The sequence below is a fragment of the Vreelandella olivaria genome (assembly GCF_023507745.1).
Taxonomy (GTDB): Bacteria; Pseudomonadota; Gammaproteobacteria; order Pseudomonadales; family Halomonadaceae; genus Vreelandella; species Vreelandella olivaria_A.
In genome coordinates, this window is the sequence record NZ_JALPZO010000124.1 from 1 (window position 1) to 45,918 (window position 45,918).

Consider the following 45,918-nt stretch of genomic DNA (forward strand, 5'->3'; position numbering starts at 1 on the left):
ATCGTCGGCTGTATGCTCTGTTTGAAGCAAAAAATAACGATGCGTTGATGAATGCCTCATCCACCATGATTGCAGAGCTGGCTCTGGCGTCTGGCGAATCCGAAGCCTATGTGCGTCAGCGGGCAGGCTTTGATATGTTCTTCGATAACCCGCAGGCCTTTACGCTAGACCCTTTCCCCGAAGAGCCGATGACATTGAATCTCGCGGCAGGTAATCGTGTGGCATGGCTAACAACTGAAGGAGTGAATGTGCCCATCGCATTTGGCCACGCTGACCAAGAGTACCAAGCAAGTTTTGTAAGGCTCTACTTTATCCGCCGTGATGGCCAATGGGAAATCTGTCGATGAAGCCTGTTGCCCGCAAAGGAGACCTGCATCGCTGTCCGATTCCCGGCCACGGCACCACCGAAATCGTCTCCGGTTCGCCTTCTCAGGTAGAGGGCCAGCCGGTGGCTCGGGTGGGCGACAAGGCTGGCTGCGGCGCTACCATTATTGAAGGGGCAAGCAGTTCCACCACCGATGGCAGACCCACGGCTTACCTGGGCTGCAAGACCGACCATGGCGGCGAGATTATCAGCGCTTCCAGCAGCGCCAAGGTACAACCGTGAAGGCTCAGTATAGCGTCGTTGGTATGCTGAATGCTTCAGGGAAGTTCCAAGAAGTAGACGAATGTACAAAGCATCCAATCGTCTCATATTGATCAGCAAAAACTTCATGAATTATCAAGTGATTTACAGGAGAAAATGGTTTGATTAAAAGACAGTTGACTCGTGTGGCATTTGATTTCAAAACATCTTCACCAGAGATGAAGAAGGTGAGACATTTTTTCCTTAGTATAATGTTAGTCAGCATGTTGATCCTGGGCGGATGTGCCACCAATAGTACAGAGACAGGTGTTCAAAGGAGTGATAGAACGCTACATGACATTTAAAAAAATGACGATCTAGTACTGGACATCATATTTTTAGAATGTCTGTCATTTCTTAGAGATGGCGAGGAGCCTTTTGTTTCATTACCGACATTCCCCGCCACTCCAGAAGCAATCGAACATTTCGACACGTTTTCGCCCGAAGAAACTACGCTAAAGCATTTTTTCTCGACGCGATATTCTGTTGTTTGGGACGAACGATCATGTGGGCTATTCACTATGGTGGATAGCCAAGAAGCAACACTGTTAGGAGTCGGCAGGTCAGAGTTCTTGACAGCCGTTGAGACGCGCGCAATGAAGAACGGCCTCACTGAAGCTGGTCTTAGTGACTTTGAATATGATAGTGACTTTTCGCCACTAAAGACGATAGCTTGGTCTGAGCCAGAAAGGAATGGAGAGTATAGTATTAGCCTCGTCACGATGGCTGCTCTAGGAACGCCGATAAAGCCAGAGGGGCCATTGGTCGAGATAGATATTATTGGTTTGTCTAAGCGCTTTCACACCAACGAGGTTCAAACTCGCCCCGGTGGGGTGCAGCCCTGATAATCAGACTATTGAGCCTTCAGACTCTGGCCTTCAACCCTTGACTCAAACTGTCCAACTTTTGAGGGGGCAAGTTCACGTACCACGGTTTTTTGCAGTGGTGCCGAAAATTCAGTCGCTGAATTGTCCGTTTAAATTATTTTTAATAAAAGATGCATCCAAAACGTCTCCCCATGTGTATCCCCTATACAGCCACCTGTTGCGGTGGTTGATCACAACCCTCAAGGAGACTGAAATGGCCATCCCTCATCTAACGCGTACTACGTTAGCTGCTACTTTGATCGCATCCTTCAGTCATGCCGCTTTGGCCGAAACGCCAGCGGAAGTCCAGGTGCCGGACGGCAACTCAGTGGCGCTCGAAACCGTAGGCATAGGTACTATTACTTACATGTATGAAGTAAACGACGACGGCGATTTAGGCTGGGTATTTAAAGGCCCAAGTGCAGCGCTGAATGATCATGATGGCACTCAAGTAGGCAGCTACATATGGTCCTCCCGCTACCTGGGAAGCCCTGGATGGTTCTAAAGTCACTGCGACTGAGTTGGCCACAGCACCCAATGGCGATGGCAATATTCCCCTTCAGTTGGTAGAAGCGCATCCTGCGGAAGGTGAGGGCGCGATGACAGGCGTTAGTTACATTCAGCGCTTAGACACCCAGGGTGGTGTTGCGCCTGATGCTGCCTGTGGTGCTGATAACGAAGGTGCTACCGCCGTAGTCACATATCAAGCTGACTATATCTTCTGGACAGCTAACTAATCTCAGTAAAGCTGGGAACTCGTATCACGGGTTCCCAGCCGCTATGCTGTCAGGACAAGTGCGGCGATAGATATCGGCGCGTGACCAGGGAGCTAAGGCGTGTCTGACATTGATGTTTCTAACCTAATTGATGAGTTTGATCATGCTGCCGCGCTGAATCGCTGCGCACGTGGCGACCAGGATGCCTTGCATCTACTATACCGGCAAGAGGCTCCCAAGCTGCTTGGGGTCGTTGTCAGGATCGTTAAAGACAAAGGTATGGCCGAAGACATTGTCCACGATCCTGCCTGAATATCTGGCAGCGCGTGGGCAGCTTTGATCCGGCTAAAGGCTCTGCACGTACCTGGACGTTGAGCATTGCACGCCACCTGGCGCTGAATGCTATTCGCCAACGCGACCGCATCGTCAATGTGGATATGAACGAACCTGATGAATTTGAGCACGATGAAACATTCCAGCACGCATCCCGCGTGGAAGAGGCATCCGACTGGCAAACTGGTCAGCGCATGGATGAGTGTTTGCGGCAGCTTGAAGCCGAACGGTGTAATTGCCTGCTGCACGCCTATGTGGATGGCTTAGCCATACGGAAATTGCAGCGCATACAGGCGCGCCTCTGGGCACGGTTAAAGCCTGGATAATGCGTAGCCTGCTTCGCCTACGGGAGTGTATGGCATGACACGTCCTGATGAATATGATGATCTTCATGCGTTGGCGGGGGAGTATGTGCTGGGTACGCTGCCCCTTGCAGAGCGAGAAGCGTTTGAAGCACGTTTAGCAACGGATATCAGGCTCCAAAAGGCTATGTCCGACTGGGAAGAACGCTTCTTTCCCTATACCGCCATTGTTGACCCTGTGACGCCCTCCGACTATTTGTGGCCACGTATTGAACGTAGCCTAAAGGCACGGCCAGTTAAGGCAGTGCCTCCAGCCAGTAGTTTGACAAAACGTCGTCCTTTGGTGCATGGCGTGGTGCTGCGGGGCTGGGGATGGCAGCTGCGCTTGCCATGGGTGTGATGTTAACCAATGTGTCTAGTGAGCCTGCGACACCGGAGTACATGGTGGTGTTGCTTGCCCCGCAAACCCAGTCAGCCTGGTGGGTGGTGCAGGCAGCCAACCGCCAGGAAATTGAGTTGATTCCATTGGGTACCTTTGAAGCGCCTGAGGGCAAGGCGCTGGAATTCTGGACAAAAGCTGATGATTGGCAGGCACCCGTCTCGCTGGGTTTGGTAGAGTCAGGCCAGCCAGTCCGCATGCGCCTGGATGAGTTACCGCCCCTTGAAGATAACCAGCTGTTTGAGCTAACGATTGAAGACGAAACAGGCTCGGCCACCGGCCTGCCTACCGGGCCGATAGCATTTATTGGCCGAGCAGTAGAAATCTGATACGGATATTCGGTTTATCCTAAGCTGTTGGCATTACAATCGTGTAGCCCAGCCGCTACGCTATAAACGTCTGCCAAGAGAAGTGGTTAATGTTTTTGTAGTAAAATTACACGAATAATTGCGCATAGTGCCCATTGTGAGGTAGATTTTAGGTAATCTAACTACATTAGATGGGTTACCTAACGATAAATAGGAGCAATGATGAGCCAGCCCAATGCTTCCCAACGTGCCCCTCTGGGTGACCCGAGCCATGCCATTGATTTAGCGCTTTTTGGAGCGCTTGGCGACCTTGCTCTGCGCAAGCTGTTTCCTGCGCTATATCACCTGGACCGTGAAGGTTTGATGCCGGAAAGCACCCGCATCATGGGGCTGGCGCGACAGGATCATGACACCGCTGCGTTTCGGCAACTGGTGAAAGGGGCGCTGCACAAGCGTCTTAAGCCTGATGAACATGATGATGAGAGTCTTGAGCGCTTTCTGAACCGGCTGAATTATCTCAGGCTCGACTTTACTACCCTGGACGGTTATGACGCTATTCGCCAATGGCGCGAGGACTCCAGGCGCCCAATGGTGGTTTATCTGTCGGTCGCTGCGCGTATTTATGGCGATATTTGCCATAACCTGGATGCCAGTGGCAGCCTTGATGACGATACCAGGGTCGTGGTGGAAAAGCCCATTGGCTATGATCTGGTGTCCTCGAAACAGATCAATGATGCCATTGGTGCTGTATTCCCTGAATCCCGCATTTATCGTATCGATCACTACCTGGGTAAAGAGACGGTACAGAACCTGATAGCGTTGCGCTTTGCCAACCCTTTGTTTGGTACCCAGTGGAATCAGAACCATATTTCCTACGTGGAAATCACGGTCGCGGAAAAAGTCGGCATTGAAGGGCGCTGGGGTTACTTTGATGAAGCTGGCCAGCTCCGCGATATGGTGCAGAACCACTTGCTCCAGTTGCTCTGTCTGATTGCTATGGACCCGCCATCAAACCTTGATGCTGATGCTATCCGGGATGAAAAGGTAAAAGTGCTAAAGGCGTTAAAGCCTTTCACTGGTGAAGCGCTTGGGCGCGACGTGGTTCGCGGTCAGTACATTGCGGGAACAAGTGATGGTCAAGCTGTGCCGGGCTATCTGGAAGAGGAGGGCGCCAACACGCAAAGCCAGACCGAAACCTTTGTGGCAATGAAAACCGAGGTTTCCAACTGGCGCTGGGCGGGCGTGCCTTTCTATTTGCGCACCGGTAAACGCATGCCGGAAAAGCTATCGCAAATCGTTATCCATTTTCGTCAGCAGGCGCACTATATCTTCGACCCTGATCAGCGTGGCATTGCTTCCAACAAGCTGATTATTCGTTTGCAGCCGGAAGAGGGAATCGCACTGCAGGTGCTTACCAAAGATAGTGGCCTGGATAAAGGCATGCGTCTGCGTCCTGGTCCGCTGCACCTGGATTTCAACAGCGCCTTCCCCAAATCACGTATCCCGGATGCTTACGAGCGGCTGTTGCTGGAAGTGATGAAAGGCCAGCAGTACCTGTTCGTACGCCGCGATGAAGTAGAGCACGCATGGCGTTGGTGCGATCAACTGATTGATGGCTGGCAAGCGCGTGAAACGCCGCCGCGACGTTACCCGGCAGGCTCCTGGGGTCCGGTAGCTTCCATTGCCATGATTACCCAGGATGGCCGCAGCTGGTACGAGGACTACTGAGATGAGCGCAGCACGACAACAGCTGGCAGACCAACTGGCCGAAGCGGTATTCCAGGCATTAGCCAGCGATCTGGATCATCAGGAGCGCGCTTTACTGGTTGTATCGGGAGGCTCAACACCTGTTCCCTTTTTTAAGGCACTGGCGGCTAAGCCATTACCTTGGGGGTGTATTGATATCACGCTGGCCGATGAGCGCTGGGTGAGTGAGCAAAGCAGTGACAGCAATGCCAGGCTGGTACGTGAACACCTGCTCCAAGGCGCTGCGGCTGAGGCCAACTTTGTACCGCTAACCTCTGATGCTGAAACACCGGAAGAAGGGGTTGATGAAGTAGCCCGGCGAACGGCAGGTCTTGGATGGCCCGCCAGTGCGGTGATCCTGGGAATGGGGGGGGATGGTCATACTGCTTCTTTATTCCCCGATAGCCAGGAGCTAGGCCTGGCGCTGGCGACCGATGAACCGCTGGTGGCAGTGCGTACCCCAAGCCAGCCCCAGCCGCGCATTACGTTTTCGGCGGATCGCCTGCATCAGGCGCATCGCCACTTTTTACATATCACCGGCGACGATAAGCGCGCTGTTTTGGCCAATGCCATGACGGGTGACGATGTTCGCCAATTGCCCATACGCGCATTCTTATCTTGCCCATTGGCGATCTACTGGGCGCCCTGAGTGGCAGACCTTCGCCAATAAAAATTGCTTGGAGATGACAGATGACCATTGAAAAACAGCTACCCTCAACGCGTACCGCCGAGCTAGACAGTATTTGTCTCAAGGCCGAGGTGATCCCGGTGATTACCATTGAGCGCATTGAGGATGCTGTGCCGCTGGGTCGTTCGCTGGTGGAGGGTGGCTTAACCGTGTTGGAAGTTACCTTACGCACCGACTGTGCGCTGGATGCTATCAAACGTATGCGTGAAGCGTTGACCGGTGCCAGCATAGGCGTGGGTACTGTGCTGACGCCGGCCCAGTACCGTCAGGCGGAGCAGGTGGGGGCAGACTTCGTGGTAACACCTGGGGCGACTGATGCATTGTACCGTTATGGGGTGGAGAGTCCGGTGCCTATGCTCCCTGGTGTTTCGACTATTTCTGAGTTAATGACCGGTTGGCAGTATGGTTACCGCCGCTTTAAGTTCTTCCCCGCGGAATCCAGTGGCGGCGCGAAGGCAATCAAAGCGTTTGGTGCACCCATTCCTGAAGCGCGTTTTTGCCCCACGGGGGGGATTACTGTGGAGAATGCCGAATCCTACCTCTCTCTGCCCAATGTCATGTGTGTGGGCGGCTCCTGGCTTACGCCCAAAGCGTTGGTGGATGCGGAAGACTGGGATGGTATTCGTGAGCTGGCGCGTCAGGCAGCCGAGCGTTTTCATCACTAGGGTAGTCGTAGAACTAATAAGCCGAGACTGCTGACAAAGTAGATAAGCGGTCTCAAGTAGCCCTGGCCCAAGTACCTGGGCGGGGGCGCTGTGCCCCCATCCGGGGACGCTACGTTCGCCATCTGGCCGTCTGGGAGAGCTAATTATATCTCTTCAGTCATCCTGCTTTGCGGCACCTCGCCAATGAGGTGCCTGCTGCCTCAGGCATCCTCTTGGAGGATATGACCTTCTTGACGCGCCAGGTCGTCGGCTTCAAAACCACCCAATACGCCAGCGCCTTCTTCTCCGCGCATAGCGAGATGACGGAAGCCTCCAAACAGCTCGCGGCCCAGGCCAACGTGATAGTGATCCAGGTTGGCCACGGCCAGTTCGCGCTTGGCCCAGGTGGCGGCATCCACTTTGGCTTCCAGTGTGCCCGTGTTGGCATCCAGGCGTACAACATCTCCATCCCGTAGCTTCGCTAACGGACCGCCATCCAGTGCTTCCGGGCTCATGTGGATTGAGGCAGGTACTTTGCCGGAAGCGCCGGACATGCGTCCGTCAGTCACCAGCGCCACTTTGAAGCCGCGATCCTGTAGTACGCCAAGGAAGGGGGTCAGCTTATGGAGTTCCGGCATGCCATTGGCTTTCGGCCCTTGAAAGCGCACCACGACGATCACATCCCGGTCCAGGTCACCGGATTCGAAAGCGGCCTTCATCTCGTTTTGATCTTCAAAGATCTTCACCGGTGCTTCAACCACCCGGTGCTCGTCGGCAACGGCAGAGACTTTAATCACACCACGGCCAAGATTGCCCTTCATCACGGTAAGACCACCGGTGGGGGCGAACGGGGTGGCAACCGGGCGTAGTACGTCTTCATCCAGGCTCTGTTCGGGGCCTTCACGCCAAACCACTTTGCCATCTTCAAGGAAAGGTTCTTGAGTGTAGGTCGTCAGGTCGGTGCCGAAAACGGTCGAAATATCCCCATGTAGCAGGCCAGCCCCCAACAACTCGCGAAACAGGTAGCTCATGCCGCCCGCCGCCTGGAAGTGGTTAATGTCTGCCTGACCATTGGGGTAAACCTTCATCAGGCTGGGCGTTACCGCAGAAAGGTCAGTAAAGTCATCCCAGTTCAGAGTAATGCCTGCAGCGGCGGCCATGGCAATCAGGTGCATCGTATGGTTGGTTGAGCCGCCAGACGCGAGCAGGCCGACCACCGCGTTGACAATGGCGCGTTCGTCGATCTGCTGATAGAACGGACGATACTCGCCGCCAGCCTCGGTATTGCGAATGGCTTGTTCGGTGGCGTAGCGGGTCAGGGCTTCGCGCATTTCGCTACCAGGGTTAACAAATGACGTCCCTGGCAGGTGCAGGCCCATCACCTCCATCATCAGTTGGTTGGAGTTCGCGGTGCCATAGAAGGTGCAGGTACCTGGGCTGTGATAGGAGTCAGACTCTGCCTGCAGCAGCTCTTCACGGCCCACTTTGCCCTCCGCATATAGTTGGCGAATACGCGCTTTTTCCTTGTTTGGCAGGCCGCTTGGCATAGGGCCCGCCGGCACAAACATCGCAGGCAGGTGGCCAAACCGCGCCGCACCAATGAACAAGCCAGGGACGATTTTATCGCATACGCCCAGATAGAGGGCCGCATCAAACATGTTGTGGGATAGGCCTACGGCAGTGGCCATAGCGATGACATCCCGGGAAAACAGCGAAAGTTCCATTCCCGGCTGGCCTTGGGTAACACCATCACACATAGCGGGCACACCGCCGGCAAACTGAGCGGTAGACCCCATGGCGCGTGCGGCGGCTTTAATGGTTTCCGGAAAAGTTTCAAATGGCTGATGGGCCGACAACATGTCGTTGTAGGAGGAAATAATTCCCAGGTTGGCGCTGTTCATTAGCTTGAGAGCGTCTTTTTCCTGGGGGTTACAGGCGGCAAAGCCGTGGGCCAGATTACCGCAGGAGAGCTCGGCCCGGTGCACGCCACGTTTATGCTGGTCGGCCATGCGGCGCTCATAAAGAGCGCGTCGCTCAGCAGAGCGCTCACGAATGCGTTGAGTAACCGCGGCAACGGTCGCATTGAGGGTAACAGGTGTTGAGCTCGGCATAGAGACCTCTGCATGATAGAAACGGTAATTAATATTGTAGTTATTTTACATTTTTGGGCTTCGATTTAAGAGACTTTACGGCAATAAAAACCATTTTTGTAGTTTTATTACCATGGTGGTTGGTCTGAAAAGCTAATCACGGCTACCCCGCAAACCAGCCTTACAGGGGTAGCCGTGTTGATGCTTACTCTTCGACTTCTTTACGTTTAATACTGAACAACATGGCGTATAGCGTAGGCACTGCAATGAGCGTTAACAATGAGGCAAATGCCAGGCCACCCATGATGGTAACCGCCATATTGTTGAAAAAGGCATCTGTCAGTAGCGGTAACATTCCCAGGATGGTGGTTCCAGCAGCAAGAAACACCGGCCGTAAACGGCTAACGCTGGCATCAACCAGCGCTGAAAAGCGCGCTTTTCCTGCTTTGATTTGCCCGTCTATCTCGTCGACCAGCACGATGGCATTTTTCATTAACATGCCTGACAGGCTAAGCATTCCCAGCAGGGCCGTAAAGGAGAAGGGCAAACCCGTTACTAACAGGCCAATCACCACGCCACATACTGACATAGGCACCACCAGCCAGATGATAAGCGGTTGCTTCAGCTTTCCGAAGAGCAGAATGGAGGTGAGCAGCATGATCAGAAAGCTAATCGGTAGCTGTTGCGCTAATGCCTCCTGTGCATCCCCCGATTCTTCACGCTCACCTCCCCACTCCAACTGATAACCCGGTGGCAGGGGAATGGATTCAATCTCCTGGCGAATGGCATCGAAGGCTTGGGCCGCGGTGTAGCCTTCCGCAGGGTCCGCGCCCACCGTTAATGTTCGTACTCGGTTACGGCGTTGTATTAACGATTCCTCGCTCTGCAGCTCGAACTCAGTCACTACCTGGCTAATCGGAACAAAACGCTGCTGGGCTCCACTCCATACATTACGGTCTTTAAGTAGGGCAACATCATCACGCTCATCTGCGGGGGGGCGGGCGACGATGGGCAGCAGGTGTTCCCCCTCCCGGTAAGTTCCTGCACGTATGCCTGATGACGCAAACTGTAAGGTTTGGGTGATATCTTCGCGGCTTACCCCGGCTATACGCGCGCGCTCTTCATTAATGCGCGGTGCCACGATCAGTTCCTGCTGGCGCCAGTCCTGGCGTTGATCGATCAAATAGGGGTTGGCATCCATGCGCTGCTGGGCCTCGGCAGCCAGTTCACGTAAGACGGTGGGTGAAGGGCCTTGAAAACGTGCTTCTATATTAGCGCCGTTCCCAGGGCCAAACTGAAGCCGTTGGGTACGCACCTGGGCACTGGGGAAGGCGTCGTTCAACTCGTGGTAAAACTGGCGATCAAGGGAGGGGATCGCATCCAGGTCTTCCGTGCGTACAATGAACTGAACATAGGCGGTGTTGGGTTGCTCTGGTGCGTACGTCAGCATAAAGCGGGTGGCGCCCTGGCCGATAAAACTGGCAACGGAAACGACTCCCTCCTGTTCCAGGATATACCCCTCAATCTCCTCAGCAGTGGCTGCCGTTGCACGAATATCGGTGCCTTGCGGCAGCTCAACGTTAACAAAAAACAGTGGTGTGTTTGAGTCAGGAAAGAAGGACTGGGGAAGAAGCGTGAAAGCCCACATGCATACCGCTGTTATCACTACCAGTGCAGAGACGGTCAATATGCGCAGACGCAGTGCCAGCAGAAGCAGTCGACGATAGACCCGGTAAAATACACCTCCGTATAAGTCGCGTTTACTTGGCTCCTCCTTTTGTGCATCTTGTGCACCGTTATTTGCCGTATCGTCCTGGTTGCTATTCTGGTCCGTTTCCTGTTTGCGTAGCAGGTAGTAGCCAAACAGAGGGGTGACCGTAATGGCCAGCAGCCAGCTCAGCATCAGTGAAACCAGAATCACCATAAACAGGGAGTAGAGGAACTCACCGGTAACGTCATCCGAAAGCCCAATACCCGCAAAGGCCATAATGCCAATAACCGTCGCGCCTAACAGTGGCAGTTGGGTGCGCTTGGCGGCAGCGCTGGCTGCCTCTTTGGCACCTCTACCACGCTTGATATTGGTCACCATGCCTTCAGCGACAACGATGGCGTTATCTACCAGCATTCCCATGGCAATAATCAGTGCACCTAACGAAACGCGCTCCATATCAATGCCCAGCAGGCCCATGAACAGCAGGGTGCCCATCACTGTCAGCAGTAGAGTGCTGCCTACCACCAGGCCAACCCGCCAGCCCATTGCCAAGCAGAGCACACCAATCACGATGGCAACGGACATCAGCAGGTTAAGCAGGAAGTCGTTGATGGCATCGTTCACCACATGGTGTTGCTCGTAGACTGGGTGCAGCTCAATACCCAGGGGAATTCTGTGCCTCAACTCATCAAGGCGCGCCTCGACAGCTTCGCCGATTTCAATAATATTCTCGCGGGCATTCCCTGCGATGCCGATAGTAAACGCGGCCTGGCCGTTATAGCGGATAAGTTGATTGGGCAATTCGCTAGGCTGGCGGTAGATATCCGCAATATCCACCAGTGACACCTGTTCTGTTGTGCCGGGGCGGCCAATGCGAATGGCTTCAATCAGTGCGGTGCTGTCAATATCGCTGCGTGCCACTAAACGAACCTGACGGTCGCCGACACGCAGGCTGCCTGCATCTTCAACGGCGTTTTCCGTTTGAATGGTGTTGATGACCTGGTCGATCGGAATGCCGAGCGTGGTTAAGCGTTCGTTGGAAATATCGATATAGATGGTTTCTTCACGCTCACCAGCGGTAGTTACTCGTGCAACACCAGGGACGGCAAGTAGTTCACGTTGCAAAAAGGTGGAGACATCACGAATTTCACGGGTGCTGAAGCCTTCCGCTGTGACGGCATAGAACAAACCGTATACTTCCCCAAAATCATCGTTCACCTGGGAGCCAAGCACTCCCTCGGGCAGGTCGCCCTGAGCGTCATTAACCTTATTGCGCAGTTCATCCCAAATTTGCGGTAGTTCACTGCTGCGATAATTTGAGTGTACTTCCACCTGGATTTCTGAACGTCCAGGCAGTGATTTCGACTCAATAATATCGATTTGCTCCATTTCCTGGATAGCACGCTCAAGTCGCTCGGTTACCTCATCCTCGACTTCAGTCGCGGTGGCACCAGGGTATGGGGTATTAATAATGGCATTGGGTATGGTGAAGGCGGGGTCTTCGAGCTTGCCTACGGCGTTGAAACCCCAAATACCCCCGAAGAAGCATACGATAATAATTAGCCAAGTGTTTAAAGGCCGTTCAATCGACAGCTTTGCGATATTCATGGAGCCTCCTATAGCGCTGTGTCGAACGGTTTAACGTTCATGCCATCGCGAAGCAGATGCACGCCTGCTGTCGCAATAGACACACCGGGCTGGAGGCCCGTGATAATCATCACGTGATCATCACTTGTCTCACCCACCGTTACCTGTTGGGGGGAGACGGTGCTGGTTTCCTCGTCATATACCCAGACCCTGAAGCCGCCGTTTTCCGTGTGGTCCAGGGCGCTGGAGGGGATCATTACCACGGAAGAGGTCACGGCATCTTCCAGCTCGATGAAGACAGTGGCTGTCGTTCCCGGTAGGGCAATGAAGGGGGCGTCAGCAGCAGGGGCAAACTCAACCTGATAGGTTTGGGCCACCTCATCTGGCTCGGTAACATGCTCACGGTAGGTGAGTGGAATACGCTCGCCTGGCAGGGTGGCAATTTCCGCTTCTACATTGAATGCACGATCGCCCTCCAGGTGTTGCATCAACGACTCTGGCACATTGATGCGAATGCGCAACTCGGAAATATCCTGGACGCGAATCACCTCGGTATTGGGTGGTACGGTAGTATGGTTTTCAACTAACCGTCGCGTTACCAGGGCATCAAAAGGAGCCTGCATGGTGGTATAGGCAAGTTCTTGTCGGGCACTTTCCAGTTGGGTCTCGGCCAGTTCGGCATCGGTGCGGGCTGCATCCAGTACGGATTCAGACACCGCGTTATGGGCGTAGAGGTTGCGTTGCCGGTTAAGGTGACGGCGCGCCTGCTCGACTTCTGCTTCTGCACTGCGTACCCGCAGGGCGTAATCGGTTTGGTCCAGTTGCGCAATCATCTCGCCACGGGGTATCGTCGCCCCCTGTACGGCAGGAAATGTTTGAATGCGCCCACCTACCTGGAAGGCCAGGTTCACCGTGCTCAGCGCATCAACTCGACCCACAAAACGGCGGCTGGGGAAAATGTCCTGCTGTCCGGTTTCAAATAGCTTAACGACTTGGGTCGGTGGGGCCTGGGGGGCTGTATCATCAGCGCAACCGATGAGCAGTAGTGCCGTTATAGTTAACACGATCCATGAGAATTGAGACCTCATTCATTGCCTCCCAGCAGGTTTATTGTTCCATTTGTGAGTGTAGGTACGCTGATATATTGCCCTTCGCCCGATAACGCTGTTTAAACCACCCACTATAATAGGTACTCTTACCAAGTTCGAACAGTCGTTTCATTTTTTATCTCCATCAATAATGATTGAATTTTGAGGAAGGCGCGTGTGCAAGGGATGATGCAAAGGGCTGTACAAAAGGCTTTTCAAAGAACGGCTCAGGGGATGCGTTATCAAAAGCGCTGCTGTACCGGCATCGCTTTGGCCCTGCTATTAAGTGGTTGCGCGGTGGGGCCTGAGTACCAGTCGCCGGATATTGCGTTGCCCGAAACGTGGCCCGAACATATTAATTTGAGTCAGCAGGATCGGGATGCCTGGCGTCATTGGTGGCGCCAGTTTAACGACCCGGCCCTGAATCAGTTAGTGGAGCGCGCAGCCCAGGAAAATCTTGAGTTAATGATACAGTTAGCGCGTATCCAAGAGGCTCGGGCGCAACTGGGATTTGCAGAAGCGGAGCAGTTTCCAACCGTTGGATATCAGGCTGAGGCCACCCGCGAGCGTACGCCCGGTGCGGCGCTGCCCATCGATTTTGAACCTATCCAGGACTTGCTGACATCCACTAACAATCAATACTCTCTGGCTGCCAGCCTGGAGTATGAGCTGGATTTGTGGGGGCGTCTGGCCAATGAGCGCGAAGCTGCCCTGGCAGCTTTTCAGGAAAGCCAGTTTGCCAAGGATGCCGCCGAGATTGGAGTGATTGGCGATGTAGTCACCACCTATTTCAATCTCAAAAGTGCGGAGGCTCAGCAGCAGCTGTTAGAAGAAACGCTGGCCTCTTATGAGGAGACGTATCGCTTACAGCGCCTGCGCTTTGACCATGGCGATATCAGTGAGCTGGAAGTCAGGCAGGCCGAAGCGGAGTGGCAAGGGCTGCGGACAGAGCTTCCAGCACTGGCGCAGCAGGTTGAGTCGCTGCGTGGCGCACTGGGCGTTTTAGTGGGTATGTCGCCCAACGAGCTTATAAGCGCGCTTGATACCGGAAGCACCCAGCTTGCTGATATTGCCCAACCCGAAAAAATTCCCCAGGTGATGCCCTCGGAATTATTGCAGCGTCGGCCTGATATCCGCTCGGCGGAGGCCGCTCTGATTGCCGCGACGGCCCAGGTGGGAGTAGCTGAAGCCCGCCGCCTTCCCTCACTTAACCTGAGTACGTTTATTGGCACCGCTGCCGCCAGTAGCGGTGACCTATTCAGCGATGTTGCCAGAACGTGGGGGCTTGGGGCCTCTGTTATGGGCCCAATCTTTGATTTTGGCCGTACCCGAGCTGGTGTGGAGAGCGCTGAAGCCCTGGTCGAACAGGCCGAAGCGCAGTATCGCCTGACGGTTTTGACCGCCTTTAACGAGGTGCGTGACGCTCTGTTCAGTTATGACTTTATCTCCCAGCGGGCAGCGGCAGTGGATGAGCAGATAGAGGCGATAGAGCGCACCCGGGACATCGCGGTTTTAATGTATGACCAGGGGCAGATCAGCCAGCTTGAGCGGCTGGACGCCGAGCGCAATTTGCTGGCTGCACGGTTGGAGCAGACCGACGTCAGGAGAGAGCAGCTCGCCGCTGCAGCCACACTGTTTAAAGCCCTGGGCGGCGGGTGGCAAGCGGATGAAGAGCCCCATGCGGCAGTGAGCCAGCAATAGCAGCATAAAGGGGCTACCCAGGGCGTTGGTTTTGTTACTATTCTGCGCTCTTAAACGGTTTCTGTTTTTCCGTTTTGCTACCATGGAGCCGCTATGCACCCCATTATTAAGCACATACAGCCTATTAACCAGGATGCCGGTGAACGCGTCCGTGCCTATCTGGATACGTTGACCAAACCACCGGGTAGTCTGGGAGAGTTGGAGGCGCTGGCCATTCAGCTTGGCGCGATTAGCGGTAACACCAGCCCCCGTGTTATGCCGCCCCAGGTGGTGGTGTTTGCTGCTGATCATGGCGTGGCTGAAGAGGGGGTTTCTGCCTTTCCTCAGGCAGTAACGGCACAAATGGTCGCTAATTTCGCCAATGGCGGCGCTGCCATCAATGTGTTTTCCCGCCAGATAGATGCCCGGGTTGAGGTGGTGGATGTTGGAATGGTGTCTGCCTTAACGACCCCAGGTGTCACCCTTGCCAGCGTGCGTGCGGGGACAGCCAATATGGTGGTGGATGACGCGATGCATGCCGACGAAGCCCTCGCTGCCATCGGCGTAGGTGTGGCGGCTGTGGAGCGGGCCAGTCAAGCTGGGGCAAGATGCATGATTGTCGGCGAAATGGGGATTGCCAATACCACTGCCAGTAGCGCCATGCTGGCGGTATTTACCGGTGTGCCGGTGGCGCAAGTGGTAGGCGCAGGTACCGGGATCAGCAGTGCACAGCAAGCGCATAAAGTCGCGGTTATTGAGCGCGCCCTGCAAAATCGAAAAGCGGATGCCGACGCTCCCCTGGAGGTGCTGGCAAAGTTGGGTGGACTTGAAATCGCGGCGATGACCGGCGCTTACCTGGCGTCAGCGGCACATCGTTTACCTGCCATCGTGGATGGTTTTATTGCTACGGTGGCGGCGTTGGCCGCCTGCAGATTATGCCCGGCGGTACGCGGCTACCTGATTTTCAGCCACCGCTCTGAGGAGCTGGGCCATGCCACTGCACTACACGCATTGAAGGCCAAGCCGCTATTGGCACTGGGGATGCGTCTTGGCGAAGGGAGCGGTGCGGCACTGGCATTTCCGTTACTTCAGGCAGCATCGGCAATGCTCCGTGAAATGGCCACCTTTGCCGACGCGGGCGTTAGTGATAACACCACGCTATGATGTGGCTAAGTGATTATTTAACCACCGCCTTATGCATGGTGGCGGTGGCTATTGTTATCGACTTAGTCGTGGGAGACCCGCGTTCGCTGCCTCATCCAGTGGTGATGATCGGTCACGCTATCAGTACGCTGGAAAAACGCTGGAACCAGGGTTCTCAACAGCGTCGCCGACTGTCTGGATTTATGCTCACCACTACCACTGTATTGGGCACCTTTGCTGTCGCGTGGTGGGGGCTGGCGTTACTAACCTGGCTACACCCCTGGCTGGGGTTGATGGCGGAACTATGGCTGCTGGCTACCGCACTGGCTATTAAAGGCCTGGCTGAGGCAGGGCGTGCGATTGCCGTGCCGCTTGCCCAGGGGGACTTTCCTGCCGCTCGCAGAGCGCTCTCCATGGTGGTGGGGCGGGATACTGAGCAGCTGGATGAGGCAGAGATTACCCGAGGTGCGGTAGAAACCATCGCTGAAAATAGTGTGGATGGTATTACCGCGCCGCTGTTTTTTGCGCTGCTGGGTGGTGCTCCGCTGGCTCTGGCCTATAAAGCGATCAATACACTTGACTCCATGGTAGGCCACCGCAACTCCCGTTTTAATGATTTTGGCTATGCTTCGGCAAAGCTGGATGATATCGCCAACTGGCTACCGGCAAGGCTAACGGCACTCTGCTTATGGGGGGCGGGGATAGCGCTTAATTGTATTCACCAGGCACGTTTTCGTTGGCAGGGAGCGCTAACGAAAACGTGCCAGCAGGCGCCACGCCACCCCAGTCCCAATGCTGGCTGGCCAGAAGCCATGGTGGCTAATTTACTGGGTGTGCAGTTAGGTGGCACAAACGTTTATCAAGGCACCGTTTCCCATCGCGCTACATTGGGTAGCCCACGGGAACCCCTTAAGGTGGTGCATATCGATAGGGCTATTCGCTTAATGCACGGGGCTTGGCTGCTGTTTTTCCTGCTGATGGCATGTGTGTTTATGGGGATAGTCACAATAACGAGTAGGGGAGTTATATGACCCTAGAGTCCCAATCCTCTGATGCCATGGGTTGGCCAAGCCACGGTGGTCAGGGCACCGCATTACTGCAACGTTTTGGATTACCCACTGATCATGGTTATGAAGATGTTAGCGCCAACTTGAACCCGAACGGGCCACCGCCATGGGTGGCTGGTGTGCTGCAAGAGCGTATTGCTGGACTGAGCCGCTACCCCGCACCTGACTATGCGCCTGCAAGGGAGGCAATTGCCGCCCAAAATGGTGTCCAGCCCGAGCAAGTGCTGCTTACCAATGGTGGAGCAGAGGCCATTTTTCTTGCTGCTGCGCTACATGCAGGGGGGCAGGCACTGATACTGACCCCCAGTTTTGGCGAGTATGCCAGGGCCTGTAGTGCCCACCGTCTGGAAATAACATCATACCCACTACAGGCTCCGTATTTTACCTGTGAGCCCGCCACCTTACTGGAGCAAGCGGCGTGTGTGGATGTCGTGTTCGTGTGCCGCCCAAATAATCCTACGGGTACGCTTATTTCACTCGATACCATTAAGACGCTGCTCGCCCATACTCAGCCGGCTGGTACCCATGTGGTGGTTGATGAAGCCTTTATTGATTTGTCACTGGATGAGGAGGCACTGACCCCATTACTGGCCCAATACCCGCACCTGATTCTGCTGCGCTCGATGACCAAGTTTTATACCCTTCCCGGCATACGCTTGGGCTACGTGATGGCGTCTGCCACAATGATTAATCGGCTTGCGGTTTACCAGCCACCGTGGAGTGTGAATCACCTCGCCGCTGAGTTGGTGCCCTCACTATTGGCTGATAATGCCTTTGCAGAAAAAACGCGTCAGTGGCTTACCAGCGAACAGCCCCGAATGAATCGAGAGCTTTTGGCGCTCGGGTTGGAGGTGGTGCCAAGCCACACCTGTTTCTTTTTGGTACGCCCTGGAGGTGTGCAGCAACGTAATGGTATTTCAAGTGCACTGCTTTTTGAGCGCTTGTTGTGCCGCGGTATGTTGACCCGGCATACCTACAGTTTTACCGGGCTGGAGGGCGCCTGGTTGCGGCTGGCGCTGAGGGACAAAGATGCCAATAACCGGTTGTTAAAGGTGCTCAATGATTGTCTTTGTTAGCGGTGGTGTACGCTCTGGTAAAAGTGGATTGGCTGAGCAGCATGTGCTTGAGGCAGCAAAAGACACTACCTGTTACTACATTGCGACGGCCACTGTGTTTGACGCGGAAATGGCTGAACGGGTTGAGCGGCATAAAGCCTGTCGTGATACTCAATGGATCACCCTGGAAGCCCCGGTTGCGCTGGATCACGCGATTACCCAAGTGCCTGATGGCCAGGCCGTACTGCTTGATTGCCTTACCCTTTGGGCCAGCCAGGTGCTCTATAGTGCCGAGTTAAGCGAAGCAGAAGGGTTGGCGTTATTTAAGCGCAGCCTGGAGGATGCCCATTCCCGTGGTCTTCATTTAGTCATTGTCTCTAATGATCTGAATGAAGATATATTGCCCCCAAACCCGGAAACCAGACGTTATGTTGCGTTTTTACAGTGTTTGCATCGCTGGCTGGCGGTGAAGGCCGACTCAGTACTCGAAGTGGTGGCAGGGCACGCCATTGAGTGGAAGTTGGATGGAAAACCAGTGTGAAAAATGCGCTTTTCGGTACTTTACTGGCGTTACAGTTTTTAACCCGTTTGCCGGTTTCTATCTTATGCCCCTGGACACCTGCTACCCGGCGCTGGGCGGTGCGTGCCTACCCCCTGGTGGGCCTGCTGATAGGCGGTGTGCTGGCCCTTGCTGCAGTGTTCCTGGTGACACTTGGGACACCTGCTCCCATTGCTGCCATGCTGTTGCTCAGCCTGTGGGTGGCCGTGTCCGGCGGCTTGCATCTTGATGGCATCATGGATCTTGCCGATGCGCTGGGCAGTAATCAGCCCTTAGCACGGCGTTGGGAAATAATGAAAGACCCCCAGGTAGGCAGTTTTGGCATTCTTGCGGTGCTGTTTTTGCTGGCCTGGAAAGGTGTTTTATTGTGGGCATTATTGCACTACCAGGCACCACTATGGTGGTTGCTAGTGATACCCGCTTTAGGCCGCTGGGCTGGGGTAGTGCTACTCGTTCTTACGCCTTGTGCCCACCCCAAAGGGTTAGCGTGGAGTTGGCAGCAGTCACTCGCTCCGCCGGATCTGTTTTATGCGCTGGTGCCACTGCTACCGGTAGCTGTGTTTTTTCCTGGCCTGCTAGGCTGGCTGGCCGCGACGATGCTTTTTATCTGGTTGGTACGGGCAGTGCTGCTGCGGCTGTTTCACGGTATCAATGGCGATATGGTGGGTGCCATTATTGAAGGAGAAGAGCTTTGGCTGCTGATCTTAATGTGGAGTTGGTGGCAGTTCGCCATGGTATCACTGCCTGGAATGTAGAGCGCCGTTACCAGGGTCAGCGTGATATTCCATTACTGTTTCCCAATGCCGAAAACGGACTTTTAACCCTGCGGGAAGCATTGGCTGGTGAATGTTTTGACGTCATTTATTCCAGCGACTTAAAGCGTTGCCAACAGACGCTGGCCTGGACGCAGGCTGCTCGGCCCGATATCCCGGTACACCTGGAACCTCGCCTTAGGGAGCTGGATTTTGGCGATTACGAAGGCAAAGTTTACGATGAATTGAAAACGCTCCCTCTTTACCGCGCCTGGGTGGATAGCGTCGGTGAGCTACAAATCCCTGGTGGTGAGTCAGCCGCTCAATTGCGGGAACGGTTAGAGGCATGGCTTCTGGATGTTGCTTATGAGGCACGGCAGGGCGGTTATCAGAAAGTGCTGGCAGTGACTCATGGTGGTGTTATCCGTGAATTGCGCCGTCGTTTTGAAACCATCGATTTTTGGGATGGCACGGTGCAACAGGCTCAGGGAAGACGTTGGAAACTCGCCTATCAAACAGGTGGGCACAGCAAAGGAGAGTGGCAGTGCAACTATTCATCGGCGGTGCCTGCGCAGGTAAGCGAGATGTAGTCAGAGCCCGGTTTTTTGATGCAGTCTGGTGGCAACTGGTTCCCGGCCAACGGCTTCGAGAATGCATTAACCATATGCTGCCTAACACCCCCCTGGTACTCCACGATGTACTCGAGTGGCTGACAGCGGAGGTGGATGCAGACATGAGTAGTGATGAGTGTCGGGCTCAATGGCGGGACGACATGGCAGCGCTACAGTGCGCTGCCGAACGCCACAATGTGGTGCTGGTGATTATTGTCAGCGACATTAGTCGAGGAATTGTACCCATTGAACGCGAACAGCGCCGCTTGCGTGATTTGAACGGCTGGTTTAGCCAGGATGCCGCGGCTCGGGCCGAGCAGGTATGGTATGTACGCCATGGCCTGGTTAAGGCATTACACACTCTCTCTGAGCAGTATCATTGACCCTGCTACAGCAAGTTGCTAGTTTACGCACACTCTTAGGTGTTGGTGGTGAACAAGCCGCCAATGAAACGGGAAGTTGGTGAACGCTCTGCGTGATTCCGACGCTGCCCCCGCAACGGTGATCGAGAGAAGAACGGCTATAAAACGCCACTGTGCTCAGGCATGGGAAGGTGGTCGTTCAGAAAGGCCCAGTAAGTGTTTTGCCCTACACACTGCCTTTCGCTCGTCAGCCCGGAGACCGGCCCAGGAGTGACGGTTCCATGGAACCACACCATGCCGGGACGCGGAGGGCGTACTCAGGGGTGATACAGGTAGCCGTCTGGGCAGCCTTACTTACCTCCCTTCTTTATTTCCCTCTGCTCGGTCAAAAAAACACGCTGTGCGGGTGAGCACAGCGAGCAAGGGATCCTTTCATGACCAACCTACCGACTACTGCCAGGCTGGCAGCGTTTGCCATGGCAGCACTGCCCATGGCGGTGCAGGCTCAAACGGCAGATCAAAACAGTATGGCCCCTGCAAGCGAAACATTGAACCCCGTGGTTGTTACGGCAGCACTTGCACCGCGTACCGCTGATGAAAGTCTTTCATCCGTCACGGTGCTGGATGAAGCTGCCCTGCGACGCCATGACCCGGTCAGTATCACCGACCTTTTTCGTGGTCAGCCGGGTGTTGATGTTTCCAGTAATGGTAGCTTTGGTAAAAATAGCAGCGTCTTTATACGTGGAACAGGCAGTTCCCAGAACGTACTGCTGATAGACGGTATCCGCCTTCGCTCTGCCACCAGCGGTGGTGCGGCGTGGTCGTATCTGGACCCTCGGATGTTTAACCGCGCTGAGATTGTGCGTGGGCCTCGTGGCAGCCTCTATGGCGCAGATGCCATGGGTGGGGTCATTCAGCTGTTTACACCACAGGGGAGCGAGGAAGGGCCACAACCACGTATTTCCGTAGGAGGTGGCTCGTTCAATACGCAACGGGTAAGTGCTGGTATTAACGGTCGTGAAGGTGGCACAAGCTATAGCTTTGCGGGTAGCCACTTCTCGACGGACGGCCAACCCATTCGTCGTGATGGGGACGATAAAGGGTATGACAATACCTCTGCATTGGTACGGATTGCACATACGTTTGAAAGTGGTACCAAGGTGGGGGTATTGGCACTGCGTGCTCGCGGTAATAATGAATATGATGGTGGAGAAAACGATTTCGTGCAGCAGGTCGCCGGTATTTACGGTGAAGTGCCCGTCATGGAGAACTGGCGTAGCCGTTTAACGCTTAGTGAATCCCGCGATGAAAGTGATGACTTTGGCAGTTTGGGTGATTCGGTATTTGATACCAAAGTACAAACCGCTCGTTGGGAGAATATCTTCACCGCTGGCGTGCACGAAATTATCGCGGGGGCCGAATATAGCGAAGATAAGGTAAGCAGTACGGTCGAGTACGATGAGACCAGTCGCAGTAATACGGCTGTTTTTTCTCAGGCGCTATTAGACTTCTCGCCGGTTACTCTGCAGGCCAGTCTTCGTTTTGATGACAATGAAGCCTACGGCAAGGAAGTTACCGGCAGTGTTGGGGTAGGTTATGAGCTGGATGGCCGCCATACACTGCGCGCAAACTACGGCACCGCTTTTAATGCGCCGACCTATAACCAGCTTTATTACCCCGGCTTTGGAAACCCGGACCTTGAATCCGAAACCTCTGAAACCGTTGAGGTTGGCGTACGTGGCCAATATGCCAACTGGTTCTGGGATGCCGCCCTTTATCAAACCGATATTGATAACCTGATCGCTGGTCAGGGGCAACTGCAATCCAATGTTCCTGAAAGCCGAATTCGTGGTGCAGAACTGGCTGGTGGCCTTCAACTCGATGGCTGGACCTTGGCGGCCGCACTTACTTACACAGACCCGGAAAATCGCCAGACGGGCAACCGCCTACAGAACCGTGCCTCCCAAAGTATTCGTTTGGATGCGGACCGTGAGATAGGCGAATGGTCGTTGGGTGGGTCATGGGTTGCACAGAACCACCGCTACCGTGACGCGCAAAATCAGGATCGCCTGAGTGGCTATGGGCTGGTTAATCTGCGTGCGGGCTGGCAATTTGCTCCGCTATGGAGCGCCCGGCTAACGCTGGAAAATGTGCTGGATCAGGACTACATCACAACACGCTCCTTTGATGGTGCGGACTATATCAACGCAGGCCGGGCAGGGTTCCTGAGTGTTCACTTTGGCCAATAAACCTGGCAAAGCGTGCAGGGCCTTGGGCCCTGCGTTATTGCTGGCTCTTGCGGTCAGCGGGCTTGCGGACCCGTTATTCGCATATGATGACCCCGCGCGCTGTGCCATTGATGACCTGGATCGAGAGGTTTGCCTGCATGATCCCGCAAGGCGCATTGCCACTTTGTCACCTGGGGCAACGGAATTAACCTACGCAGCGGGCGCGGGTAATCAGGTCGTTGCCGTGGTGTCCTTTAGTGACTACCCGCCGGAAGCCAGGGAGGTTACGTCTGTCGGTAGCCATACCCGTATCGATTTGGAAACCCTGGTAGGGTTAGCGCCAGATTTGGTGATTGGCTGGGTAACAGGCAACCCGGCTGAGCAGCTTGAAACGCTGGAAGCCCTGGGTATGCCGATTTTCTATATTGAACCACGTACGGTGGACGGCGTTGCCCATACCATCGAGCGCTTGGCACGCTTAGCAGGGACGGAGGTAGCAGGTCAGAGCGTGGCGGATGGGTTCAGGGAAGGAATGGCCGATCTGACTGCCCGTTATGGTGATCATGCACCGGTACGCACGTTTTATCAGGTCTGGGATGAGCCATTGATGAGTGTCAATGGCGAGCACCTGATTGGTCAGGTTGTCCGGCTATGTGGTGGTGATAACGTCTTTGCTGACCAACCTCGTCTGGTACCCAGGCTGGACGATGAAGCCGTATTGGCAGCCAACCCCGATGTGATTATTGCCGGTGGCATGGGGGAGGAGAACCGCCATTGGTTGACTCACTGGGAGCAATATACCCATCTGGCCGCTGTGGAAGAAAATAACCTCTACTTTGTGCCCCCCTCATTGATTCAGCGCCCTACACCACGGTTATTGGAGGGTGCCCGGTTACTATGCGAAAAGCTGGAACAAGTCCGCCAGCAACGCAGGGCTGGCTAATGACGATACGCCTGTGGCAACCCCTGAGTCTGCTGGCATTCATTGCCGCCGCCGCCATGCTGTTTTCCCTGGCGGTAGGCAGTGCGCAGCTGTCGCTTGCCCAGTTATGGGAAGTGGTACAGGGCAGGGGGGATGCACTGGCGCGGACACTGGTGCTTGATTTACGCCTGCCCCGAGCGTTTTCCGCCTTCGCCGTGGGTGGGCTGCTGGCGGTTGCTGGCGCATTAATGCAGGTGCTGTTGCGTAACCCGCTTGCTGACCCCTATGTGTTGGGCCTTTCCGGCGGTGCTTCCATCGGTGCTCTAGCGGCGATGCTGACAGGGCTGGGTGGTGTACTCATTTCTGGCTCTGCTTTTGCAGGCGCACTGCTTTCCACCTTTCTCGTATTCGGGTTAGCCCATGGCCGAGGCGGCTGGACCCCTTCGCGCCTGCTCTTGACCGGCGTGGTCGTGGCCGCGGGTTGGGGAGCGGTCATTACCCTGATGCTGGCACTCAGCCCTGCCGAGCGCTTACCAGGCATGCTGTATTGGTTAATGGGGGATCTCTCCTATTCCCGTACCCCCTGGCCACCGCTACTGCTGTTATTAGCTACCTGTATGGTGCTGATACCCCTGGGACGTAGCCTGAATGTATTGGCCCGGGGCCCACAACAGGCTGCTGCACTGGGGGTTGATGTTCGCCCTTTGGAGTGGGGCATTTATGTGACAGCGAGCCTGCTAACGGCCGCCGCTGTGACCACCGCAGGCAGTATAGGGTTTGTAGGGCTGGTAGTGCCCCATATGCTGCGTTTGCTGTTGGGCAATGATCAGCGTTTGATTTTACCGGCATGTGCGTTGGCGGGGGGCACGTTACTGGTATTGGCTGATACGCTTGCGCGTACAATGATTGCGCCTGAACAGCTACCGGTAGGAGTGATTACCGCGTTACTGGGCGTACCAACGTTCCTTTTTCTACTCTACCGGAGTCACTGATGAGCAGCCTTGTCACTCAAGACCTCATCATCAATGTGCCTGGCCGTAGTGGCGGTACGCCACTGAATTTAACTATCGAACCTGGGCAGGTGTGGGGGGTTCTTGGCCCCAATGGCGCGGGTAAAACCACTTTGCTTCACACTCTGGCAGGGCTGAATGCACCGCGTTCAGGACAAGTGTTATTGGCGGGGCATAGCATTGAGGCGATGCGCAGGCGCCACATCGCCCGCACGCTGGGACTGGTGTTTCAGGAGCGCCTGGATGGTTTCCCCGCCACTGTGCTGGAAACCGCCCTGATAGGGCGTCACCCCTATCTTTCAATGTGGCAGATGGAAGGGGCCGACGATTATGCCCGTGCCGAAGCAGCCCTTGAGAAGCTGGACGTGTTGCACCTGCGTGATCGCTTGGTGAGCACACTATCAGGCGGGGAGCGCCAACGGGTTGCGGTGGCCACTGTATTGACTCAGGCCCCTGAGATTTGGCTGGCCGATGAACCCACCAATCATCTGGACCTGCATCACCAAAGTGCTGTCATGGCGCTGATGGCACGGCAGGCTGCCGAGGGCAACGCGGTGATGATGTGCCTGCATGACCTTAACCTGGCTGCACGCTGGTGTGACCATGTTCTGCTGCTGTACCCCAACGGAGAGGCCTGTTGGGGGGAGCGTGATACTATGCTGGTGCCCAGGGCTTTAGAGCGGCTCTACCAACAGCGTCTGGCTACGGTAGAGGTGGAGGGGGCGCCGGTGTTTGTGCCGATTCAGTAGTCATGTTGGCCAGATAAGCCAGGCGCAGATAAGCAGTTTAAGTGATTTATCACGTTAAGCCGCTACCTGTGGTGGTATCAGCCGTTATCTGGGCGTTGCTCCAGAATATCCAGCAAGCGCTGCCGTGCGGCGGGTGGGAGAGAGTCCGGCAGATCATCTTCGGTTGCGGCCGTGTCGCCAACCTGAATGAGCATCACCATCCCCATGGTGTAGTGCGGAGAGCACTTAATGCCCCAGATGCCTTCTGCGTGCAGTGTCACCTCTATTTCTTCATTAATATTACCGACAAATGCCTCACCGCCTTCAGGAATCATCTCACCAATAGAGGCGGCATTATGACCCGGATGTGTAGCCAAAAACTTGACGGTATCTCCCGGTTGAATCACCAGATAGCCAGGCGCAAAGGGCATCGGCCCCGTATCGTCGCGATTAAGCATCTCGACGGTGTGGGTCTCGGCCATTGCAGCCAGCGGTAACAGGCAAAGCAGTGTGGCAAGTCGGAACAGTCGCTTCATGTTGAGTGAATCCGTTGGAAGGAAATAAGCGAGGCGCCTCCGGCGGGGTCGGGAACCATGCGAGCATCGACGGAGAATACGTGACGCATAAGGTCGCTGGTTAGAGTGTTGGCAGGTGGACCCAGGGCCACCTTTTTACCCGCTTTCAGCACCAGTATGCGGTCGCAGCGTAATGCGTGGTGTATATCGTGAAGTGCAATCACGGCCGTAACCGGTAGTGTTTTCACAAGGTCGAGAATGGCTAGCTGATGGTGGATATCGAGGTGATTGGTTGGCTCGTCCAGGAGCAGTAATTCAGGCGATTGCGCATGGGCGCGGGCGATGTGCACACGCTGCCGCTCACCGCCTGAAAGAGTGCTCCATTCCCGCGTACTCATCGCTTCCATATTGACCGCCTGAAGTGCCTGGGTGACGGCTGCCTCATCGTTGGCGCCCCACGGATTGAGTGCGGTCAGCCAGGGTGTGCGCCCCAGCTCTACCGCATCGCGCACGGTGATGCGGTCTTCGGTCTCGGCCTGTTGAGAAACCAGTGTGACCAGCCGGGCAATCTGGCGCCGGGCCATTCGCTGCATCGGTTGGCCTTTGAGGCAAATGTTGCCGCTAGTGGGTTTGAGCAGGCCAGCCATAATGCGTAGTAATGTTGATTTTCCCGAACCGTTGGGGCCGATCAAACCAAGGGTCTCGCCTTCCCGAAGGCAGATATCAATATCACTGATAATGGTATGACCCTTCACTGCCCAGGCGATACCCTGGGCATCGAGGATTGAGATATCGTTCATCGCCGACGCCCCCGCACCATGATGAGTGCAAAAGCGGGAGCACCCACCAAGGCGGTAATAACGCCAATGGGCACGACCTGTCCGGGAATGATAATCCGTGAGACAACGTCCGAGACAATCAGAAAAACAGCCCCCATCAGGGCTGTGGCAGGTACCAGTTGGCGGTGGCGTACGCCTACTATCAACCTGCATGCATGGGGTACCACAAGGCCTACAAAGCCAATAGCTCCAGTGATGGATACCATTATCGCCGTTACCAGCGCAGTGGTGCTGATGAGCAGGATTTTGGTCCAGCGTAGGTTGATACCCAGCACAGCAGCGCTTTCAGTGCCGAAGGTAAATGCATCGAGCGTACGAACATGCCAGCAGGCCATGCCTACCGCGAGCCCCGCAATAGGCATTGCCAGCCATGCATCTGGCCAGCGCACTCCCGAAAGGCTGCCCAATAGCCAGAACATAATGCCGCGGGCCTGCTCAGCACTAGCGGATTGCGCGATGATAAACGCCGTAAGCGCATTGAAGAGCTGGGCGCCGGCAATCCCGGCCAGAATCAGCACACCTGCGCTTCTTACCCCTGTCCCGCCCGACATATAGGCAAGCATTGCGACGAAGGCAAAGGCGGTCAGGGCGCCGGTAAACGCCCCAACTGACATGGAAATAACCCCGGCACCGATGCCCGCCACTGTGACCATGACGACTCCGGTGGAGGCCCCTGCGGAAATTCCCAGCAGATAGGGATCGGCCAGGGCATTGCGCAGCAGTGCCTGCAGTACCAGCCCCGACAACGCAAGACCTGCCCCACAGCAGGCTGCGACCACTGCCCTTGCCATCCGGTAGTGCCAGATAACGGCTTCATCCACAGTGCTGATATGGCGGTCGCTCAGCCCAAGTTGAGTGCTCAATACGTCAATCACTGTCGAAAACGGTATCTGTGTTTCACCAACAGCGGTACCAAACAGCAATGCTGCCAGTAGCACCAGGGGTGCGATACATAGCCAGGAGGCTCTGGTTAGTGCTGGCCTAGCCGCAGGTATCATTCTGAAAGATTGAATTCAGTGAGTTTGTCGGCGAGTGTTTCCAGTGCAAGGATCGCGCGAATCGACGGGTCCATCGCATGTGCGTCGATTTCAATAATGCGATTATTCTGCACGGCCTCGGTCGTACTGGTAACAGGATCGAAGTAAAGGAATTCTCGCTTAACCGCAATATCGTCAGCGGGAAAGCGGCGACGATCCATACTGGCAGCAGCAATAAAAGTGGGGTTGCTTCGGGCGATAGTTTCCCAGCCAACGGTGGGCCACTCCTCTTCCGAGGTCACCACGTTACGTATGCCCAGCTCAGCCATCATCCAGCTCGGTACGCTATTGGCGCCCGCTACATAAGGGTCAATGCTGAGATCGGCCGAGGAGTACCAGAAAACACCACTGAGATCGCTGGGTAAATCGAGATGCTCAGCCCTGGCTATCGCAGCATCTTCACGGGCCCGGAGCTCAGCGATAACGTCACCGCCGTGCTCGGCGATGCCAAAGATGGCAGCCAGCGTTGCGATGCTTTCGTAGAGCAGTTCGGTGTCGAAGAGAGTGGTGCGGCTACCGTCCATGCTTTGGCTGTTATCTTTCCCAACGCAATCTGTAGGGAGGGTCCAAACAGGGATGCCTGCGTCCTCAAACATCTCAAAAGTGCCTACCATGCCTGAGGGTCCAATCATCCACTCATAGGCGGACACCACCAGATCAGGCTCTTTAGTGACCACACTTTCATAGCTGGGGGCATTATCTGAAAGTCGCTCCACCCCGGCATCTATGTCGGCAAACTCTTCCAGCACTGGGCTGATCCACAACGCAGTACCGGCAATGTTGTCAGCAAGGCCCAGCATATACAGCATTTCAGTAGGTGCCTGCCCGATACTGACAACGCTTTCAGGAGCCTGTTCCAAGGTGATTTCGTGTCCGCAACTCGAAAGCGTTAGGGGGTATTCGGTGGAGGCGTGAGCCGTCTGCCAAAGAGCAGTGACACTTGCGGCGATTGCCATGGTCAATCTCAACATCATGTACACTCCCGTGCATGATGAGCGGAGCGCCCAGGCAGCGATACAATGAAAGTCGCCTACACGGCAATAGTGGCTGCGCAGCTCCGCTCGATTAATTAACAAGTGTCGGCAGGTCTCCTGACTGACGGGTCATTGCTAGCTCGCCTTCCCAGACAGAGTGTCCAGTGGCATTGTTGAGCGTCGCTAACCGCCTACAGTTGCGGGGGCAGTTCCGTTTCGCGGCTAATCAGCCACGGCGGATTCTCTATTAGGTTCCCGAAGGAACACCGACGCGCGGTATTCTAGGTTGCCAGCATAAGGTGAACAATAGAAAGCGCATGTTTGATTGTATTTACTTACTGAGATGCCCTAGCACCACTGTACGCAAAAATTTGTTATTGTTACGTTTTATGGCGTGCTGTAGCAGCCCAGTCTCGATGGATGGAGATCGCCGTGACAGAATTTCCCTTCTTGGGTATTGTCGGCCAGGATGCGCTGAAAACAGCGTTATTGCTTAACGCCATTAACCCACGCATCGGTGGGGTACTGATCAGCGGGCCGCGTGGTAGTGCGAAATCCACGTTGGCACGGGCGTTGGCAGCCATATTGCCCAACGATAACAACCACCGTAAGCCACCCTTTATCACCTTACCCCTTGGGGCCAGTGAAGATCGGTTGTTAGGCAGCCTGGATCTGCAAAAGGTATTGGCTGATCGTGAAGCAACCTTCCATGAAGGGTTGCTCGCCAAGGCCCATGGCGGGGTGCTTTATGTGGATGAAGTGAATCTGCTGCCCGATCTGTTGGTTGACCTGCTTTTGGATGTGGCTGCCAGTGGGGTGAACATTGTGGAACGCGATGGCATCAGCCACTCCCACCCAGCACGTTTCAGTTTGATTGGCACCATGAACCCCGATGAAGGTGAACTGCGCCCCCAACTGCTGGACCGTTTTGGGCTGTGTATCGAGCAAGCTGACCGGGCTAGCATTGCAGAGCGCATCGCGATCGCCCAGCAGCGCGATGCCCTGGATCGTGACCCCAAGGCCTATCGTGCTCAGTTCGCATCTGCCCAGGAGGCCCTCACTCAACGTCTGCAGCGTGCGCAGCAGACACTGGCATCGATAACGACCAACCCCTGGGTGTATGACACCATCGCCACCCGCTGCGACGCCGCCGGTGTTGAAGGCATGCGTGCCGATGTTACCTGGCACCGCGCCGCTCAAGCGCATGCCGCCTGGCGTGGGGGGGATTCGGTCAGACAGGAAGATGTCGATACCGTTGAGCCGTGGGTATTGGCTCATCGCCGTACCGTGCCTTCTGAATCAATGCCACCGCCTTCCTCACCGCCGACATCACCTCCACCTTCGGGGCAAAACACTGGTCCGCAGACGCCTCCAGGAGAAATGCAAGGGCGCTCAGGTGAACAGGGGCAGTGGGGGGCTATGCCCCCGGTGGCGCAGAATATGCTGGATAGCCAACCACTGACTCTACCATCGCTGCCCCGCCCGGTTATGTCTAAATCCACGCACTCGGCTGGAGGCGCGCGTAAAGGGCTTGGGGTCGGGCAGGCAAAAGGGCGCTCTTTTTACGCATCTCGGCCTGACTGGCATGGCACCTTGATCGATAATCGCGGCCAGTGGCCCTGGCGGCGGCTACGCTATCGTCAATCGCGCACCAGCCAGCCCGTGGTCCATCTGGTACTACTGGATACCTCCGGTTCGACGCTGGGTAAACGCCTGCTGGGCGTGGCCAAGGGCTGGGTCGACAGATTGACCCGTCATGCTTATGGTGCCCGGGAGCAGATAGCAGTGTTGAGCTTTGGCAATGAGACGATAACGCCTGTGTTGCCTCGTCAGCGTGCTCCGAAAAGTCTTCAGGCCAGGTTGAATACTGCGAAGGGAGGGGGCGGTACCCCCATCCGCGCAGCGGTCGCCAAAGCTGGGCAGCTTATTCGCCAATGGCAGCGCCGTGAACCGGGCCTACATATTCGTACCTACTTAATTACCGATGGAAGAACCCGTGAATCTGTTACCGACTTACCGCCGTTGGGCGACTGTGTCGTGGTAGATACCGAGCGCTCTTTCGTTAAATGTGGTCAGGGCGCGCGCCTTGCCCAGCAGTTGGGTGCCGTGTACTGGGCACTGCCTACTCAGGAGTCAGTATGAGCGATAGCAAACACCTCAGCCGTATGCAGCGCAAAAAGGAGGTGGTGGATGAGCGCATCAGCCGCGCTACCGAAGAGCGGGGTGTGCTGATTCTGCTTAAAGGTAACGGCAAGGGAAAAAGCAGCTCTGCTTTCGGTACCATGGTGCGCTCGCTCGGGCATGGCCAGAAGTGCGCAGTGATCCAGTTTATTAAGGGGCGACGTGAAACCGGGGAGTACCTTTTCTTCCGCGATCATCCCCAACTCGACTGGCACATTATGGGGCAGGGCTTTACCTGGGAAACCCAGGATCGCGAACGGGATATTGAGGCTGCTGAAGCTGCCTGGAGCATTGCCCGTGGGTTATTGGAAAACCCTGCCTATGACTTGATCGTGCTGGACGAAATGAGCTACATGTTCAAATACGGTTATTTGGATACGGCACCTATTGTTGCAGCACTTAACCAGCGTCCAGCCCATCAAAGCGTCATTATTACTGGCCGCACCATGGCGCAGCCACTTCAGGACATCGCAGATACCATCAGTACGGTACAGGATGAGCGCCATGCATTTCGTCAAGGCGTCAAAGCCCAGGCGGGGATCGAGTACTGATGAGTACGCATCAACCAAGTGCCCGTTGTCAGGCGTTATTTGTCGCCGCACCCGCTTCGGGCCAGGGCAAAACCACCATAACCGCCGCGTTGGCGCGCCTGTTGCGTAATCAGGGCAAGGTCGTACGGGTATTTAAAACCGGACCTGATTACCTGGACCCCCAGGTGCTGGCCCAGGCGTCTGGGCAGCCGGTGGATCAACTGGACCTATGGATGGCCGGTGAGGCCTACTGCCGCCAGCGTTTTTATCAGGCAGCGGAGAGTGCGGATATCATTTTGGTTGAGGGTGCCATGGGCCTGTTCGATGGCGAACCCTCCAGCGCTGATCTGGCGGCTCTGTTCGGCTTGCCGCTGGTCATCGTGATGGATGTGAAAGGGATGGCTCAAACTGCCGCTGCGCTGGTGTCAGGTCTTGCAAGCTTTCGGGATGATATTCACATTGCCGGAATGATCGCCAATGCCTGCGCTTCCCAGCGTCATCGGGAATTAATTGAAGCCGCACTTCCCGAGTCAATTCCGCTGCTGGCAACAGTGCCGCGCGATGCGGAGCTGGCGCTACCCGAGCGCCATTTGGGGCTGGTGCAGGCAGAAGAGATTCGTGAGGAGTTGGAAACTCGCTTTGAAGCCGCAGCCCAGGTGCTAGAAGTGGATGGTCTGGCTGAAAGGGTCTTTGCACTACCCCCGGTTACCTTTATGGCCGCCGAGGAAGAGGCCACAGTAGCGCAGCCCTTGCTGGCTGGTAAAACCATTGGTGTGGCAAAAGATGCCGCGTTTAGCTTTATATACCAAGCCAACCTGGACCTGCTGGAGCAAATGGGTGCGGTGCTGCGCTTTTTCTCGCCGCTGACGGATAACTGCCTGCCTCCTTGCGATGCCCTATGGTTGCCCGGCGGTTATCCAGAACTGCATGCACCCACCTTAGCGGAGAACACCGCGATGCGCGGCAGTATTCAGGATTTCTTTGCAGCGGACAAACCCATACTCGCTGAGTGTGGCGGCATGCTCTATTGCCTGGAAACATTGACCGATTACGCTGGCGCGACTCACCCAATGCTCGGCCTGTTAACCGGGCGCGGCGCGATGCGCGGCAGGCGAGGCTGCCAGGGAATGCAAACCGCGGAACTACCGGAGGGCGCCCTACGGGGCCATGCCCACCACCGCTCCATGGCCGAGGGAACACCCGAGCCTATTGCACATGGGCGCCGCCAGCGCCACTCGGCGCCGGGGGAGGCGATCTATCGTCACCGTCAGCTAACCGCGTCTTACCTGCACTTTTTCTTTCCCAATAATCCTGTTGCTGTGGCGCGCCTGTTCACAGGCTTTGCAGCGGCACCGCAACACATCGATCGTCAGGAAGCTCGCTCATGCAGCTAAACAAGATTCCCGCCACGGTTGTTACTGGTTTTCTGGGCAGTGGTAAAACAACGCTACTGGCCAATATTCTGCGCCAGGTCACCGGCAAGCGCATTGCCATCATCGTGAATGAGTTTGGCGAGCAGGATATTGATTCGAGCCTGCTGCGCAGCTGCGCGCTGGACTGCGACGAGGGCGAGCAAGTGGCGTCCGGCGAAGACGGCAGTATTTACGAACTGGCGAATGGCTGTATCTGTTGCACGGTGGAAGAGGAATTTCTGCCGGTTATGAAGAAACTGGTTGCGCGGCGTAACGATATTGACCACATTTTGATCGAAACCAGTGGATTGGCGCTGCCCAAACCACTGGTGCAGGCGTTTAACTGGCCTGAAGTCCGCCAGCACTGCACGGTGGATGCGATTATCACCGTGATTGATGGCCCTGCCGTGGCGGCTGGCCGTTTTGCCAGCGATGTTAAGAAAGTGGAAGCGCAGCGCCAGGCGGATGAGAGCCTGGACCACGACCCCAGCCTGCGCGAGCTGCTTGATGATCAACTCAGTGCCGCGGATCTGGTGCTGGTCAGCAAAACGGATTTACTGAGTGCGGAAGACAGGAAGCGTGTTGAAGCACTTGTACAAGCACGGGTACCCGAGTCTGTTAAAACGCTGTTTATTGATCAGACCCTTACAACAGATAGTGCACAGCTTGAAGCATTAATGGGCATTGGGGCCGCCAGTGAAGAGCATATCGACCAGATTGCCAATCACCATGACCGCCATCATGCAGAAGGTGCGCATCATGACCATGCGCACGATCACTTCGACTCCTGCGTCATTACGCTAGGCGAAGTTGATGGTGATGTACTGTCTGCCACGCTGCAGCACCTACTGAAAACCAATGAGATTTATCGCGCCAAGGGGTTTGCCGCGATTCCCGGCAAGCCGATGCGACGGGTAATTCAGGCAGTGGGCGAGCGTCTGGATGGCTATTTTGACCGCCTGTGGGGTCAGGATGAGCCACGCCAAACCCAACTGGTGATTATTGGTAAAGCACTTAACCGTGATGAACTCCATCGAGCGTTGGCCGAAGCAGCGCGTATGGTAAGCGCCTAATGCACCTGTTCGCCGCCAAGCCAGGAGGCTTTGTTGATGATGAAGGCATTATCGACCTGCAACAAAGCCCTGCCGATATCATCATTATGTCCGCCGCCGATAGTAATTTATCGGCACTGGCACAGGCGGCTGATCGACTGGGGGAGGGGTTTCCTTCGGTTCGGCTGGCGAACTGGATGAACCTTGTTAAGCCCGCAGCCTTCGATCTTTACGACGATCGGGTGCTTGAAAAAGCCCGGTTAGTGATTGTTTCGCTATTGGGGGGCTCGGGCTACTGGCAGTACGGCTATGAACGTTTGCTGGCCTGGCAAGAAGCCAAAGCAGGGCGCCAGTTGATTATAGTCCCTGGTTGCGATGCGCCGGACGATGCCCTGCTGAATAGCTCCAGTATCCCCTATGAATCAGCCTACCGAGTGTGGCGCTACCTTAGAGAAGGCGGTGTCAATAATGCCGAGCAGCTATTGCGCTTTGTCGGCAGTGAGTGTCTGGCACTGGATGGCCAGTGGCTGGAACCAAAAATCATCCCATCAGCGGTGATATATGCCCCTCAAGCCGGTCGGCACGCGGCCAGTTTAAATGAGTGGCAGGCGCAGCGCGTAGCTGGTCGCCCGGTTTGCCTGCTGCTTTTCTATCGCAGTCACCTCCAGGGCGGTAATACGGCGGTGCCGGATGGCATGATGGCAGCGCTCAAAGCCCAGGGCCTTGAGCCGTTAGCCGTGGCCGTAGCGTCTTTGAAAGAGGGCCCCTGTATTGCGTTTATCAATCATCTGATTGAGCAAACCGGTGCGGTACTTGTGGTAAATACCACCAGTTTTGCTGTGAACCACAATGCTGACGGGCTGGATGCCATGGGCGACGATCTGCCCGATAGCCTGTTTGTAGGCCGCCCCGTAGTGCTGCAGGCCATTCTTGCCAGTAGTACAGCCGAGGATTGGCAGACGATGGCCGCCGGGCTACATAGCCGGGATGTGGCGATGCAGGTGGTACTACCTGAAATGGATGGGCGCATCATTACCCGTGCGATCGGGTTTAAAGCTGAAGCTCACTATAACGCCCGCTGTCAGCTCTCCGTAACGCATCACACCCTGTACCCAGAGCGCGCTACCTTTGTGGCCAAGCTGGCCCGGCGGTTTTGCGATTTGCGCCTAAAACCGAATACCGATAAGCGTATTGCGTTGGTAATGGCAAACTACCCCAACCGTGATGGGCGTATTGGTAATGGGGTAGGGCTGGATACCCCCGCCTCCACCCTGCATATTTTAAATGCACTGGCGGATGCGCATTACCCGCTAACGGATTTGCCAGCCAGCGGCGATGAGCTGATTCGATTGCTGCAAGGGACGATAACCAACGACCACGCCAGCCTGGATCAGCGAGGCTGCTGGCAGAGCATCAGTGTTGATGAGTATCTTGTCTGGTTTAGAACCTTACCCGTCGCGCTCCAGGAAACCGTATGGACTCGCTGGGGAGCACCCACGGAAGACCCCAAGTGCCGCCACGGGCGGCTGATGATTGCTGGCATTCGTTTGGGCGAAACCTTTGTGGGTATTCAGCCTGAACGGGATTTCATTGATGACCTCTCCCAGTCCTATCACGATATGGAGTTGGCACCACCCCATAGTTATCTGGCGTTTTATCTCTGGCTACGGGAACATTATCAGGTGGATGCCATTATTCACGTAGGCAAGCACGGTAATTTGGAGTGGCTGCCGGGTAAAAGCACCGCCTTAAGCGCCAACTGCTGGCCGGATATTGCACTTGGGCCAATGCCGCATTTCTACCCGTTTATCGTCAATGATCCCGGTGAAGGTGCCCAGGCCAAGCGCAGAAGCCATGCCGTGATTATTGACCACCTGATGCCGCCTCTGGCGCGTGCTGAGCTTTATGGCCCCATGGCAGAGCTTGAAGCCCTCACTGATGAGTATTATCAAGCACTGGATATGGACCCACGGCGAGAGTCGCTGATTCGCCAGCAGATTTTAGATCACCTGCGGCAAACGGGGATTGATCAGGAACTTGCTCAGAAAGTTGGCAATAAGCCGGATGGCTGCCGCGATGATGCCGAGATTCTTAACGAGCTGGATACCTACCTTTGCGATATTAAAGAGTCGCAAATACGCCATGGCCTGCATGTGCTGGGCACCTTGCCAGTTCAGGAGAAGCTGGCGGGTACACTGGTGGCGCTATTAAGGCTGCCCAGGGGAGAAGCCATCGCCCAACGTGGCCTGCTACATAACCTTGCCTGCGACCTTGGTTTGTCAGGTTGGGATGCTAAGCAGCCTGCCTTTGACCCGCTGGCAGCGGGGAGTGAAATGTGGCAAGGCCCAAAGCCGCCTGTATTGGTAAAACAGCTGGATAGCCATTGGCGAACCGCCGCTGATACCCGCGAACGCCTGGAGTTGCTGGCTCAGCAATTAGTGGCGGAGTACGTGCTGGCTCCGGGTAGCTTGGATGAGTTGACAGTCGGTTATCCCGCCACCGCAGCGCAACTGCGTTATGCCCGTGAGCACCTCTGGGTTGCCATGCAGCGTGGCGTGAAGATGGAGATTCAGTCGCTACTGGATGGGCTTGAGGGAAAATTTGTTCCCCCTGGCCCCAGTGGTGCCCCCAGCCGGGGGCGACTGGATACGCTACCCACCGGGCGCAATTTCTTTAGCGTAGACAACCGCTCAATTCCATCCCCCGCAGCCTGGGCGTTGGGGGAGAAGTCGGCCCAGGCATTTATTGAACGCTACCTGCAGGATAACGGTGATTTCCCACGCAGGTTGGGGTTATCCATATGGGGCACCGCCACCATGCGTACCGGTGGTGACGACATTGCCCAGGCTTTTGCTCTGATGGGGGTTCGCCCGCGATGGTCGCTGGGTTCCCAACGGGTGATCGATTTTGAAGTGATTCCCTCCATGTTGCTTAACCGCCCCAGGGTCGATGTCACCTTGCGTGTTTCTGGGTTCTTCCGCGATGCCTTTCCCAATGTTATCCGCTTGTTTGATGCCGCGGTGCAGGCGGTTGCCGAATATGCCGAACCGGGTGATAGCAACACTATCCGCACGGCAGTATTAGCCCGGCAACATGCCCTGGAAGCACAGGGTGTTACGCCCATGCAGGCCGCCCAGCAGGCGCGCTATCGTATTTTTGGCAGTAAGCCGGGGGAGTATGGCTCCGGTGTGAATCGGCTAATTGAAAATCGTACCTGGGAGTCTGCCGATGATTTGGCAGAAGCCTATCTGGGCGCTGGTGGCTACGCTTACGGGCAGTTTGATGAATCGGGGACTGCCGCCCGCGGCGCATTTGAGCAACAGCTCAAAGCGCTGGATGCCGTGATGCAAAACCAGGATAACCGCGAGCACGATATTCTCGACGCTAACAGTTACTACGCCTTTCAGGGCGGCATGGCCAATGCCAGCCGCTCATTGAGCGGGCACACACCCAGCCTTTATCATGCCGACCACGCCAATCCGGCTGCGCCCAGAATTCGCACGCTGAAAGAAGAGCTGGCCAGGGTGATTCGTTCGCGAGTGCTTAACCCTAAATGGATTAACGCCATGCGTGAACATGGCTATAAAGGCGCCTTCGAGATGGCAGCCACGGTGGACTACCTGTTCGCCTACGACGCCACCACTGACCTGGTCGCCGACTACCAGTACGCCCAGGTAAGCGAAGCGTTGGTGTTGGATAGAGCCAACCAGCAGTTTCTCCGTGAACATAACCCGGCAGCGCTGGAGGAGATGGTCGAACGGTTGCTGGAAGCGGCTCAACGCGGGATGTGGCAACACCCTGGTGAGCAGAGGCAAACATTGCAAGAGCTGTTGCTGGACATTGATGAAGCCAAGGAGGTTGCAAGCCATGCCTGAGCGCCCACATATCAAAGGCTGGTGCCCTGGGGCATGGCGGCCCATGGCAACCGGGGATGGGTTGTTGGTGCGTGTGCGCCCGCCACTGGGGGAGCTGTCTCGCGCCCAGGTGTTGGCAATGTGCGATGCTGCGGATACCTATGGCAATGGTTTGATAGAGCTGACCAGCCGGGCCAATATTCAGTTGCGGGGTAGCTCGGAAAGTAGCTGGCCTGATTTAATGGCTTTTCTGGTGGAAAGTGCCCTGGTTGATGCCAACCCAGAGGCGGAACGCCAGCCGCAATGTATGTATGTTCCCGACTGGCAAGTGGGCGACCAGACTCATACGCTTGCCCGCTTAGTGCAAGCAAGAGGGAAAGAAATTGCCTCTATGCCCGCTAAAGTGGGTATCGCCATTGATACCGGCGATGCACCGGTACTTGGTGATGCCGCTGCCGATTTTCGTATAGAGCGGTCGAGGGAGGGCGATTTGCTGGTGCGTACCGAGGGGTACGATGCAGGCACGCCGGTTAGCTCACCCGAGGCCGCCGTTGAACAGCTTATACGCCTCACACACTGGTTTGTAGCAAGCGGAGGAAGGGAGGCCGGTCGGATGCGGCGGCACAGGGAACCTCTTCCCGAGTGGGCGCCCGCCATCAAGTCTCCTGCTCCAGCTGGACCCCGACTGGCGCTTGGAAAACATGAGTCAGGCATGGTGTATGGCTTACCTTTTGGCCGCGCGCCCGCTGCCGCATGGCGTGCCGCAGTGGCATCTAACGCTGTTACCCACATGCGGGTAACGCCATGGCGGCGCTTGCTGGTGAAAGGCGCTGACTCGCCATCAGTTAACGGGTTAATCAGTGATGATCAGGATAAACGCTTGTTGATGGATGTGTGTCCTGGAGCCCCTTACTGTGCACAGGCCAGTGTTGCAACCCAGCCACTGGCCGAGCGCATGAGTGGTCTGATTGAAAATACCGTGCATATATCCGGGTGTGCTAAAGGATGTGCCCGCCAGAGCCCCTCAGCGGTGTGTTTGGTCGGCCATTCAGGAACATTTAATCTTATCGTCAACGGCTGTGTCAGCAGCACACCCGTTCAGACGGGCCTTAGCGAAGCTAAGGTGCTTGCCTATTTGGAGAGTTTGGGTGACCTATCGCTATGAAACCAGCGGCCCGGCAATCTACCGGGAATCTTTTGCGATTATTCGCCGCGAAGCTGAGCTAAGCCGCTTCTCTCCTGAAGAGGAACCGGTGGCAGTGCGTATGATTCACGCCGCTGGCCTAGTTGAACTGGCGGCACATATCCATTTTCAAGGGGATGTGGTGAGCCGGGCGCGGGCAGCGTTAGAGCAAGGGGCACCTGTTCTGTGTGATGCGCGAATGGTCTCGGAAGGCATTACCCGCAAGCGCTTGCCCGCCAATAACCAGGTGATCTGCACACTGCACGATGAGAGCGTTCCTGGCCTGGCTCAAGAGATGGGCAATACCCGCTCGGCGGCAGCGCTAGCGTTATGGCGGCCCTATCTTGAGGGAGCGGTCGTTGCTATTGGTAATGCACCCACTGCTCTGTTTTACCTGCTCAATATGCTGGAAGAGCCCGGCTGTCCGCGCCCGGCCGCTATCATCGGCTGCCCTGTAGGCTTTGTGGGGGCCGCTGAATCCAAAGAAGCACTGTGGGAAAACCATCACATACCCAGCTGTATCGTTCGTGGCCGTTTGGGAGGCAGCGCGGTCACGGTAGCAGCCATTAACGCCATGGCGGATCGTGTGGAATGACTCAGGGGACCATTTATGGTGTCGGCCTGGGGCCGGGCAGCCAGGATTTAATGAGTGTCAGGGCCGACCGGCTTGTTCGGCAGGCCACACATATCGCCTATTTTCGTAAAAAAGGCCGTGTGGGGCATGCCCGCAGTATCGTTGAGGGCTTGATAGCCACTGATGTCATCGAACTGCCCATGGAGTATCCCATTACCACCGAAATTCCAGTTGATGACCCACATTACAATGCACAGCTCTCCGTTTTCTATGAGCAGAGCGTTGCGCAACTGATCGAGATGGCGAATGCAGGGTGCGATGTAGTGGTGCTGTGTGAAGGCGACCCCTTCTTTTATGGCTCTTTTATGCATCTTTATACGCGGCTATTAACCCGAGTGCCGGTTTCAGTGGTACCGGGGATTACCGGTATGTCGGCTGCCTGGACAGCGACTGGCCTGCCGATTACCTGGGGCGACGATATCATGACCGTGCTGGTGGGCACGCTATCCGAGCAGACACTGGCTGCCCATATTGCCCAGACCGATGCGCTGGTGGTCATGAAGATTGGCCGTAATTTAAACAAGTTGCGCCGTGCGCTGGCCCAGACTGGCAGAGAGGGCGAGGCGTGGCTGATTGAGTACGCTGCCATGACTCAACAACGGGTGCGGCCACTGTGTGAAGTGGGTGAAAGTGTTCCCTACTTCTCTATTCTACTGATTCACGGCAACGGGAGGCGCCCATGAGTGGCTGGTTAAAAATTGTCGGCCTGGGACCCGGTGCGGACACCATGATCACCCCCGAGGTGTCAGCCGCGCTTGCAAACGCCACCGATGTGGTTGGCTATATCCCCTATGTTAATCGGGTGGCTGCTCGGCCAGGGCTGGTGCGCCATCGCTCGGATAACCGCGAAGAGATCCACCGGGCTGAACACGCCTTGCAGTTAGCCCTGGCAGGGCACCGAGTGGTGGTGGTTTCCTCTGGGGACCCTGGGGTTTTTGCTATGGCCTCGGCTGTGTTTGAAGCGTTGGAGGCGGGTGATGCGCGTTGGTGTGACCTGGAGATCCAGGTGTTGCCGGGAATTTCTGCCATGTTAGCCGCCAGTGCTCGGGCAGGCGCTCCGCTAGGGCATGATTTCTGCTGCATTAATCTGTCCGATAATCTTAAACCCTGGCAAGTGATCGAAAAGCGGCTGCGTCTGGCGGCGGAGGCCGATTTTGCCATGGCATTTTATAACCCACGTTCCAAGGCGCGACCCAGCGGCTTTGGGCGCACCCTCGATGTGCTGCGCGATGTATGTGAGCCGGGACGGCTGATGATTTTTGCCAGGGCAGTTTCCACTCCGGAAGAAACGATCCGCGTGACGACGTTAGCAGAGGCAGAGCCGGAAATGGCGGATATGCGCACACTGGTGATCGTGGGTTCTCAAAGTACACGACTGATCGAGAGAGAGGCGGGGCCGCTGGTATACACACCTCGTTCAGTGGTCAGCTGAAAACGGACACGCGCCTCTTAGGTAACGCTGGTTAGTCCATCAAGCGGGGCGTGGTGAAGCCAGGCAAGCACTTCATCAACGCTGTGAACATGGTAACGGGATGGCAAGGTAGGGCGTTCGATCATGACCACCGGTATGCCGAGAGTGCGCGCAGCTTCCAGTTTTGAAGACGCACCACTCCCCCCAGCGTTTTTACACACTAGCCGCTCGATACGCTGGCCCTTGAACAGAGCCAGGTCGCCTTCCGGTGTAAACGGGCCTCTATCAATGATGGTTGTAAAGTGGGCAAGGGGTGGTGGGGCATCAGGCGGGTCCACTAACCGGAGCACATAGTGGTGCTGGGGGTGTGTCGAAAAGGCGTGCAGGTGCATACGGCCAATCGCTAAAAATACCCGTTGTGGTTGGCCTGTTAAGCTGTTGACGGCCTCCTCAATACTGGCAACACAGTGCCAATTATCATTCAGTTCAGGCCGCCAGGCGGGGCGGGTAAGCGTGATTAAGGCGACGTTGCTCTGCGCTGTTGCAGCAAGCGCATTACGGCTAATTTGCGCAGCGAACGGATGCGTGGCATCGACAATATGCGTGATACGCTCCTGGGCTAAAAATGCACCAAGCCCGGCAGCACCACCAAAGCCGCCAATGCGTGTCGGCAATGGCTGGGTTTTAGGCTTATTGACGCGCCCCGCATAGCTAAAGATAGCGGGAATGCGGAGCTGGGCGAAGGCACTGGCCAGGGAGCTGGCTTCGGTGGTTCCCCCGAGAATCAGGACTTTGATCATGGCTGAGGTTAACAAGGTTCCCTGGCTAACATTAGTGGGTTGGGGAGAGAGTGGCATAAAGGGGATGACGGCGGCAAGCCACCAGCGGCTGGCTAACGCCGAGGTGATTTTTGGAGCACGCCGCCACCTGCGGCTTTTGCCGCCACTTGATGCCGAGATACACGAGTGGCCCGTACCCTTTGCTGATGGCATACCCGCACTATTGAGCCAGCGAGGCCGTCGGGTGGTTATGCTGGTCTCAAACGACCCTTTCTGGTTTGGGGCTGGCAGCATTCTGGCTCGGTATGTTGACTCAGGCGAGTGGCAGGCGCTGCCATTACCTTCCACCTTTAGCCTGGCGGCAGCCCGGCTTGGCTGGCCGCTGGAGCGCTGCACCTGTCTTGGCTTGCACGCCAAGCCGCTGACCCGCATTCGGCCATATCTGCATAAAGGCAGGCATTTACTGGTACTGGTAAGAGATGGTGAGGCAGTGGCTGAGCTTGCGGCACTTGTCGTTCGTTTAGGGTTTGCGGATTCCCAGTTTACCGTGCTTGAGTCGTTAGGCGGGGAGAATGAGCGCATTCGCCATATGCGTGCGGATGCAGTAATGCCAGCGCATATAGCGCACCCGGTGGCGGTAGGGCTTCAGGTAGCAGGGGCGGGGCCGGCCTTGCCAGTGTCGAATGGCCTTCCCGATGCGCTCTTTGAGCATGATGGCCAAATTACCAAGCGCCCCATTCGGGCCATCACGATGGCAACTTTAGCCCCCAGCCCTGGCGAGCGGCTATGGGATATCGGCATCGGCTCAGGCTCGGTCGCCATCGAGTGGTTGCTGGCCCATTCGGATAACCAGGCTGTTGGTTTTGAACAACACCACGAACGCGCCGCGCGGGCGCTAAGTAATGCCGCCAGCCTGGGGGTTGATTGGCTTGATGTGAACGTAGGCAACGTACCGGAGATACTTAATGATGCTCCACTACCTGATGCGGTCTTTATCGGCGGTGGGCTTTCCCAAGAACTGCTGGAATATTTATGGCAACGCCTGCCCGCTGGCGTGCGCATAGTGGCGAATGCCGTCACGCTGGAGTCCGAGGCGCTGCTGGCACACTGGCACCAGCAAGTGGGCGGGGAGTTGCTGCGCTTTGAGCTGGCAAACGCTGTGCCCATCGGCCAGCGGCGTGGCTGGAAGGCCAGTTATCCGATTGTGCAGTGGAGTGTGATTCGATGAAAGTGGCAGGTTTTGGGTTTTGTCGAGGGGCGTCTGTCGCTTCGCTTGAGCAAGTGCTTGATCAGCTAGATGCACACTATGGCGCTATAGAGCGGCTTGCCGTTAGCCACTCCATGCGCCCTTTGGTGGAAGCGTTAGGGCAACTTCGCAACCTACAGGTGGTGGTTGTGAAGGATACCGAGCTGCCAAGTGTTGCGACGCTCACCCAATCTGCCTACAGCCTGAGCACCAAAGGCACCGGCAGCGTGGCGGAAGCTGTTGCACTCTTGGCAGCAGGCAACCATGCCGAGCTGCTTGGACCACGGATAATATCGGCGGATCGAAAGGCCACCGTAGCGGTGGCACAGATTGCGGCAACAGGAGTGTGTGGATGACGGTTCATTTTATTGGTGCCGGGCCGGGGGCGCCGGACCTTCTTACGCTGAGGGGGCGCGACCTGATCGCCAGTTGCCCGGTATGCCTCTATGCTGGTTCATTGGTGCCTGAACAGATACTTGACCACTGCCCAACTGGTGCGAGGGTAATAAACACCGCGCCCTTATCGCTGGATGAAATTATTCATGAAATACAATGTGCCCATACTAACGGGCAGGATGTAGCCAGGCTGCACTCGGGGGATTTATCGCTGTGGTCCGCCATGGGCGAGCAGCTGCGCCGACTGCGCGAGCTGGATATCCCCTATAGCATTACCCCTGGTGTGCCAGCGTTTGCGGCAGCTGCAGCCACCCTGGGCCAAGAGTTGACGCTACCTGGCGTGGCCCAGTCGGTGGTGCTAACCCGGACACCAGGACGGGCCAGCGCTATGCCCAGTGCAGAAACCCTGGCTAACTTTGCCCGTACGGGTACAACGCTGGCCATTCACCTTTCTATCCATAATCTTTCCCTGGTGGTCGAAAACTTAACGCCTTACTACGGCGGAGAGTGTCCGGTCGCCATCGTATGGCGAGCCAGTTGGCCGGATGAACGGGTGGTGCGCGGACGGCTAGCCACAATCGAAGTGCTGGTGGATGACACCATGCAGCGCACCGCGCTGATTCTGGTAGGACCTGTATTAGAAGCGGAAGATTTCCAGGAAAGCAGCCTTTACGCCGTTGGGTATGACCGGCGGTTTCGTCCGCAGTCTGCTGATTCTCCGTTTGCGAACAGAGCCGATGGTGAAAAGAGTCGCCTATGATCACGCTGTCGTTAATTGGAATTGGTACCGGCAACCCAGGCCATATCACCCTGGCCGCAGTACGCGCTCTTAACCATGCCGATCTCATCCTGCTGCCCCGCAAAGGTGAAGCCAAATCTGATTTGATTGATCTGCGGCGGTTGCTGTGCGATCAACTCCTGGAGCAACCTGCCAGTGCTAAAATAGTCGAGTTTGATCTACCCAGACGTGATAACCGCAGCCACTACCTGAGCGCAGTGGATGACTGGCATACCAAGATTGCCGAGGTGTGGGCGCAGTTAATGGATCAGCAGCTTCCCAATGGTGGGAAGGTGGGCATGCTGATTTGGGGCGACCCCTCTCTCTACGACAGCAGTCTACGTATCGTCCAACGCCTTAGGCATAGCGGCCGCCCGGTTAAGGTGCAGGTAGTGCCTGGGATTACCAGCCTGCAAGTGCTTACCGCCGAGCACCAAATTCCTCTCAATGCGCTTGCAGAACCGGTTCAAATCACTACCGGACGTCGCTTGCGGGAGCGGGGCTGGCCAAGCGATGCTGCCACCGTTGCGGTTATGCTGGATAGCGGCGGGGCCTTTACCACTCTCCCATCAGAAGATACCTATATCTGGTGGGGCGCATATCTCGGGATGGAAAAGCAGTGTTTGATGAAAGGCTGGTTAGGTGAGGTGGGCGCGGAGATTATTGAGCAACGAGCTGCGCTTCGCGAAGCGCATGGCTGGATAATGGATATTTATCTGTTGGCTAAGCGCCCATTGCTGTAGTTGTGCGCATGGTATGAATGTGGAAGGTTTTTCCATAAAATAAGCCTTCATACATAATCCAACGACCATAAGGAGCTGCCATGAGCTTTTACGTTTACCTTTCAGGCGAGATTCACACCGACTGGCGCGAAGAAATTCAGCGAGGTGCCGACGCCGCCGGGCTGGATATTGTGTTCACCGCCCCGGTCACGGACCACGACGCCTCTGATGCCGCAGGCGATCACCTGGGCGAGCAGAGCAACCAGTTCTGGCGCGACCATCAGTCATCCAAGGTCAACGCTATCCGCACCCGCACGCTGATTGAACAAGCGGATTTGGTGGTAGTGCGCTTTGGCGACAAGTACAAACAGTGGAATGCCGCCTTCGATGCGGGCTACTGTGCCGCCCTGGCCAAACCCTACATCACGCTACATAGCGAAGATATCGTTCACCCGCTGAAAGAAGTCGATGCCCAAGCCCAAGCCTGGTGCACCACCACCAATCAGGTAGTGGAAACCCTGCGCTACGTCCTTAAAGCCTAAGCACGCAGCACCTCCCGCATCCCCAGCACTAACTTGTGGGAGGGCGTTCTAGCGCGCGAAGAACCCGCCGCATAAACAATCCAGCCTAATAGAGTGCCAGGCCACTATTGCGAGCATGCCTCACTTACCACGCACTATAAGCCCCGTAAAATCAAACGATTGCACACTTGTAGCGCGGCGTAACGCTTGGCGAGGAACGAGTCAAAAGGCACCCGCGAAGGCAGCGCAGCCGCCCATGCCTTGCCCTATGGACAGCAAAAAGTTTTCTGCAAAGGGGCGTGACCTAAGCCAAATTTATGAATAGAGTATGATTAGATCAGCAAGCGAGCGGGCACGTGAATTTTGGATATACTGCCAAAATTGGCTTTGCCACTAGAAGAATCAATGGGGTAGAGTCAAATGGGGTGGCTACAAAACCCCAATGAATGTGCCGTCACGTTTATTGAGGTTATGCAGCCGGGCGTATATACATTGTTATTTGCGCGATAGCGAGCGAGACCCACTATCAGCCTAGTACATGCAGCAGAAAATGCTGTATACCCAAACAGCATATTGAGGCTGGCTGATATGAGA

At 55.9% G+C, this 45,918-nt stretch carries 44 protein-coding genes, 1 pseudogene and 2 riboswitches; of the genes and pseudogenes, 37 read left to right on the forward strand and 8 right to left on the reverse strand.

Translation table 11 applies throughout. The features are described 5' to 3' along the window. The 11 genes and pseudogenes from HP566_RS14090 to HP566_RS14140 all read left to right on the forward strand — a co-directional run. Window positions 1-347: pseudogene (locus tag HP566_RS14090) on the forward strand (hypothetical protein); the annotation flags it as partial. Beyond that, window positions 344-607: a PAAR domain-containing protein gene (locus HP566_RS14095; protein ID WP_249977909.1), complete on the forward strand. Its 264-nt coding sequence runs from the start codon at window positions 344-346 to the stop codon at window positions 605-607. The pseudogene HP566_RS14090 and the gene HP566_RS14095, both read left to right, overlap by 4 nt. 1,098 nt (window positions 608-1,705) lie before the next feature. Next, on the forward strand, window positions 1,706-1,996 hold the full coding sequence (locus tag HP566_RS14100) for a DUF3455 domain-containing protein (RefSeq protein WP_249977910.1): 291 nt from the start codon (window positions 1,706-1,708) through the stop codon (window positions 1,994-1,996). A gap of 16 nt (window positions 1,997-2,012) precedes the next feature. After that, complete coding sequence (locus HP566_RS14105; protein ID WP_249977911.1) at window positions 2,013-2,228, forward strand: DUF3455 domain-containing protein; 216 nt, start codon at window positions 2,013-2,015, stop codon at window positions 2,226-2,228. 99 nt (window positions 2,229-2,327) lie between these two features. Next, window positions 2,328-2,519: a hypothetical protein gene (locus HP566_RS14110; RefSeq protein ID WP_249977912.1), complete on the forward strand. Its 192-nt coding sequence runs from the start codon at window positions 2,328-2,330 to the stop codon at window positions 2,517-2,519. A 14-nt stretch (window positions 2,520-2,533) separates the two neighbouring features. Continuing rightward, window positions 2,534-2,866, forward strand: coding sequence for a sigma factor (locus HP566_RS14115; protein ID WP_249977913.1), 333 nt, complete (start codon window positions 2,534-2,536; stop codon window positions 2,864-2,866). A gap of 34 nt (window positions 2,867-2,900) precedes the next feature. Beyond that, entirely contained in the window at window positions 2,901-3,242 is a 342-nt protein-coding gene (locus HP566_RS14120) for an anti-sigma factor (RefSeq protein WP_249977914.1), read from the forward strand. Then, a complete protein-coding gene (locus tag HP566_RS14125) occupies window positions 3,215-3,610 on the forward strand; it encodes an anti-sigma factor (RefSeq protein WP_249977915.1) in 396 nt (131 codons plus the stop codon). Before HP566_RS14120 ends, HP566_RS14125 begins: the two co-directional genes overlap by 28 nt. 201 nt (window positions 3,611-3,811) lie before the next feature. Further along, window positions 3,812-5,317: a glucose-6-phosphate dehydrogenase gene (zwf, locus tag HP566_RS14130; protein WP_249977916.1), complete on the forward strand. Its 1,506-nt coding sequence runs from the start codon at window positions 3,812-3,814 to the stop codon at window positions 5,315-5,317. Between the two features lies 1 nt (window position 5,318). Next, window positions 5,319-5,984: a 6-phosphogluconolactonase gene (gene pgl, locus HP566_RS14135; RefSeq protein WP_249977917.1), complete on the forward strand. Its 666-nt coding sequence runs from the start codon at window positions 5,319-5,321 to the stop codon at window positions 5,982-5,984. Window positions 5,985-6,025: 41 nt separating this feature from the next. Continuing rightward, window positions 6,026-6,688 carry a bifunctional 4-hydroxy-2-oxoglutarate aldolase/2-dehydro-3-deoxy-phosphogluconate aldolase gene (locus HP566_RS14140; RefSeq protein WP_249977918.1) on the forward strand — a complete coding sequence of 221 codons (663 nt, stop codon included), beginning with the start codon at window positions 6,026-6,028 and terminating at the stop codon, window positions 6,686-6,688. Window positions 6,689-6,888: 200 nt separating this feature from the next. On the opposite strand, the gene edd is transcribed toward HP566_RS14140, so the two are convergent. The 3 genes from edd to HP566_RS14155 all read right to left on the reverse strand — a co-directional run bounded on the left by edd (window position 6,889) and on the right by HP566_RS14155 (window position 13,143). Further along, complete coding sequence (gene edd / locus HP566_RS14145; RefSeq protein ID WP_249977919.1) at window positions 6,889-8,778, reverse strand: phosphogluconate dehydratase; 1,890 nt, start codon at window positions 8,776-8,778, stop codon at window positions 6,889-6,891. Window positions 8,779-8,962: 184 nt separating this feature from the next. Beyond that, on the reverse strand, window positions 8,963-12,076 hold the full coding sequence (locus HP566_RS14150; protein ID WP_249977920.1) for an efflux RND transporter permease subunit: 3,114 nt from the start codon (window positions 12,074-12,076) through the stop codon (window positions 8,963-8,965). Between the two features lie 8 nt (window positions 12,077-12,084). Further along, on the reverse strand, window positions 12,085-13,143 hold the full coding sequence (locus HP566_RS14155; protein ID WP_249977921.1) for an efflux RND transporter periplasmic adaptor subunit: 1,059 nt from the start codon (window positions 13,141-13,143) through the stop codon (window positions 12,085-12,087). 234 nt (window positions 13,144-13,377) lie between these two features. Here HP566_RS14155 and HP566_RS14160 point away from each other — a divergent pair, with 234 nt between their 5' ends. The 12 genes from HP566_RS14160 to HP566_RS14215 all read left to right on the forward strand — a co-directional run bounded on the left by HP566_RS14160 (window position 13,378) and on the right by HP566_RS14215 (window position 25,281). Then, the gene (locus tag HP566_RS14160; protein WP_249977922.1) at window positions 13,378-14,844 is read left to right on the forward strand and encodes an efflux transporter outer membrane subunit; all 1,467 of its coding nucleotides are present in this window, start codon (window positions 13,378-13,380) and stop codon (window positions 14,842-14,844) included. 93 nt (window positions 14,845-14,937) lie between these two features. Next, on the forward strand, window positions 14,938-15,987 hold the full coding sequence (gene cobT / locus HP566_RS14165; RefSeq protein ID WP_249977923.1) for a nicotinate-nucleotide--dimethylbenzimidazole phosphoribosyltransferase: 1,050 nt from the start codon (window positions 14,938-14,940) through the stop codon (window positions 15,985-15,987). Next, window positions 15,984-16,997, forward strand: coding sequence for an adenosylcobinamide-phosphate synthase CbiB (gene cbiB / locus HP566_RS14170; protein ID WP_249977924.1), 1,014 nt, complete (start codon window positions 15,984-15,986; stop codon window positions 16,995-16,997). The genes cobT and cbiB overlap by 4 nt, the downstream gene beginning before the upstream one ends. Beyond that, the gene (gene cobD / locus HP566_RS14175) at window positions 16,994-18,109 is read left to right on the forward strand and encodes a threonine-phosphate decarboxylase CobD (RefSeq protein ID WP_249977925.1); all 1,116 of its coding nucleotides are present in this window, start codon (window positions 16,994-16,996) and stop codon (window positions 18,107-18,109) included. The genes cbiB and cobD overlap by 4 nt, the downstream gene beginning before the upstream one ends. Further along, window positions 18,093-18,629, forward strand: a complete 537-nt coding sequence (locus tag HP566_RS14180) for a bifunctional adenosylcobinamide kinase/adenosylcobinamide-phosphate guanylyltransferase (protein ID WP_249977926.1) — start codon at window positions 18,093-18,095, stop codon at window positions 18,627-18,629. The genes cobD and HP566_RS14180 overlap by 17 nt, the downstream gene beginning before the upstream one ends. Then, the gene (locus HP566_RS14185; protein WP_249977927.1) at window positions 18,626-19,402 is read left to right on the forward strand and encodes an adenosylcobinamide-GDP ribazoletransferase; all 777 of its coding nucleotides are present in this window, start codon (window positions 18,626-18,628) and stop codon (window positions 19,400-19,402) included. The genes HP566_RS14180 and HP566_RS14185 overlap by 4 nt, the downstream gene beginning before the upstream one ends. Next, window positions 19,339-19,989 (forward strand): histidine phosphatase family protein, encoded by a 651-nt coding sequence (locus HP566_RS14190; protein WP_249977928.1) that lies wholly within the window; start codon window positions 19,339-19,341, stop codon window positions 19,987-19,989. The genes HP566_RS14185 and HP566_RS14190 overlap by 64 nt, the downstream gene beginning before the upstream one ends. Next, on the forward strand, window positions 19,944-20,393 hold the full coding sequence (locus HP566_RS14195) for a bifunctional adenosylcobinamide kinase/adenosylcobinamide-phosphate guanylyltransferase (RefSeq protein ID WP_249977929.1): 450 nt from the start codon (window positions 19,944-19,946) through the stop codon (window positions 20,391-20,393). The genes HP566_RS14190 and HP566_RS14195 overlap by 46 nt, the downstream gene beginning before the upstream one ends. Before the next feature lie 20 nt (window positions 20,394-20,413). After that, window positions 20,414-20,654, forward strand: a riboswitch (cobalamin riboswitch). Between the two features lie 152 nt (window positions 20,655-20,806). Next, window positions 20,807-22,621: a TonB-dependent receptor domain-containing protein gene (locus tag HP566_RS14200; RefSeq protein ID WP_249977930.1), complete on the forward strand. Its 1,815-nt coding sequence runs from the start codon at window positions 20,807-20,809 to the stop codon at window positions 22,619-22,621. Window positions 22,622-22,658: 37 nt separating this feature from the next. Continuing rightward, window positions 22,659-23,543 carry a cobalamin-binding protein gene (locus HP566_RS14205; RefSeq protein WP_249977951.1) on the forward strand — a complete coding sequence of 295 codons (885 nt, stop codon included), beginning with the start codon at window positions 22,659-22,661 and terminating at the stop codon, window positions 23,541-23,543. After that, window positions 23,543-24,514, forward strand: a complete 972-nt coding sequence (locus HP566_RS14210; protein ID WP_249977931.1) for a FecCD family ABC transporter permease — start codon at window positions 23,543-23,545, stop codon at window positions 24,512-24,514. The genes HP566_RS14205 and HP566_RS14210 overlap by 1 nt, the downstream gene beginning before the upstream one ends. After that, window positions 24,514-25,281, forward strand: coding sequence for an ABC transporter ATP-binding protein (locus tag HP566_RS14215; protein ID WP_249977932.1), 768 nt, complete (start codon window positions 24,514-24,516; stop codon window positions 25,279-25,281). Before HP566_RS14210 ends, HP566_RS14215 begins: the two co-directional genes overlap by 1 nt. Window positions 25,282-25,358: 77 nt before the next feature. Here the strand turns inward: HP566_RS14215 and HP566_RS14220 are convergent, their stop codons facing one another. From HP566_RS14220 to HP566_RS14235, 4 genes are read right to left on the reverse strand one after another with little or no spacing between them, the layout of a single operon-like run. Beyond that, on the reverse strand, window positions 25,359-25,796 hold the full coding sequence (locus HP566_RS14220) for a pseudoazurin (RefSeq protein ID WP_249977933.1): 438 nt from the start codon (window positions 25,794-25,796) through the stop codon (window positions 25,359-25,361). Then, window positions 25,793-26,575 (reverse strand): ABC transporter ATP-binding protein, encoded by a 783-nt coding sequence (locus HP566_RS14225; RefSeq protein WP_249977934.1) that lies wholly within the window; start codon window positions 26,573-26,575, stop codon window positions 25,793-25,795. Before HP566_RS14225 ends, HP566_RS14220 begins: the two co-directional genes overlap by 4 nt. Beyond that, on the reverse strand, window positions 26,572-27,612 hold the full coding sequence (locus tag HP566_RS14230; RefSeq protein WP_249977935.1) for a FecCD family ABC transporter permease: 1,041 nt from the start codon (window positions 27,610-27,612) through the stop codon (window positions 26,572-26,574). The genes HP566_RS14225 and HP566_RS14230 overlap by 4 nt, the downstream gene beginning before the upstream one ends. Next, window positions 27,609-28,625 carry an ABC transporter substrate-binding protein gene (locus HP566_RS14235; protein ID WP_249977936.1) on the reverse strand — a complete coding sequence of 339 codons (1,017 nt, stop codon included), beginning with the start codon at window positions 28,623-28,625 and terminating at the stop codon, window positions 27,609-27,611. The genes HP566_RS14230 and HP566_RS14235 overlap by 4 nt, the downstream gene beginning before the upstream one ends. Window positions 28,626-28,715: 90 nt before the next feature. Continuing rightward, a riboswitch (cobalamin riboswitch) is annotated at window positions 28,716-28,911 on the reverse strand. 134 nt (window positions 28,912-29,045) lie between these two features. Between HP566_RS14235 and HP566_RS14240 the strand changes: the two genes are divergently transcribed. Genes HP566_RS14240 through cobJ form a run of 9 tightly spaced genes read left to right on the forward strand, consistent with a single transcriptional unit; the run spans window position 29,046 to window position 40,903 of the window. Further along, a complete protein-coding gene (locus HP566_RS14240) occupies window positions 29,046-30,767 on the forward strand; it encodes an AAA family ATPase (RefSeq protein WP_249977937.1) in 1,722 nt (573 codons plus the stop codon). Then, complete coding sequence (gene cobO, locus HP566_RS14245) at window positions 30,764-31,357, forward strand: cob(I)yrinic acid a,c-diamide adenosyltransferase (RefSeq protein WP_249977938.1); 594 nt, start codon at window positions 30,764-30,766, stop codon at window positions 31,355-31,357. The genes HP566_RS14240 and cobO overlap by 4 nt, the downstream gene beginning before the upstream one ends. After that, entirely contained in the window at window positions 31,357-32,730 is a 1,374-nt protein-coding gene (locus HP566_RS14250) for a cobyrinate a,c-diamide synthase (protein ID WP_249977939.1), read from the forward strand. Before cobO ends, HP566_RS14250 begins: the two co-directional genes overlap by 1 nt. Continuing rightward, window positions 32,721-33,821, forward strand: coding sequence for a cobalamin biosynthesis protein CobW (gene cobW / locus HP566_RS14255; protein ID WP_249977940.1), 1,101 nt, complete (start codon window positions 32,721-32,723; stop codon window positions 33,819-33,821). The genes HP566_RS14250 and cobW overlap by 10 nt, the downstream gene beginning before the upstream one ends. Further along, on the forward strand, window positions 33,821-37,675 hold the full coding sequence (gene cobN / locus HP566_RS14260) for a cobaltochelatase subunit CobN (protein WP_249977941.1): 3,855 nt from the start codon (window positions 33,821-33,823) through the stop codon (window positions 37,673-37,675). Before cobW ends, cobN begins: the two co-directional genes overlap by 1 nt. Next, window positions 37,668-38,819 (forward strand): cobalamin biosynthesis protein CobG, encoded by a 1,152-nt coding sequence (locus HP566_RS14265; RefSeq protein WP_249977942.1) that lies wholly within the window; start codon window positions 37,668-37,670, stop codon window positions 38,817-38,819. The genes cobN and HP566_RS14265 overlap by 8 nt, the downstream gene beginning before the upstream one ends. Continuing rightward, complete coding sequence (locus HP566_RS14270) at window positions 38,803-39,432, forward strand: precorrin-8X methylmutase (protein WP_249977943.1); 630 nt, start codon at window positions 38,803-38,805, stop codon at window positions 39,430-39,432. The genes HP566_RS14265 and HP566_RS14270 overlap by 17 nt, the downstream gene beginning before the upstream one ends. After that, window positions 39,429-40,154: a precorrin-2 C(20)-methyltransferase gene (gene cobI / locus HP566_RS14275; RefSeq protein ID WP_249977944.1), complete on the forward strand. Its 726-nt coding sequence runs from the start codon at window positions 39,429-39,431 to the stop codon at window positions 40,152-40,154. Before HP566_RS14270 ends, cobI begins: the two co-directional genes overlap by 4 nt. Further along, window positions 40,151-40,903: a precorrin-3B C(17)-methyltransferase gene (gene cobJ, locus HP566_RS14280; protein WP_249977945.1), complete on the forward strand. Its 753-nt coding sequence runs from the start codon at window positions 40,151-40,153 to the stop codon at window positions 40,901-40,903. Before cobI ends, cobJ begins: the two co-directional genes overlap by 4 nt. Before the next feature lie 17 nt (window positions 40,904-40,920). Here the strand turns inward: cobJ and HP566_RS14285 are convergent, their stop codons facing one another. Beyond that, the gene (locus HP566_RS14285; protein WP_249977952.1) at window positions 40,921-41,682 is read right to left on the reverse strand and encodes a cobalt-precorrin-6A reductase; all 762 of its coding nucleotides are present in this window, start codon (window positions 41,680-41,682) and stop codon (window positions 40,921-40,923) included. On the opposite strand from HP566_RS14285, the gene cbiE reads away from it, so the two are divergent. The 5 genes from cbiE (at window position 41,681) to HP566_RS14310 (ending at window position 45,345) form a co-directional block, all read left to right on the forward strand. Beyond that, window positions 41,681-42,889, forward strand: coding sequence for a precorrin-6y C5,15-methyltransferase (decarboxylating) subunit CbiE (gene cbiE / locus HP566_RS14290; RefSeq protein WP_249977946.1), 1,209 nt, complete (start codon window positions 41,681-41,683; stop codon window positions 42,887-42,889). The genes HP566_RS14285 and cbiE overlap by 2 nt on opposite strands. Next, entirely contained in the window at window positions 42,886-43,263 is a 378-nt protein-coding gene (locus tag HP566_RS14295) for a cobalamin biosynthesis protein (RefSeq protein ID WP_249977947.1), read from the forward strand. Before cbiE ends, HP566_RS14295 begins: the two co-directional genes overlap by 4 nt. Then, window positions 43,260-44,063, forward strand: coding sequence for a precorrin-4 C(11)-methyltransferase (gene cobM, locus HP566_RS14300; protein ID WP_249977948.1), 804 nt, complete (start codon window positions 43,260-43,262; stop codon window positions 44,061-44,063). The genes HP566_RS14295 and cobM overlap by 4 nt, the downstream gene beginning before the upstream one ends. Continuing rightward, entirely contained in the window at window positions 44,060-44,824 is a 765-nt protein-coding gene (gene cobF, locus HP566_RS14305) for a precorrin-6A synthase (deacetylating) (protein ID WP_249977949.1), read from the forward strand. Before cobM ends, cobF begins: the two co-directional genes overlap by 4 nt. Window positions 44,825-44,904: 80 nt before the next feature. Then, window positions 44,905-45,345 carry a YtoQ family protein gene (locus tag HP566_RS14310; protein ID WP_249977950.1) on the forward strand — a complete coding sequence of 147 codons (441 nt, stop codon included), beginning with the start codon at window positions 44,905-44,907 and terminating at the stop codon, window positions 45,343-45,345. The last annotated feature ends 573 nt before the right edge of the window (window positions 45,346-45,918 follow it).

What these genes read in the sequence shown, in the direction of transcription:
- HP566_RS14095 (WP_249977909.1), top strand. Translation starts at nt 344, where the DNA reads ATGAAGCCTGTTGCCCGCAAAGGAGACCTGCATCGCTGTCCGATTCCC.
- HP566_RS14100 (WP_249977910.1), top strand. Translation starts at nt 1,706, where the DNA reads ATGGCCATCCCTCATCTAACGCGTACTACGTTAGCTGCTACTTTGATC.
- HP566_RS14120 (WP_249977914.1), top strand. Translation starts at nt 2,901, where the DNA reads ATGACACGTCCTGATGAATATGATGATCTTCATGCGTTGGCGGGGGAG.
- HP566_RS14125 (WP_249977915.1), top strand. Translation starts at nt 3,215, where the DNA reads ATGGCAGCTGCGCTTGCCATGGGTGTGATGTTAACCAATGTGTCTAGT.
- zwf (WP_249977916.1), top strand. Translation starts at nt 3,812, where the DNA reads ATGAGCCAGCCCAATGCTTCCCAACGTGCCCCTCTGGGTGACCCGAGC.
- pgl (WP_249977917.1), top strand. Translation starts at nt 5,319, where the DNA reads ATGAGCGCAGCACGACAACAGCTGGCAGACCAACTGGCCGAAGCGGTA.
- HP566_RS14140 (WP_249977918.1), top strand. Translation starts at nt 6,026, where the DNA reads ATGACCATTGAAAAACAGCTACCCTCAACGCGTACCGCCGAGCTAGAC.
- edd (WP_249977919.1), bottom strand. Translation starts at nt 8,778, where the DNA reads ATGCCGAGCTCAACACCTGTTACCCTCAATGCGACCGTTGCCGCGGTT.
- HP566_RS14150 (WP_249977920.1), bottom strand. Translation starts at nt 12,076, where the DNA reads ATGAATATCGCAAAGCTGTCGATTGAACGGCCTTTAAACACTTGGCTA.
- HP566_RS14155 (WP_249977921.1), bottom strand. Translation starts at nt 13,143, where the DNA reads ATGAGGTCTCAATTCTCATGGATCGTGTTAACTATAACGGCACTACTG.
- HP566_RS14160 (WP_249977922.1), top strand. Translation starts at nt 13,378, where the DNA reads ATGCGTTATCAAAAGCGCTGCTGTACCGGCATCGCTTTGGCCCTGCTA.
- cobT (WP_249977923.1), top strand. Translation starts at nt 14,938, where the DNA reads ATGCACCCCATTATTAAGCACATACAGCCTATTAACCAGGATGCCGGT.
- cbiB (WP_249977924.1), top strand. Translation starts at nt 15,984, where the DNA reads ATGATGTGGCTAAGTGATTATTTAACCACCGCCTTATGCATGGTGGCG.
- cobD (WP_249977925.1), top strand. Translation starts at nt 16,994, where the DNA reads ATGACCCTAGAGTCCCAATCCTCTGATGCCATGGGTTGGCCAAGCCAC.
- HP566_RS14180 (WP_249977926.1), top strand. Translation starts at nt 18,093, where the DNA reads ATGATTGTCTTTGTTAGCGGTGGTGTACGCTCTGGTAAAAGTGGATTG.
- HP566_RS14200 (WP_249977930.1), top strand. Translation starts at nt 20,807, where the DNA reads ATGACCAACCTACCGACTACTGCCAGGCTGGCAGCGTTTGCCATGGCA.
- HP566_RS14210 (WP_249977931.1), top strand. Translation starts at nt 23,543, where the DNA reads ATGACGATACGCCTGTGGCAACCCCTGAGTCTGCTGGCATTCATTGCC.
- HP566_RS14215 (WP_249977932.1), top strand. Translation starts at nt 24,514, where the DNA reads ATGAGCAGCCTTGTCACTCAAGACCTCATCATCAATGTGCCTGGCCGT.
- HP566_RS14220 (WP_249977933.1), bottom strand. Translation starts at nt 25,796, where the DNA reads ATGAAGCGACTGTTCCGACTTGCCACACTGCTTTGCCTGTTACCGCTG.
- HP566_RS14225 (WP_249977934.1), bottom strand. Translation starts at nt 26,575, where the DNA reads ATGAACGATATCTCAATCCTCGATGCCCAGGGTATCGCCTGGGCAGTG.
- HP566_RS14230 (WP_249977935.1), bottom strand. Translation starts at nt 27,612, where the DNA reads ATGATACCTGCGGCTAGGCCAGCACTAACCAGAGCCTCCTGGCTATGT.
- HP566_RS14235 (WP_249977936.1), bottom strand. Translation starts at nt 28,625, where the DNA reads ATGATGTTGAGATTGACCATGGCAATCGCCGCAAGTGTCACTGCTCTT.
- HP566_RS14240 (WP_249977937.1), top strand. Translation starts at nt 29,046, where the DNA reads ATGGAGATCGCCGTGACAGAATTTCCCTTCTTGGGTATTGTCGGCCAG.
- cobO (WP_249977938.1), top strand. Translation starts at nt 30,764, where the DNA reads ATGAGCGATAGCAAACACCTCAGCCGTATGCAGCGCAAAAAGGAGGTG.
- HP566_RS14250 (WP_249977939.1), top strand. Translation starts at nt 31,357, where the DNA reads ATGAGTACGCATCAACCAAGTGCCCGTTGTCAGGCGTTATTTGTCGCC.
- cobW (WP_249977940.1), top strand. Translation starts at nt 32,721, where the DNA reads ATGCAGCTAAACAAGATTCCCGCCACGGTTGTTACTGGTTTTCTGGGC.
- cobN (WP_249977941.1), top strand. Translation starts at nt 33,821, where the DNA reads ATGCACCTGTTCGCCGCCAAGCCAGGAGGCTTTGTTGATGATGAAGGC.
- HP566_RS14265 (WP_249977942.1), top strand. Translation starts at nt 37,668, where the DNA reads ATGCCTGAGCGCCCACATATCAAAGGCTGGTGCCCTGGGGCATGGCGG.
- cobI (WP_249977944.1), top strand. Translation starts at nt 39,429, where the DNA reads ATGACTCAGGGGACCATTTATGGTGTCGGCCTGGGGCCGGGCAGCCAG.
- cobJ (WP_249977945.1), top strand. Translation starts at nt 40,151, where the DNA reads ATGAGTGGCTGGTTAAAAATTGTCGGCCTGGGACCCGGTGCGGACACC.
- cbiE (WP_249977946.1), top strand. Translation starts at nt 41,681, where the DNA reads ATGGCTGAGGTTAACAAGGTTCCCTGGCTAACATTAGTGGGTTGGGGA.
- HP566_RS14285 (WP_249977952.1), bottom strand. Translation starts at nt 41,682, where the DNA reads ATGATCAAAGTCCTGATTCTCGGGGGAACCACCGAAGCCAGCTCCCTG.
- HP566_RS14295 (WP_249977947.1), top strand. Translation starts at nt 42,886, where the DNA reads ATGAAAGTGGCAGGTTTTGGGTTTTGTCGAGGGGCGTCTGTCGCTTCG.
- cobM (WP_249977948.1), top strand. Translation starts at nt 43,260, where the DNA reads ATGACGGTTCATTTTATTGGTGCCGGGCCGGGGGCGCCGGACCTTCTT.
- cobF (WP_249977949.1), top strand. Translation starts at nt 44,060, where the DNA reads ATGATCACGCTGTCGTTAATTGGAATTGGTACCGGCAACCCAGGCCAT.
- HP566_RS14310 (WP_249977950.1), top strand. Translation starts at nt 44,905, where the DNA reads ATGAGCTTTTACGTTTACCTTTCAGGCGAGATTCACACCGACTGGCGC.